Genomic DNA, 57,671 nt, shown 5'->3' with positions numbered 1-57,671 from the left:
TGGACGAAGCCTCGATGATCGACCTGGAAATGATGGCCAACCTGCTCGATGCGTTGCCGCCCCATGCCCGTCTGGTGCTGCTCGGTGACAAGGATCAACTGGCGTCGGTCGAGGCCGGTGCCGTACTGGGCGATCTGTGTCGAGATGCCGAAGCCGGTTGGTACAGCCCGCAGACCCGCCAGTGGCTGGAGGCGGTCAGCGGTGAACGCCTCGATGCCAGCGGTTTGCGCGAAGACACCCACGGAGTGCATCCACTGGCCCAGCAAGTTGTGATGCTGCGCCACTCACGGCGCTTCGGCGAGGGTAGCGGCATTGGTCAGTTGGCTCGTTGGGTCAACCAACAGCATCCCGAGGACGCGCGCAAGTTATTGGCCGCTGCAAGTCATGACGACGTATTTTCCCTGCCCCTCAAGGGTGAGCAGGACCGGGCGCTGGAGCGCTTGCTGCTCGAAGGCCATGGCGGGGGGCCGCAAGGTTATCGGCATTACCTGAGTCTTTTGCGCAGTCAGCGACCGCCGCTCGACCGCCCGCTCGACGATCCATGCTGGGCTGATTGGGCTCGCGTGGTGCTACAAGCCTTCGACGCTTTCCAGCTGTTGTGTGCCGTACGCAAAGGGCCTTGGGGCGTGGAAGGTTTGAATCAGCGCGTGACCGACGCACTGCTCAAGGCACGGCTGATCGACAGCGATCATCAGTGGTACGAAGGTCGGCCCGTGCTGATGACCCGCAACGACTATGGCCTGGGTTTGATGAACGGTGACATTGGCATTGCCCTCAAGCTGCCGGAGCGTGAAGGCCCGGAGGCCGGGCGGCACGTGCTGCGTGTGGCCTTCCCGCGTAATGATGGGCAGGGCGGTGTGCGCTTTGTCCTGCCAAGCCGACTCAACGATGTCGACACGGTGTATGCCATGACCGTGCACAAATCCCAAGGCTCGGAATTTGCCCATACGGCGTTGATTCTGCCGGATGCTTTGAATCCTGTGCTTACCAAGGAACTGATCTATACCGGGATAACCCGGGCCAAAGACTGGTTCACCCTGATTGAGCCTCGAGCCGGCGTATTCGAAGAGGCCGTGAGGCGCAAGGTCAAGCGCTTGAGCGGGTTAATGCTGGAGCTGGAAGAGGGTACCTGGCCGAGCCATTGAGGGGCGGTGGCAGACGCCGGAATCTGTCCGATGTGCCGTGGCGCGTCGCCTCGCTGGTGTTTCGGTGCTGTGCTATCGTTGCGGCATCATTTTGTTGCGATCGTAGAGAATTCCTGCATGAAGTTGGCTGTCTGGGCGACAGAGCGCGTCGTTGGCTGCAAACAAGTGCTGCTTGCCGGCCTCCTCTGTTTGTTGACGGGCGTTGCCTGTGCTGAGTCGGAAACTATCGTGAGCAAAGCCGACCAACGTGCCAGGTCGGTCACTCAGGTGGTACTCGGGATCCTCAGTTATGCCCGATGGCCTGTTGAGCCCCAACAACTGCGTCTGTGCGTGGTCGGTCCCACTGAATACACCGACGACCTGGTCAAAGGCACCACACAAGCCACGGGTCGACCGGTTACTGTACGACGGTTGCTGGCCGATAATCCGGTCATCGCCAGTGAATGCGATGCGGTGTACATCGGCAAGCTGACCGGCGATGAACGCAGTCGGCTATTCGCCTCGTTGACGGGACGCCCGGTGGTGAGCATCAGCGAAGGCGGCGATCAATGCACTGTCGGCAGTCTGTTCTGTCTGCGGGTCGGTGATGAGCAGGTGTCCTTCGAGGTCAACCTCGACTCGGTCGCCCGCAGCGGTGTGCGTATTCATCCCAGTGTGCTGCAACTGTCGCGCCGCAAGCCGGCGGCGCCATGAGTCTATTCAAACCTCGCATACGTCCGACCCTGGGGTCGGTTATCGGTCGTGGACATTTGATCGTCGCCCTGGTGGGTGTGGCCATGGCCAGTGTTTCACTGACCCTGCTGGGTGTTCTGGCTTTGCGGGTCTATGCCGATCACAACCTGCATCTGATTGCCCGTTCGATCAACTACACCGTGGAAGCCGCGGTGGTGTTCAACGACAAGGCCGCCGCCACCGAAGCGCTGGCATTGATCGCGTCCACTGAAGAAGTGGCTGATGCACAAGTGATGGACGAGCAAGGCGAGTTGCTCGCACGTTGGCAACGACCGGAAACGGGGTGGCTCTCCGATCTTGAAATGCAGATCGCCCGAACGATTCTGGAAAAACCCATCAGCATGCCGATCACTCATCAAGGTCGGGAAATCGGCAGCATCTTGCTCATCGGTCACGGCGGCAGCCTGATGCGCTTTTTGCTCAGCGGTCTGGTCGGAATCGTCTTGTGTACCGCTGTCAGTGCCTGGGTAGCGCTTTATCTGGCGCGTCGGCAATTGCGAGGGATCACCGGCCCGTTGCGCAGCCTGGCTGCCGTGGCTCACGCCGCCCGTAGCGAACGGGCCTTCGACCGGCGCGTACCGCCCGCCGACATTGCCGAACTCGACAACCTGGGCAACGACTTCAATGCTTTGCTCGACGAGCTCGAGTCTTGGCAGACCCATCTGCAAAGCGAAAACGAAACCCTGGCCCACCAGGCCAGCCATGACAGTCTTACCGGGTTGCCGAATCGGGCGTTTTTCGAAGGCCGCCTGATGCGCGCCTTGCGCAATGCAGGCAAGCTGGATGAGGGAGTGGCCGTACTGTTTCTCGACAGCGACCGGTTCAAGGAGATCAATGACAACTTTGGTCACGCTGCCGGTGATGCGGTGCTGATCGCCGTGGCGACCCGGGTTCGTGCGCAGTTGCGTGAAGAGGATCTGGTTGCGCGTCTGGGCGGCGATGAGTTTGCCGTGCTGTTGACGCCGCTGCATAAGATAGAAGATGCCGAACGGATTGCTGACAAAATCATTGCCAGTATGGACGCGCCAATCCCGTTGCCGGGCGGTACCCAGGTGTTGACTTCACTCAGCATCGGCATCGCCATGTACCCGGATCATGGGCTTACGCCCGGTGCGCTGCTCGATGCTGCCGACGCCGCGATGTATCAGGCCAAACGCCTTTCCCGAGGCGCTCACCACACGGCAGGGTCGGAGCACTCTGTCGTCCATCTTCAAACCAGGAGCTAATTTTTGTGTTCACATTCACTCAGCGTTCTCTGCGATTTTTTACGATTAGCTTATTCATGACCTTGCTGGCATTGACCGGTTGCCAGACGACACCGCAGAAAGGACTGACCCCGGCGCAGATCACTGTGCTCAAGCAACAAGGTTTCGAGATGACGGATGAGGGCTGGGCCTTCGGCCTGTCCGGCAAAGTGCTGTTCGGTAGCGATGTCGAACACCTCAACCCCGCCAGTACCCAGATCGTCGAACGCATTGGCAAGGCGTTGTTGGGCGTGGGAATCGAGCGTGTGAGGATTGACGGCCATACCGATGCCTCGGGCGAGGAATCCTATAACGAACAACTTTCCCTGCGTCGCGCGAAAAGCGTTGAAGCGGTATTGGCCGCTGTCGGCATAAAAGAACAAAACATCCAGCTACGCGGCCTGGGCAGCAGCAAGCCCGTCGCCTCCAACGCCACCGCGGCCGGGCGCACCGAGAACCGCCGGGTGTCGATCGTGGTGAGTGCCGATTAATCGGCGAACACCATCTCCCGACTTTCCCCCATCAACAGCGCCTGATTCTGCTCGGTGACGGTACGGATGTAATCCCACAACAAGGTAATCCGCTTGAGCTTGCGCAGGTCCTCCCGGCAGTACATCCAGAACTGCCGGGTGATGGTGATCTCTTGCGGTAACACCGGCAGCAATCGCGGATCCTGAGCCGCCAAAAAGCACGGCAGAATCGCCAGTGACCGTCCTTGCTGCGCCGCCACGAACTGCGCGATCACACTGGTGCTGCGCAGATTGGCACTGGCACCGGGCAGCACATTTGCCAGGTACAGCAGCTCCGAGCTGAACGCCAGGTCGTCCACATAACTGATGAATTGATGCTTGCCCAAGTCTGCCGGGCGGCGGATCGGTGGGTGCTTGTCCAGATAATCCTGGGTCGCGTACAGCTGCAATCGATAGTCACAGAGTTTGCAGCAGACATAAGGGCCGTGTTCCGGCCGCTCCAGCGCAATGACGATGTCTGCCTCGCGCTTGGACAGGCTGATGAAGTGCGGCAGCGGCAGGATGTCCACCGAGATGGCCGGGTAGGCGTCGACGAAATGGCTCAGCTGCGGGGTGATGAAAAAGCTGCCGAACCCTTCGGTACAGCCCATGCGCACATGCCCGGACAACGCGACGCCTGAGCCCGAGACCTGCTCGCAAGCCATATGCAGAGTGCTTTCGATCGACTCGGCGTAACCCAGCAGACGCTGGCCTTCAGCAGTCAGGACGAAGCCGCTGGTGCGGGACTTCTCGAACAACAGCGTACCTAACGAGGTCTCCAGCGAACTGATGCGTCGCGACACGGTGGTGTAGTCCACCGCCAGGCGCTTGGCTGCGGTGCTGGCCTTGCGAGTACGGGCAACTTCAAGGAAAAACTTGAGGTCATCCCAGTTCAACGAGCCTAAAGACGTGATGTTTTTTTGCATGATGGACCGGCTTTTATGTGCGTTCTTATTAGAAGTTTGCACATCTATACTCCAAAAACAGTCCGACAACCAAATCGCGACACACGCCTCATCTCAAGGCGACTTTCTCGCCTTGGCTCCCAAGATAGCTCTCTAAATAAGAACAACGTCCCGGAGACCCGACATGAACGCATCGCTAGAAACCACCGTACAAAAGGTCAAGTTATTGATCGATGGCGAGTGGGTCGAATCCCAGACCACCGAATGGCACGACATCGTCAATCCGGCGACCCAGCAAGTGCTGGCCAAAGTCCCCTTCGCGACCGCTGCTGAAGTCGATGCAGCCATCAGCGCCGCCCATCGCGCCTTTCAGACCTGGAAGCTGACGCCAATCGGCGCGCGGATGCGCATCATGCTCAAGCTTCAAGCGCTGATTCGCGAGCACTCCAAGCGTATTGCCGTGGTGCTCAGCAATGAGCAGGGCAAAACCATCGCCGACGCTGAAGGCGATATCTTCCGTGGCCTGGAAGTGGTCGAGCACGCTTGCTCCATCGGCAGCCTGCAAATGGGCGAGTTCGCCGAGAACGTCGCAGGCGGTGTCGATACCTATACCCTGCGTCAGCCGATCGGCGTCTGCGCCGGCATTACCCCTTTCAACTTTCCGGCGATGATTCCGCTGTGGATGTTCCCGATGGCCATCGCCTGCGGCAACACCTTCGTGCTCAAGCCTTCCGAGCAGGATCCGATGTCGACCATGCTGTTGGTGGAACTGGCGATTGAAGCTGGCATTCCGCCAGGTGTGCTCAACGTCGTTCATGGTGGCAAGGATGTGGTCGATGCGCTTTGCACCCACAAGGACATCAAGGCTGTTTCGTTCGTCGGTTCGACCGCAGTCGGCACGCATGTCTACGATCTGGCCGGCAAACACGGCAAGCGCGTGCAATCGATGATGGGGGCCAAGAACCACGCCGTTGTGCTGCCCGATGCCAACCGCGAGCAAGCGCTCAATGCACTGGTCGGCGCCGGTTTCGGTGCGGCCGGGCAACGCTGCATGGCCACCTCGGTGGTGGTGCTGGTGGGCGCGGCCAAACAATGGCTGCCGGATCTCAAGGCGCTGGCGCAGAAACTCAAGGTCAATGCCGGCAGCGAGCCAGGCACTGATGTGGGTCCGGTGATTTCCAAGCGGGCCAAGGCACGGATTCTCGAGCTGATCGAAAGCGGGATCAAGGAAGGCGCCAAGCTGGAGCTGGACGGTCGCGACATCACTGTTCCGGGCTACGAGCAGGGCAACTTTGTCGGCCCGACCCTGTTCTCTGGCGTAACCCCTGAGATGCAGATCTACACCCAGGAAATTTTTGGCCCGGTGCTGGTAGTGCTGGAAGTCGACACCCTTGATGAGGCCATCGCCCTGGTCAACGCCAACCCGTTCGGCAACGGCACGGGTCTGTTCACCCAGAGCGGTGCGGCGGCGCGTAAATTCCAGTCGGAAATCGACGTTGGCCAGGTCGGCATCAACATCCCGATCCCGGTGCCGGTACCGTTCTTCAGCTTTACCGGTTCCCGTGGTTCGAAGCTCGGCGACCTCGGTCCGTATGGCAAGCAAGTGGTGCAGTTCTACACTCAAACCAAGACCGTCACTGCACGTTGGTTCGATGACGACAGCATCAACCACGGTGTGAACACCACCATCCACTTGCGCTAAGGAGCCGGACATGAAAATCGCTTTTATCGGTCTCGGCAACATGGGCGCGCCGATGGCGCGCAACCTGATCAAGGCCGGCCATTCGCTGAACCTGTTTGACCTCAATCAAACCGTGCTGGCCGAACTGGCTCAACTCGGCGGCACCATCAGCACTTCACCGAAGGAAGCGTCGAAAGACGCGCAACTGGTGATCACCATGTTGCCGGCGGCGGCCCATGTGCGCAGTGTCTGGCTGGGTGAAGACGGTGTGCTGGCGGGAATCGCCAAAGGCGTGCCAGCGGTGGATTGCAGCACCATCGATCCGCAGACGGCGCGAGATGTTGCCGCGGCGGCCGCAAAGCAGGACGTGGCCATGGCCGATGCCCCGGTTTCCGGTGGCACTGGCGGTGCAGCGGCCGGGACGCTGACCTTCATGGTCGGCGCCACGCCTGAACTGTTCGCCACTCTGCAACCGGTGCTGGCGCAGATGGGCCGCAACATCGTCCACTGCGGCGAAGTCGGCACCGGGCAAATCGCCAAGATCTGCAACAACCTGCTGCTGGGGATTTCCATGGTTGGTGTCAGCGAAGCCATGGCGCTGGGCAGCGCCCTGGGTATCGACACAACCGTGCTGGCGGGCGTCATCAACAGTTCAACCGGGCGTTGCTGGAGTTCGGAGATGTACAACCCGTGGCCGGGCATCGTCGAAACGGCGCCGGCCTCGCGCGGTTATACAGGCGGTTTCGGTGCTGAACTGATGCTCAAGGATCTGGGGCTGGCCACTGAGGCGGCACGTCAGGCGCACCAACCGGTCGTGCTCGGCGCGGTGGCCCAGCAGTTGTATCAGGCGATGAGCCTGCGTGGGGAAGGGGGCAAGGACTTCTCGGCGATCATCAACAGCTATCGCAAACCCCAATAAGGGATTGTGGTGAGGGAGCAAGCTCCCTTGTCACAGAGTTCATGCATGCCTTTTTACCGAGAGACCACGTCGGGTGGTCTCTCGGTTTTTTGTATCAGGCAAACACGAAATATTTACGCACGGTTTCAACCACTTCCCACGTGCCTTTCATCCCCGGTTCGATGACGAAGATGTCACCGGCGCGCAGGTGGATCGGCGCCATGCCTTCCGGGGTGATGATGCAGTAGCCTTCCTGGAAGTGGCAGTATTCCCACTTCACGTATTCCACATACCATTTGCCCGGCGTGCAGATCCAGGTGCCCATGATCTTGCTGCCATCTTCGCTGGTGTACGCGTTGAGGTTGACGGTGTGCGGATCGCCTTCGAGCTTTTCCCATTTGCAGGCGTCGAGTACGGGCAACGGGTGAGTGTCGCGAAGAACGGTAATCGGTGCGGTCATGTGGACTCCGGGCCTTGGAATATAGAAAGTGGTACTGAAGAACTGAAGTCGCACCCTATAGCGCCCATGCTCCGCTCAGTTGTCTGTATTCGACATCGAGCTGTCCAGAAACGCGCAAACGCTCAAAGATTTTCCGGCGGGCAAAAACCTGCCCCTCAGGGCAGAGTCAAGGCGCTCAGCAAGGCCTGGGCATAACGGGGCAGTACGGTGAAGTCCCGGGCGCACAGCAACAGTTTGCGGCGAGCCCACGGCTCTTCCAGTGCAACGCTTTTGAACGGCGTTTCAGCCGGCCAGCGTTCGACCGCCGCCAAGGGCACGATCGCCAGCCCCGCTCCCCGGGCGACCATGCGCATCACGCCCTCGAAACCATCGGCGCGGATGCGGACCTGCATCCGCAAGCCGCTGTGCAGGGCCTGTTCTTCCAGGTAAATGGCCAAGGCGCTGTTGGCGTTCAGACCGACGTAATCGTGGTGCAAAGTGGCGCTGAAATTTAGCGGTCCGGTGTCGGCCAAGGGGTGATCACGCGGCAGGATCAGCACCAGCGGATCGTCGCGGAAATAGCGGGTTTGCAGGCCGTCGGTATCCACGGCGTCGGACACGATCCCCAGGTCTGCTGCGCCCTGGCGCAAGGCGTGGGTGATGCGTGTGCTGGGCAGCTCCTGCAGGTCGATGTCGAGGTTCGGATGGTCGCGCAGAAAGTCCGCCAGCAATTCCGGCAGGTACTCGGTGATCGCAGTGGTATTGCACAGCAACCGCACCTGGCCTTTGACGCCTTTGGCGTATTCGACCAGGTCCTGCTGCATGCGCTCGGCCTGTTGCAACAGGACTCGGGCGTGCTGCGCCAGGGCCTTGCCGGCCGGAGTGGGGCTGACACCGCGGCGACCTCGCTCCAGAAATTCGATGCCCAGTGAAGCTTCCATCGCGCGGATTCGTGCACTCGCCGCCGCCAGCGACAAATGACTGCGGGCGGCACTGGCGGTGATGTTGCCGGTGTCGAGGATATTCAGGTAGAGGCGCAGGTCGGTGAGGTCGAAGTGCATACAGTGTCCCGGATCATTTGCCTCTTGTAGAGCAAGAGGCAGCCTCAGTATATGGCAGATTTTCAAGGCACCGTTCAGGGCCCACGATAGCCCCATGAATACACTTGCCGCGTTCTATCAACATCTGGGCTTGGCCCTGTCCTTATTGATTGTCGCCACCTTCCTGCTGGCCGGGATGATCAAAGGTGTGATCGGCCTTGGTCTGCCGACCATTGCCATGGGCCTGCTCGGCCTGGCTATGGCGCCGTCGCAGGCTGCGGCGCTGTTGATCATTCCCGCGACGCTGACCAACGTCTGGCAACTGGCATTCGGCGGTCATTTGCGCGGGTTGCTCAACCGGTTATGGCCGATGCTGCTGGCGATTTTCATCGGCACTGGCGCTGGCACAGTGTGGATCGGCATGGCCGGTGGACATTGGGTGGTACGGGGGCTGGGGGCGGCGCTGTTGATCTACGCCTTGAGCGGGTTGTTCCTGCCGACCTTGCGCGTCGGCGGTCGCACCGAGCGTTGGCTCGGTCCGCTCTGCGGTGTGCTGACGGGCGTCATCACCTCGGCCACCGGTGTCTTCGTGATTCCGGCGGTGCCTTATCTGCAAGCGCTGGGCTTGAACAAGGATGAACTGGTGCAGGCGCTGGGCCTGTCGTTCACTGTCTCGACTCTCGCGTTGGCCGCCGGCCTGTTATGGCGCGGTGCCCTCGGCGGTGGCGAGTTGAGCGCGTCGCTGCTGGCGCTGATCCCGGCGGTGCTCGGCATGTTGCTGGGGCAATGGCTGCGCCAGCGGATCAGCGCCGTGTTGTTCAAGCGCGTGTTCTTCATCGGCCTCGGCGTGCTCGGCGGCCACTTGCTGATCAGCGGCTAGCGGACGATGTGCTGAGCATCTCAATCGGGCGGATATCGAAATCCTGCTCCAGATACTCCATGCGCATGTCGAGGAACTGCTTCATATGGGGCAGGTTCGAGTGCACGTCCAGATGGGCCTGGGATTGCCAGATCTCGTAGAAGATAAACAGCGTCGGGTCCTCTTTGTCTCGCAGCATGTGGTACTCGATGCAACCGGGTTCGGCGCGACTCGGTTCGACATAGGCACGGAAGAACGCTTCGAAGGCCTCGGCTTTATCCGGGCGGGTCTTGGCGTGCAGGATGAAGCCTTGCAGTTCGCTCATCAGAATCTCCTAAACAGTCAGAATCGGCGCAAGTTTATGGCAACAATCGCTTGTGGATTCGTGCGTATAGGTCAAATGAATTTTGCGGATGGAGCGCTTATTCCGCGCGAGGCTGATCGTTAGGCTGCCGCCATCGATTCCAACCTTGCGAGATTTCTCATGAAAAAAGTCCTGTTGCTCAATGGCGGCAAAAAATTTGCCCACTCCGATGGTCGCTACAACACGACGCTGCACGAAGCAGCGTTGAGCGTGCTGGATCGCGGTGGTGTGGATGTGAAAACCACGTTCATCGACGAGGGCTACGACGTCGCCGAGGAAGTCGCCAAATTCCTCTGGGCCGATGTGATCATTTATCAGATGCCCGGCTGGTGGATGGGTGCGCCCTGGACGGTCAAGAAGTACGTCGATGAAGTTTTCACTGCAGGCCACGGCAGCCTCTACGCCAGCGACGGTCGCACACGCTCCGACGCGTCGCAGAAGTACGGCAGCGGCGGCTTGTTGCACGGTAAAAAGTACATGCTGTCGGTGACCTGGAACGCCCCGCAGCAAGCCTTCGACGACTCGACCGACTTCTTCGAAGCCAAGGGCGTGGACGCGGTGTATCTGCCGTTCCACAAGGCCAATACCTTCCTCGGCATGACCGGTCTGCCGACCTTTTTGTGCGTCGATGTGATGAAGCGCCCGAATATCGAAGCGGATGTGGCGCGTTATGAGCAGCACTTGACCGAGGTGTTTGGCCTTAAGGCATGACGCTCGGCTACTATCGATATCTGAAGCAGCGCAGGACTATCGATAAGGGACACACGTGAAAGCCAGATCCGATGAGTTGCAGATTTTCGTCTGCGTGATTGAGTGCGGGTCGATTTCGGCTGCGGCTGAGCAAGTCGGGCAAACGCCGTCGGCGGTCAGCCGCACGCTGTCGCGGCTGGAGGCCAAGCTCGATACCACGTTGATCAATCGCACCACGCGGCGCATGGACCTGACCGAAGAGGGCAAATATTTCTTCGAGCACGCCAAGCTGATTCTCGATCAGATGGACGAGCTCGAAGAGCGCCTGTCCTCACGCCAGCAAACCCCGTCCGGGCGACTGCGGATCAACGCCGCGTCGCCGTTCATGCTGCACGCCATCGTGCCGTACATCGATGAGTTCCGCCGTCTCTACCCGGACATCCAGCTCGAACTCAACAGCAACGACTTGATCATCGACCTGCTCGAACAAAGCACCGACATCGCCATCCGCATCGGCACGCTGGCCGACTCGACCCTGCACGCCCGCTCCCTGGGTTGCAGCCCGCTGCACATCGTCGCAAGCACAGCGTACCTGGAACAACACGGCGTACCGAGCGCTGTCGAGGATTTGAGCGAGCACACGCTGCTGGGTTTTACCCATAACGAAGGTCTCAACCAATGGCCACTGCGCTATGTCCACGGTGATCGCTGGCCGATTCAGGCGTCGATCAGCGCGTCGAGTGGCGAGACGATCAGGCACCTGGCGCTGGCCGGCCAAGGCATTGCCTGCCTGTCGCACTTCATGACCATCGACGACATCCGCGCCGGTCGCTTGCAGGTGCTGCTGGCGGAGTTCAACAGCGGATATCGCCAACCCATCAACGCGGTGTACTACCGCAACTCGCAATTGGCCCTACGGATCCAGTGCTTTCTGGACTTCATCCAGGGCAAATTGGCAGCTTATGCGATTGCCGATTTCAGGGGCTGATTCGCAGGCCGCGTGATCGTTCATTGCGGGCAGGCCACCCATTCACTGGCCCGCCCGCTGTCAATTCCGTAACATCCGCGTCCCTCTTTTCCCGCCTGTATTTTTAGGTAAGCCATGAAACCCAAACGTCTGCGCGCCGATGTCCTGGCCGGACTCACCACCTCTTTCGCCCTGCTCCCCGAATGTATCGCTTTCGCGCTGGTGGCCCACCTCAATCCATTGATGGGGCTTTACGGCGCTTTCATCATCTGCACCCTGACTGCGCTCTTCGGCGGACGGCCGGGGATGGTGTCTGGTGCCGCCGGCTCGATGGCGGTGGTGATCGTTGCGCTGGTGGTGCAGCACGGTGTTCAGTACTTGCTGGCGACGGTGCTGCTGGGCGGACTGATCATGTTGGCGTTTGGTCTGTTGAGGCTGGGCAAGCTGGTGCGCATGGTGCCGCACCCGGTGATGCTCGGCTTCGTCAACGGTCTGGCGATTGTCATTGCGCTGGCCCAGTTGGAGCACTTCAAGAGCGGTGAGGCCTGGTTGAGTGGGGCGCCGCTGTACATGATGATCGGGCTGGTGGCGCTGACGATGGCCATCGTTTACCTGATGCCGCGCCTGACGCGGGCCGTGCCGCCGGCGCTGGTGGCGATTCTGGGCGTTGGGCTGGCGGTTTACCTGCTCGGCCTGCCGACCCGTACCCTGGGCGACATGGCGCGCATTGCCGGTGGCTTGCCGGGTTTTGCGCTGCCAGACATCCCCTGGAGCCTGGAGACCCTGCGTATCATCGTCCCTTACGCGATATTGATGGCGGTGGTCGGCTTGCTGGAAACCCTGCTGACCCTGAACCTCACCGACGAGATCACCGAGAGCCGTGGCTATCCGGATCGCGAGTGCGTGGCCTTGGGCGCTGCCAACATGGTTTCTGGTGTGTTCGGCGGCATGGGTGGCTGCGCGATGATCGGGCAAACCGTGATCAACCTCAGTTCCGGCGGTCGCGGTCGGCTGTCCGGTGCGGTGGCCGGGGGGATGATCCTGCTGTTTGTGCTGTTTCTTTCGCCGCTGATCGAGCGCATTCCGCTGGCCGCATTGGTCGGGGTGATGTTCGTGGTGTCGCAGCAGACGTTCGCCTGGGCTTCGCTGCGGGTGCTGAACAAGGTGCCGCTGAACGATGTCTTGGTGATCATCGCGGTCACGGTGATTACCGTGTTCACCGATCTGGCCATCGCCGTGTTGTGCGGGATCATCATTGCGGCGCTCAACTTTGCCTGGCAACACGCTCGCGAGCTGTATGCCGACAGTCACGTTGAAGCCGACGGCAGCAAGCTCTACCTCCTGCACGGCACGTTGTTCTTTGCCTCGACGACGCCTTTTCTCAACCAGTTCGATCCCGCCAATGATCCATCCGTGGTCACCGTCGACTGTCGCCACCTGAGCTTCGTTGATTACTCGGCCATCGCCGCGCTGAAGACATTGCGCGAGCGCTACACCAAGGCTGGCAAGCAGCTACGCGTACTGCACCTGTCCGAGCGCTGCAAGAAACTGCTCAAGCGCGCCAGCGAACATCACGACTGAAATCGATGAGTGATGATCGTTCCCACGCTCTGCGTGGGAACGATCCGTGTCCGCGATGAAAATTCCGCTATCCGATTTTCATAACCCGCGATTTCCCATACCTCTGCACGACATCCCTTACCCCTCAACGAAAATTACTTTCACTTCGTTTGAAAGTAATCCGTCGAAATGATTTATGAGTTTCACAACCCATTCGACGTGACCCTTTCGAGGAGTACCGCATGACGCTTTCCTTCGGCTATTGGCTGTTGGTTTACGCCGCCATCGCCATCATTGCGCTGATCGTTCTGATCGCCCGTTACCGAATCAATCCCTTCATTGTGATCACCCTGGTGTCTATCGGCCTGGCGCTGTTGGCGGGGATGCCGCCGTCGGGTGTGGTGGGGGCGTATGAGGCCGGGGTTGGCAAGACGCTGGGGCACATTGCGCTGGTGGTGGCGCTGGGCACGATGCTCGGCAAGATGATGGCCGAGTCCGGCGGTGCGGAGCAGGTGGCGCGCACCTTGATCGACCGTTTCGGCGAGAAAAATGCCCACTGGGCGATGGTGTGTATCGCCTTTCTTGTAGGGTTGCCGCTGTTCTTCGAGGTCGGTTTTGTCTTGCTGGTGCCCATCGCATTCACCGTGGCGCGGCGGGTGGGCGTGTCGATTCTGATGGTCGGTTTGCCGATGGTTGCGGGGCTTTCGGTGGTCCACGCGTTGGTACCGCCACACCCGGCGGCGATGCTGGCGGTGCAGGTCTATCAGGCGTCGGTGGGGCAGACCTTGCTCTATGCGATTTTGATCGGTATTCCGACCGCGATTATCGCCGGTCCCCTGTACGCCAAATTCATCGTGCCGCGCATTCAACTGCCGGCCGATAACCCCCTGGAACGCCAGTTCCTGGAGCGTGAGCCGCGCGATAGCCTGCCGGGCTTTGGTGTCACCATGGCCACCATTCTGCTGCCGGTGGTGCTGATGTTGATCGGCGGCTGGGCCAACCTGATCTCCACGCCGGGTAGCGGTTTCAATCAGTTCCTGCTGTTCATCGGCAACTCGGTGATCGCCTTGCTGCTGGCGACCTTGCTGAGTTTCTGGACCCTCGGCCTGGCCCAGGGTTTCAATCGCGAGTCGATCCTCAAGTTCACCAATGAATGCCTGGCGCCGACCGCCAGCATCACCTTGCTGGTCGGTGCTGGTGGTGGTTTGAACCGGATTCTGGTGGACGCTGGCGTCACTAATCAGATCGTCAGCCTGGCCGATGAATTCCAGTTGTCGCCGCTGTTGATGGGGTGGCTGTTCGCCGCGTTGATGCGCATCGCCACTGGTTCTGCCACCGTGGCCATGACCACCGCGTCAGGGATTGTCGCGCCGGTGGCCATTGGTCTGGGGTATCCCCACCCGGAGCTGTTGGTGCTGGCGACGGGGGCGGGGTCGGTTATCTTTTCCCACGTCAACGACGGCGGCTTCTGGTTGATCAAGGAATACTTCAACATGACCGTCACCCAGACCTTCAAGACCTGGACAGTGCTCGAGACGCTGATCTCGCTGGTCGCCTTCGGCCTGACCGTTGGCCTTTCTCACCTGCTTTAGTCGGAGCCATCCGCCATGGACATCCTCTATCAGATCCGCGCCCGTCAGGAATCCTTCAGCGCCGGTGAAGGACGCATCGCCCGGCTGATGCTCGACGACGTAGGATTTGCCGCCTCCGCCAGCCTCGATGAGCTGGCGCAGCGAGCGGAAGTCAGCACTGCCACGCTGTCGCGATTCGCCCGCACAGTCGGTTGCCGCGACCTGCGGGATTTGCGCCTGCAACTGGCCCAGGCCAGCGGCGTCGGCAGCCGCTTTCTCGACCCGGCGGGCACGCCCGAACAGTCGGCGTTCTACGGGCAGATTGTCGGCGATATCGAGTCGACCTTGCGCCAGCACCTGGCGGCGTTCGATGAGTCGCGCTTCGCCGATGCGGTGAAACTGCTGGGCAAGGCACGGATGATTCACGCCTTCGGCATGGGCGGCTGCTCGACCCTGTGCAGCGATGAACTGCAAGTGCGGCTGGTGCGCCTCGGCTACCCGATTGCGGTGTGTCACGACCCGGTGATGATGCGCGTCACCGCCGCCAGCCTTGGCGCCGAACACGCGGTCATCGCCTGCTCGCTGACCGGCATCACGCCCGAACTGCTCGAAGCGGTGGAGCTGGCGCGCAGCTACGGCGCACGAATTCTCGCCATCACCCGCGCCGACTCGCCGCTGGCGCAATTGGCCGATGTGCTGTTACCGCTGCAAAGCGCCGAGACTTCCTTTATCTACAAACCCACGGCGGCGCGCTACGGCATGTTGTTGGCCATCGATGTGCTCGCCACCGAGCTGGCGTTGGCCAGTCCTGAAGACAATCAAGAACGTCTGCGGCGGATCAAACTGGCCCTGGACGACTACCGCGGCGGCGACGATCACTTGCCGCTGGGAGACTGACATGACGTACGACACGCTGATCCGCAATGCGCTGATTATCGATGGCAGCAACACCCCCGGTTACCCCGCTGACGTGGCGATTCTGAATGGCCGCATCGAGCGAATCGGCGACTTGCACGACGCTCGCGCCATCGAAGAAATCGAGGCCGCTGGCCGAGTGTTGGCGCCGGGTTTCATCGATGTGCATACCCACGACGATACGGTGGTGATTCGCCAGCCACAGATGCTGCCCAAACTCAGCCAGGGCGTGACCACGGTGATTGTCGGCAATTGCGGGATCAGCGCGTCGCCGGTGAGTTTGCGCGGTGATCCGCCGGACCCGATGAACCTGCTCGGCACCGCCGCGGCGTTTGTGTATCCGCGCTTCAGCGACTATCGCGCCGCCGTCGAAGCGGCCAATACCACGCTGAACGTAGCTGCGCTGGTGGGGCACACCGCGTTGCGCAGCAATCACCTGGATGATCTGTATCGCACCGCGACCGACGCTGAAATCAGCGCGATGCGCGAGCAACTGCGCGACAGCCTTGAGGCCGGTGCCTTGGGTTTATCCACAGGCCTGGCTTATGCCAGCGCCTTCTCGGCATCCACTGATGAGGTGATGCAGTTGACCGAAGAGTTGACGGCATTCGGCGCGGTCTACACCACCCATTTACGCAGTGAGTTCGAACCGGTGCTGGAGGCCATGGACGAGGCGTTCCGCATCGGACGCCACGCACAGTCGCCGGTGATCATTTCCCACCTCAAATGTGCCGGAGCCGGTAACTGGGGCCGTAGTCCGCAATTGCTGGCGTCCCTCGAACACGCCGCGAAAACCCACCCGGTGGCGTGCGATTGTTATCCCTACGCGGCGAGTTCTTCGACGCTGGACCTCAAGCAAGTCACCGACGCCCATCGCATCACCATCACCTGGTCCACGCCGCACCCGGAAATGGGGGGGCGGGATCTGATGGACATTGCTGCCGAGTGGGGCACTGCGCTGCTCGAAGCAGCCCGCCGACTGCAGCCGGCGGGGGCGGTGTATTACGGCATGGACGAGGCCGATGTACGAAGCATCCTCGCGCATCCGCTGTCGATGATCGGCTCCGACGGTTTGCCGGAAGACCCGTTTCCGCATCCACGCTTGTGGGGCGCCTTCCCACGAGTGCTCGGACATTTCAGTCGCGACGTCGGCCTGTTTCCGCTGCACACCGCCGTGCACAAGATGACCGGGTTGTCGGCGGCACGCTTTGGCTTGAAGGAACGTGGCGAGATTCGTGAAGGATATTGGGCGGATCTGGTGTTGTTCGATCCGGCGACGATTCGCGATGTGGCCGACTTCAACGATCCGCAACGGGCGGCGCAAGGGATTGATGGCGTATGGATCAATGGTGCCTTGAGTTATCGCGACGGGCAGGCGAACGGCAGAAGGGAAGGGCGATTTCTGGCGCGAGAGGGGGATTTGCGTAAAGGGTTTCATTGATCGCGCCTTCGTAGAAGCTGCCGAAGGTTCGGGCCGCGTTCGGACGATCTTTTGATCCAGGTCTCATGGTGGCACATTGCAGTTAAAGAAAGCCGTCGCCAAGCCGAAGCGCTGACATCCAGCCCAGCTACACTGGGCTCATTCAGTCAGGGAGTTACCCCATGAGTTTCGGCAAAACCACCCCGATCCTGCGGATTTTCGATGAAACCAAGGCTTTGGAGTTCTACGTCGAGTTTCTGGGGTTCAAGATTGATTGGCAGCACCGCTTCGAGGCGAACCTCCCGCTGTACCTGCAAATCTCCCGTGGCGAGTGCGTGCTGCACCTCTCCGAACACCATGGCGACGCGACACCGGGCTCGGCCCTGCGCATCGAGACCGATGAGCTGGAGGCGTTCCAGCAGCAATTGCTGGCCAAGGAATATAAGTTTGCGCACCCACAAATCCAGGCGATGCCGTGGGGCAGTCAGGACATGACCGTGGCCGATCCGTTTGGCAATCGGTTGGTGTTTACCAATGCGATTAGTGTCTAAGCGTTAGATAGCATTCGCGGGCAAGCCTCGCTCCACAGATTGGTCTAAAAAACTGGACCGCTACAGGCTTGCCCGCGAAGGCGATTGATCATTCACCACAAAGTGAATATCAAACCCGGAAGTGACTCACCATCATCTGTAACTGATTGCCCAACCGCGCCAGTTCAACACTGGACGCAGCGGTTTCGTCGCTGGCGGTGGCGGTCTGTTCGGACACGTCGCGTACGTTGATGATGCTGCGGCTGATCTCTTCGGCCACGGCGCTTTGTTGCTCGGCGGCGGCAGCGATCTGCTGGTTCATTGACTGAATGTTGGACACCGTGCGGGTGATGTTTTCCAGTGATACGCCGGCCTTGCGAGTCAGCGCCACGCTGCTGTCGGTCAGGGTACGGCTGTTGTTCATCACCGCCGCCACTTGTTGAGTGCCGTTCTGCAAGCCGGCCACCAGGCCTTCGATTTCTTCGGTGGATTTCTGTGTGCGCTGGGCCAGGCCACGGACTTCGTCAGCCACCACCGCAAAACCACGACCAGCCTCACCGGCACGGGCCGCTTCGATGGCGGCGTTGAGGGCCAGCAGGTTGGTCTGTTCGGCCACGGCTTTGATCACATCCATGACGCTGCCGATTTTGTCGCTTTCCTGCTGCAGTACGCTCATCGCTTCAGTGGAGCGCACCACTTCGCTGGCCAGCCGCTCGATCTGGGCGATGGCTTCGTTGACCACTTTGTCACCTTCGCGAGCTTCACCGTCAGCGGCGGCTGCGGCTTGGGAAGCTTCTTCGGCGTTGCGCGCGACTTCCTGCACGGTGGCCGTCATTTCGTGCATGGCGGTGGCGACCTGATCGGTTTCCACTTTTTGGCTGTTCACACCGGCGCTGGTCTGCTCGGTCACGGCCGACAGTTCTTCGGCGGCGCTGGCGATCTGAGTGACGCCGTCACGGATGCCACTGATCAAGTCCCGCAGGGTCACGCCCATGCGCGCAATGCCTTGCTGCAACACGCCGAGCTCGTCGCGGCGGGTGACTTTGATGTCTTGAGACAAGTCACCACCGGCGATGCGTTCGACCACTTTAAGGGTATCGCGCAACGGACCGGTGATCTGACGGGTGATGACCACGGCGGCGATGATGCCCACCAGCAACGCCAGCAAGGTGCTGATCAATTGCAGTGTGCGGGCCTGGGCGCTTTCGGCATCACGGCGGTCGAGCTGGAATTGATACAGCTTATCGCTCAGGGTCACGATGGCGGCGCCTTGATCGGTCATTTCCTTACGCGCCTGCACCGCATCGGTGTTGGCGGCTTTATAGGCTTGCAAGGCACTGCGGTAGTTGCTCAGGGCGGCTTCCAACTGACGCAGCGCGTCTTGTTGGGTTTCGGCGAAATGTGTGTTCAGTGATTTCAGGCTGGCGATGGCCGCATCCAGTTGGGAAACGGCTTTCTGCTCGGTCTCGGCATTGGTGTTGGCGGTGTAGCCGCGCACTTCATAGCGGGCAAGAATGAACGCTTCCTTGGCGGCGGTGATGGCCAGGAACTGTTCGAAGCGCTGATCGCTCAAGGGCATTTGCTGCACACGGATATTGATCGCATCGATCAGCTTGCTAGCGGTTTCGGCGTTGGCTGCCATGGCTTCGCGGGCGCTGTTGCCGGTGCGGTAGGCGCTGCGCATTTTGTTCAGCGACGTCTGATAAGCGGCGATGGTCGCGGCCTGCTCTTTGAGCATTTTGACGTTTTCAGGGTTTTTGAAGCTGCCCAGCAGAGCGGTTTGCTGAGCAACAAAACTGTCCAGGGTGGTTTGCACATTCTGTGCGGCGGTTTCGTCGCCGTTGGTCAGCATGTATTGCAGGCGAACCACGCGCAGCTTGGTCAGGCCGGCATTGAGCTGAGTGATGTCGCTCATCCAGTTGCTGCGGTCAATCAACCCGCCCAGGCTGGTCCAGCCGGTCAGGGCGAGGATGCAGGTCAGTGCCAGGACCAGGCCGAATCCCAGGCCCAGTTTCAGGTTCACGCTGATGTTGCCGAACCAGCTATTCATCAAATTCCTCCAGGAACGTTGCGCTTTTGATCGTCGGTTGGCTGGAAGATTTTTGTTTTTGGGAGCCAGCAAGGTGTGTAGCAGGTATGTATCGGCCGCAATCCCGGGAGCTGAAAGGATTTTGTCGGATGGATTCTGTAACAAGATTTTTACGCAGGTCTTAAGCTTTTTTTCACATGGGTTTCACCAGCAGCCGACGCAAGACTCTCTACTCTGGTGGCTTTGTATGATTGTGATGCATGCCGGCGAGGCGGCTAAACGTGGAATTGAGACTGAGTCTGTTCGGGATAAAACGCTCGATCGATCTGAGCCGTTTGGCCCGTTATCGAAACACCGCGGTCATCGTGGCCTCGCTGCTGCTGGTGATCCCGCTGACCGTGTGGCTGTTGCGGCCTGCGGCTGTGCCCGATCTGGCCCATGGCAATGTGGCGGGTGCCCGTGCGCTGGCTGCGGGTTGGGCCAAGGGCGACATGATCGTGCTGGTGCGTCACGTTGAGCGTTGCGATCACTCCACCGCCGCCTGTCTGATTGGCAATGATGGCATTACGGATCGCTCGCGTAGCGTGGCGGTGGGGGTCGGTGCACAGTTTGAACATCTGGGCCTGAACAAGGCCGATATCTACAACAGTCCGATCATCCGTGCGGTACAGACCTCCAGTTATATGTTCAACAAGGTCGGCGTCGGCGAAGACTGGTTGATCAACTGCAGAGGCAGCATGTTGCGCGATGCCCTGGCGCACAAAGTAGCCGGGCGCAACCTGATTCTGGTGACTCACAGCGAGTGCATGGATCAACTGGAAAAAGATCTCAAGCTGCCGACTGTTACTCTAGGCTATGGTGCTTCTCTGTTTATCTCCGCTGAAAAACCTCAGGAACCTCGCATGCTTGGTTCCATCGAAGCCTCTGACTGGCACTCGGTAACCACCGAGTGAGCTTCTTCTTCATCCCTCTGGATCTGGACGTACGATGCTGACTTCTTCCCGTTACCGCTTTTACTGGGTGAACTTTGGTATTCCGCTGGCCTGCGCGGTCGCGGTGTTCCTGATGTTTGACATGACCAAAATCGACATCGCTTTCAGCGATCTTTTTTATGACCCGGCAACCCGGCTGTTTCCGTTGGACCATGTCCGTCTCTTCGAGAAAATCACCCATAAATGGGCGCGAATCATCCCGAACTGGACCGGTGAGGTCGCGATCATCGGCGCCTTGCTGTCGTTTCTCTGGCCGCGATTGAAGGCTGAGAAACATTCGAAGATCATCGCCTTCCTGGAAAAAATCAAAGTCGCGCCCGTGCTTCGGTTCGCCAGTAAACACCGCCGGGACTTCCTGTATGTGGTGTTCGCGTTTTCCATCAGCACCGGTGTTATCCACTACCTCAAGAGCCACACCAGTGTGTATTGCCCGGTTGAAACCACTCAGTACGCCGGGAAAATCGAGCACAAGGAGTGGTACCAGAATTTTGACCTGCTGAAAGAAGCCGGTGACGGTCGCTGCTGGCCGGGTGGGCATGCGTCGGGTGGCTTCACCATGCTCGCGCTGTACTTCGTGGCTCGCCGCTACCGCTGGCGGCACGCCAAAGCGGTGATGTACGGCTCGCTGCTGCTCGGTTTCGTCTATGGCACGACACGAGTCCTGCAAGGCTGGCACTACATGTCCCACACCTTCTGGTCCGGGATCTTCGTGTGGCTGACGTGTTTGCTGACGGCATTGGCGTTCTATGGGCGGGCGCGGCTGGAACTGCCGTTGCTGCAGAAGGCTGCGGTACCCGTCGCCGAGCCGTTTACAGGGTCACAAAGTAGTAAGCCTGACGCCCCACCTTCATTGTCTTGATCACCTTTAAGGGCGCGGCGGGTTCATTTACACCAGACATGAGTGCCACATTAGCCGGTGAGGCACTCAAAAAGTCATGCAATTGCGCCTCGGTATCCAGGCCTTTGAGTACGCGCCGGGTGTAGAACACACTGGCGCCGCCCACCCGCTCGTTGGCCTGAAACAACGCGACCTGCTGCCCGCTGTCCTGAAATGCCTGAATCTGTTCAGTCAGCGGCAGGAAGGACAGTGTGCGATCAGCGTGAGGCAATGCCCATTGAGCCGCAGCGACGTAGCTGCCGATCACCAAGGCTAGTACACCAACACCTACACCACGACGATGCCGGACAATCAGCCCCGGCAAGGTCGACGCACCGGTGTAGGCTTGAAGTCGCTCGAACAGCACGCTCGCATATTCTGCGGCAATCACCGCCGCTGCCGGCGTCATGGACATCATGTATACCGTGCGTTTGCTCGACGCCAGGGTCAGCATGACGAACTGCGCCAGCAGCCACACCGTGAAAAACAACAGGTAACGATTGGCCATCAGGCTTTTGCGAAAGTGCCACAGCCCCAGGTACACCAGAATGTTCCAGGGCGCGAAGGCCTCCGGCAGCTTGGCCAGATAGTAGTAGAACGGCTCGTAATGGCCGGCCTCGACGAAGGAGCCGCTGAAGCGCCCGACGCTATTGGTCAGCAACACTTCCCCCACGGCATGCACACCATCGCGCTGATACAGCACCGCGAGCCAGATCATCAGCGGCACCAATCCCAACAGTGTCAACAGGCCGGGGCGCAGCCAGTCCGAGGGCTTCAGGCGCTTGTCCATCAAGGTTTCGGCCAGCAGATACGCGAAGATCACCACCCCCGGCATCGCCAGCCCCAGCACGCCTTTGCTCAAGGTCGCGATAGCGATTCCTGAAGCAAACAGCAGGGCATTGCCGACGGTCGAGTGCCGTTGACCATGAAAAAACGCCAGCAGCGCCATACTCACGCCGAAGGCCAGTAATGCGTCTTCACCGACGCTGCGCGTATTACTCCAATAACTGGCCATGGTCGCCAGCAAAATCCCCGCCGTCCAGGCAACAACCTTGGGCCGGTTGAATCGCCGCAGCATCGTGTACAACAGCATCACACTGAACAGCCCGGCAAACGCGGACGTCAGTCGCACCGCCCACGGCGTACCACCGAATGCGCGAATCGCCCCGGCGTCGAGCCACAAGCTCAAGGGCGGTTTTTCAAGAAATGGCTCGCCGAACAAATGCGGGGTCACCCAGTCGTTATCCAGGTGCATCTCCATGGCAATTCCGGCGACCCGGGCCTCCGTGGAACCTTGTAATTGGTGATTGCTTAGCGCGAAGAAAAACAGCAGGACGGCGAGCAGAAACAGTGAAGAGACGGGGCGTGACATGAGTTTCTGGCTAACCGAGCAGGGGACCGGGAACCCCAAGCATACGAGTTGAATGCTTAACGAAACATGAACGGCCAGCGAGAGGTGACGGGTGACGTTGGGGCAGCACTAACGGGGGCGATCTGAGTAGCAGCGTCCTTCCAGGCGCTGTTATTGTCTGACGTCGTGGAGTTTGTCGTTAAGGATGATGCAATGGAGCTTGCGCTGACAGTTGGCACTCACACATTGAGATTGAGCGCCCTCGACCCCGAATGGTGTAAAGCGTTGCAGCATGCGCTGAACGCCAGTTTTACAGTCCACTCCAAATTTCTGCCCTGGGCCAAACCCTACACCACCGAGGACGAGGCTCGATCGTTCCTCGCGCGGGCAGTCGATGAATTCAAAAGCGAAACCGGTGAGCGGCGGCTGTTTATCGTCGACGATACCGCGCACGCGATCATCGGTTGCATTGGCTTGAAGCCCCGGCGCCGTAACCGGTATGTGCTCGGCTACTGGGTCAATACCGAGTATTCGGGCAAAGGCTATATGCGCACGGCGCTTGAAGCGTTGATCAAAAGCATGCCCGGATTCACGTTTTACCTGACCATTGCCTCGGCCAATGTGGCGAGCCAGCGGCTGGCCGAAGCGGCCGGGTTTGGCTTGATCAGACGGTGTTATCAGAGGCCTTGTTTGCAGCCGCATGAGGCGCAGGATACGTATTTGTATCGGTTGAAATGATGGTGGGAGCAGTCGCTGGAACCGACCGCTAACCAGATCGCAGGCAAAAAAAAGCCCGCGGGAGGGCGGGCAAACCGTAGTTTCTTGAATGAGCGAGGGGAATGTACAGGTTGGAGGGAGGCGGTGGGGTGAAGAAAAATTCATGTGGATGGATGGCTTCAGTCGCTCGTAGCTTCACCAAAGGTATGAATGAAAAGAAGCCCTGTCACGGTTCGGGGTTTATATTTTTATTTGATCAAATTTTCCGTGCGCCGGACATTTCCACGGTACGCGGAACGCAGCGCCACCTCCATTCAGATGTGCCTGACTCATGATCGACGGCCACCATCGCACCAGGTTATGCGCTTTGTTCCAATAAGACTCGTTTCCCCAATGCTTGGCCAAACAGAAGACCGGCAGTCCGCACTCGCGGAACGCTCTCTTTTCAATATCACCTTTTGTGAATTTGTCTTGAGAGATGACAGCCCATCCACCTTCTTCTCTCAGCACTGATATCCATGCCACATCAGCGGTGCTTTGCGGAAATTTATCCCTTAAAGACAGTACCGAATGGCCCTCAGCTTTAGTCAGTTCGTTCAAGGCTCGGGCCAACGCAGGGGGAAGATTGTTATCCAATAGGAACTTCAAGCCGCATTCCTTTGCTCAAAACTGACCGCTGCCTCAACTGCAGCAATAGGTATTTCATAGAGGCGGGCTACACGTTTGACGTCTCTGCCTTCAGCTCTGTAGGCGCTAAAAATGGCTGCTGTGTCAATTCCCGTACCTGACAGGACAGGTTTTCCAAAGTTTCGAGAGGGGTCGAGAACGATGGCTTTGCTGCGTTTGACCGGATACCAGCGCTGCGCTGAGCCTGATCCTGTGTAGTCGATACCTTCATAGAGCGAAGGTTTGATGACTTGTTCGAATGCATACTGTCGCTTGATCAAGTCCAGAAGTGCCTCATCCCCTGTTTCACCCATCACTGTGGCGAAGATGCTTCGTCCGTCGGTTTGAAAGCGTTTGCAGGTGAATGGGTACGCTTGGTTAAACAACTCTTTTGCTTGCTGCGAGGCACTACGGATGGCTTGCAGGCTTACGCCGTGTTGGCGAAAAGCATGAACGAAACGAATTTCCAGTAAGTCATGAAAACCTAGAACGCACTCGTTCACATCAGACAGCTCTGAGTCCCAAAGCCCCGGATGCTGAACACCGTGGGCGGTGTATCCGAATAACCAGCGGCGTATATCGGTAGCTGAAATCCCGGTGTAAAGCGAAGCTTCTGCTGGGGTGTACAAGCCAATGCCGACAAGGCGGCTAGGTAGCTTAATGTTTTGCATGTTGGCCTCCTTGTCAGCAGGTGATCCGATGGATGGATTCTGGTCGTAAGGGTGAACTCAAGCAACTGGTCGGGGACGAACCGCTGTTTTGTTTGGGCAGAGTAGGTTTGAAGCGTGAGCTACACAATCAGCTCGGAGTCGTCACGGCTTGCAGGAAATTTCTGAAAACCCTGTCCTGTAAGTCGCTTGGGCGAAAACGTGGCTACTCTGTCGTCTATTGAGTCGACAGTAAGTTGCAGATTATGAAACCTAGTGTTGAGTCGTCTGACACTGCATTGTCTCGTATAAGTAACATTCAGCTTCAATTGTCACGCATACAGAACATCTCTACCCATTCAAAGCCCAAAAAGGCACCTGCGATATTCTCGTCAGGTGCCTTTTTGTGTTGGGGGAGCGGTAAAGACTCCATTCGATCAACGAGCGCGATCACTCAGTGAAGAACGGGAGGCTCTCCCGCGGCCACCGACGCGTTCGGATCAAGGTTATCCTTCGCTCGGTTGACCAAAAGCTCAGTCAGCATCGTCAACTGCTGAAGCGCCAGTGCCACATTGCGCTGTGGGCCTTCGAGTCGGTCGGCAAAGTCCAGCGTCATGACGTTGAGGGACGCCAGGGTTTCGCTGGCGTGAGCGAGCAGGGTGGGCATGTCGACGTCGGGGCGGACGCTGAAGATGTTCCTGTTCAGGTTGCGCCGGCGGGCACTGACGGAGCGTTCGGTGGTTTTGGGCTGTTGGGTCGGGTCGAGGGTTTCAGGTTGTGAAGTGGCCGGATTTTTCAGTGGGATTCGGGTGATCTTTTTCATAAGGGCGTTCCATTGGTTTAGGGATCCTTACGTAATTTCGGCTTGTTAAAACCATCCGCAGGGTCGCAGCGAAGGGTGAAGACTATCTTTCAGAAATGTTGTTCACCAGTTCATGGCAGTCGCTACGGGTTGCAGGAAAATTCCCAGGATGACGTGGTTCTAATCTGTCAGAGAAATCCTTTTCCACTACTGTTGGCCCTGAGTAACTGCCGTACCGTCTCAGTCGCTCAGTGTTGGTGCCTGTGATGGATATCGGGAAAGTGCGGATGACTGTGTTTAATGGGAGCGTGGTCGTGTAAATGGCTATGAGGTTCAGTGCCGTCCCACTCAAAGGCATGTTCATGTTGATGGTGCTCGTCATGAATATGCGGATGGTCATGTGTTTGCGGATCGTGTTGGTGCTCGTGAGAGTGGCTTTCGGTCAGGTGTATCCAGACGCCAATTCCCATCAGGCCGGCAGCCACCCAAAACACCCACGTCACCGCTTCGCCTAACAACAGGATCGAAATAGCGGCCCCCAGGAACGGTGCAGTAGAGAAGTACGCACCTGTGCGCGCGGTGCCAAGCCCCCGCAAAGCCAAAACGAATAGCACCAGGCTAACGCCGTAGCCCAAAAAGCCTACCAGTAGCGTCGGCCCCAATAGAGACCATTCAGGGAGATGCATGCCAAGAGCAATCCCCAAAGCGCAGTTGACGACCCCGGCGACCAATCCTTTGATGCCTGCGATGAACAATGCATCCGATGCGGAAACCTTCCGGGTAAGGTTGTTATCGATGGCCCAACAAAAACAGGCAACCACCACGGCGACCGGGCCAACCCAGCCATGGATCCCTGCGGAAGTTTGAGGCCAACCCAAGAGCACGCCACCGGCAACGATTGCGATCATTCCAGCGACGATCCGCCGGTCGGCGTTCTCCTTGAACACCATCCAGGCAAGCAGGGCGGTCAACACCGCCTCAAGGTTTAGCAACAGCGAAGCAGTGGTAGCTGATGTGAGGGTAAGGCCAAACATTAAAGACACCGGCCCCAGCACGCCGCCGAACGCGATAGCGCCAATGAGCCATGGCCATTCTGAAATGGTTAAACCGACAGGCAGCCAGCCGCGATCGCGGATCAGCCGGGTAACCGTGAGACCCAAGCCACTTCCCAGGTAAAGCAAACCGGCGAGCAAGACGGGTGAAACGTTCAGCCCCAGGACCTTGGCAAGCGGTGTACTGGCACCAAACAGCGCTGCAGCACCCAAGGCATATATAACGCTTTTGTTCATCATCTGTTCCGTAGCAAAAGGCATTGTTGAGAGACACGATACTCGTCATGCATCGATAGCGCATTGAATCGAATCCACAAAAAAGGCACCTGCGATAGGCTCGTCAGGTGCCTTTTTGCGTTGGGGGGCAACGATGCCCTATGCCGGATGCGTTAAGACGCTGAAACCTGCCGCTGCAACCGCCGCCCCACCACATCCAGCAAATCGCAACCATCGCGCAACGAAGTCACCAACACCCGCGCCAGCTCACTGTGAACGCCTTCGTTCACAGCGAAACTCTCCAGCAATTGAGTCGCCGTGCGGATGCGGTAAGCCGCCGTTTCATGCAGCACATCCAGCGGCGCTTCAGTGTCGATCAGCAGCGACGCGATAGTGCAGTCGATGCCGGTGATCGACATGTATCGATCCATGACAAAACCTCCATTCGATCAACGATCGCGATTGCTCAGTGGCAGACGGGCTCGACCGCCGGCATGGGCGAATCAAGGTTATCCAGCGCTCGATTGATCAACATCTCGGCCAGCACGGCCAGTTGCTGCATCGCCAATGCCACATTGTGATGCGAGCCTTCGAGATGGTCAGCCAGATCGGTGGTCAGTTCATGGAAGCCGCTACGGGTTGCGGGAAATTTCCTAGGACGGTGAGTACGAATCTGTCAGGCAAAGAACTTCTCTCTATTACTTGCCCGTCAACTCACAACAATAATCTTCGAAACCAGCTCCGCGCTGTTCTTGGCCTGTAGCTTTCTCATTAGGCGTGCGCGATGGACTTCCACGGTTCTGTGGGAAATCGCCAGTTTTTTTGCCACTTCCTTGCAGGTCAGTCCATTGACGATGTGCATCGAGATTTCTCGTTCGCGGGGCGTGAGGTTTACCGTCGCGTAGTGCGGTCGGTCCATGCGTTCGAAGTGCCAGACCATCAGTTTGAACGGATCGTCCAGAGTCAGGGTATAGCCGTGGGACCTGGCCCAGAACACCTCGCCGTTTTTATGTTGCATGAAGCGTTCATCGGAGTAGGAGCCGCTCTGGCTGTTGAGCAACCAGTTCTGGCTGCGGTTGCCAATGGCCTTGTAGTCCGCCTGGGAGGGGTAGATCAGCAGGGTCAGATGACCCAGAAGCTCCTCGCGAGCGTAACCGAACAGCTCCAGAAATGCCTCGTTGCAGTCGAGCATCACGCGGTTGCCGGTGATGAGCTGCGGGGCGGGTGACACCTGGAACGCCAGACGTTCAAGGTCTTTGAGTTGCTTTGCGAAGACGGTCATTGGGCATCCTGCCTTGACTAACAATCCCTTACTAACGATACCGTGGGTCAGTGCGGTTACTTATGCGAGTACGTAGTTGTACGAACTAGCGAGTGATCCGGGCGGTAGGTCATTGTATTGAATACCTGATCCAAGCACAGAAGAAAATCACCATGCCCCATTCCGTTTCCATCGTCGCTGCCGCTCACTCCCGTTTTGGTCGTCTGGACGGTTCTACGCTGGAAGACCTTATCGTGCAGGTTACCCGCGAAGCCCTGGCGGATGCCGCCATCGACGCCTCAGAAATTGACGCCCTGTTCCTCGGGCATTTCAATTCGGGGATGGTTGCGGATGGTTTTCCCGCTTCATTGATGCTGCAAGCCGACGAAGGCTTGCGCTTCAAGCCTGCCACCCGCTGTGAAAACGCCTGCGCCTCGGGCTCGGCGGCGATTCACGCGGGGATCAACGCGATTCTCTCAGGCTCTGCTGAGCTGGTGTTGATCGTGGGCGCCGAGAAGATGACTTCCAACTCTACAGCCGAGGTCACCAAGGCCCTGGCCGGTGCCGGTTATCAGAACGACGCCCAAGAGGCCGGGCTCAGTTTTCCGCAGTTGTTCGGCCTGGCTGCGCAACAGTACCGTGACCGCTACCAGTGCCCGATGGCATCAATGGCCGCCATCGCCACCAAAAACCACTCCAACGCCATGGCCAATCCCTTGGCGCAGATGCACCGGGTCATGGATTTCGAACATTGCAACAATGTGTCCAAAACCAATCCGTATGTGGCGCAGGCGCTGCGTCTGACCGACTGTTCGCTGATCAGCGATGGGGCTGCCGCCATTGTGCTTGCCTCGTCCAGGCGAGCCAGCCAGTTTCGCCGTGAGGTGCTGATTCGCTCGGTGGCTCAAGTCAACGATTTCCTGCCGATTGCCCAGCGTGACATCATCGCGTTTGAAGGTCCTCGGCGTGCGATCCATTCGGCTTTGCGCGGGGCTAATGTCACCTTGGGCGATCTGAGTTTTGCCGAGGTCCATGACTGTTTCACCATTGCCGAACTGCTGATCTACGAAGCCATGGGTCTGGCCCCCAAAGGCGAGGGGCACCGAGCTCTGGATGACGGTACTGTGCGGGCGGGCGGGCGTTTGCCGGTGAACCTGTCTGGCGGGCTCAAGGCCAAGGGGCATCCAGTAGGCGCCACGGGGGTATCGATGCACGCTATGGCCTTTTGGCAGTTGACGGGCGAGCCTGTCGGCCTGGCCGTGCCGAACCCCGAGTTCGGTCTGTTGTTCAATATGGGTGGCATGGCGGTCGCCAATTATGCCTCGGTGCTTCAGGCTCACAGGGCTTGAGCATGAACATTGCCAACTGGCTGAACGACGCCGGCCGACGCTGGCCAGAACGTCCTGCGTTATTTGAGGGGCAGCGGCAAGTCGCCGACTACGCCACGTTTGCCGCTCATGTCCGTAGTCGTGCCGCGCAGCTCATAGGCGAGCACGGCATTGCGCCCGGCGACCGTGTGGCACTGTTCATGAAGAACAGTTGCGAATACCTCGAATTACTCTATTGCATCTGGTGGATTGGCGCGGTCGCGGTGCCGATCAACTGCAAGCTGCACCCTGTTGAAGCTGGCTGGATCGCCAACGATGCGCAAGCCCGTCTGATCTTCACCGAGGGCGGTAAGGTGTTCCCGCCCGAGATGTTGCCGCAGGGCTGTCGTGAACTGAATGAAGCGGACAGTGTGGTGTGTGCTTCGTTCGATGCGACGACGTTGGAAGATCCTTGCTCTCGTGATGCCGATGACCTTGCCTGGCTGTTCTACACCTCCGGCACCACCGGGCGATCCAAGGGGGTGATGCTATCCCACGGCAACCTGACGGCCATGTCGCTGTGTTATCCGCTCGACGTTGATCCGGTCAGTCCGGATGATGCAGTGGTGTACGCGGCCCCGATGTCCCATGGCGCCGGCCTCTACAACTTTATCCATGTGCGTTGCGGGGCTCGCCATGTTGTCCCCGAATCCCGTGGTTTCAAGGCCGACGAGCTGTTCGAGCTGGCGAGCGGGCTGGGCGATCTCATGTTGTTCGCCGCGCCAACCATGGTCAAGCGCATGGTTGAACAGGCTCGGCGCCAAGGCTACGGCGGCGACGGGATCAAAACCATTGTCTACGGCGGCGCGCCGATGTACCTGAAGGATCTGCAAGAAGCGGTCGAGACCTTTGGCGCGCGGCTGGTGCAGATCTATGGTCAGGGGGAGAGCCCGATGACGATCAGCGCGTTGTCGCGTGAGTTGATCGCGGATCGAAACCGTCCCGACTGGGCGTCTCTGGCAGCTTCCGTGGGGCGGGCACATTCGTGTATGGAGATCAGGATTCTGAACCCTGAGCACCGGCCGTTGCCTCCCGGCCAGTCAGGGGAAATCGCCGTGCGTGGTCCCACCGTCATGCAAGGCTACTGGCGCAACGACGCGGCGACTCGCCAGACCTTGGTGGATGGCTGGCTGTTAACCGGCGACATTGGCTTTCTTGATCACGCGGGTTATCTGACGCTCACCGATCGCTCCAAGGATGTGATCATTTCCGGCGGCTGCAATGTGTACCCTCGGGAAGTAGAAGAAGTGTTGTCGCAGCACCCGGAAGTATTTGAAGTCTGTGTGGTTGGCGAGCCAGATGTGCAGTGGGGGGAAATGGTGGTAGCGTTCGTCGTTCCCCGTACAGCAGGATCGCTCGATGAATCTTTGCTCAACGCATGGTTCGTCGAACGCATGGCGTCATTCAAAAAACCGAAGAAGTACGTATTTTGCACGGAGCTGCCCAAGAACAGTTACGGCAAGATTCTCAAGACCGAGCTGCGCCTCTGGTTGAAGGAGGTCGCGAACGGCACTGCAGTTCCCTGAGTTGTGTTTCCCATGGATAAAATCAGACAGGAGTCCCTCACGTGGGCATTCAACAGAAAAACCCGGCCCGGCAACGGCGTCGGGCGTTTATCGGTGCAACGTCCGGCCACCTGATCGAGTGGTACGACTACGGCGTCTATGGTTTTCTCGCCGTCTATATCGGCAAGGCGTTCTTCGTCTCTGATGACCCGACTACCAGCCTGCTCGCCAGTTTTGCGGCTTTTGCCTTGAGCTTTTTCATCCGGCCTCTGGGAGGGCTGTTCTTCGGTCCGCTGGCGGACAAGATCGGTCGGCGCAAAACCCTGATCACCGTACTGGTGATGATGGCCGGTTCGACCTTCTTGCTGGGGTTGCTGCCGACCTATGCCTCGATAGGGATTGCAGCGCCGATCATTCTGGTGTTGATCCGCTGTGTACAGGGCTTCTCGGCCGGCGGCGAGATCGGCACCATCACCAGCTTCATCTCCGAGTACGCCGGGCCTGGGCGACGCGGCTTCGCCACATGCTGGTTGATGGTAACGGCGGTGCTCGGACTGTTACTGGGCGGTGCCGTGGCCAACGGCATGACCTGGGTCATGGGCGCTGACCTGATGCAAGCCTGGGGTTGGCGCATTCCGTTTTTGATTGCGGCGCCTCTGGGCCTGATCTCGATGTACATTCGCCTGAAGCTTGAAGACAGTCCCGAGTTCCTGGCATTGCAGCGCGCGGGGGAAACCTCCAAGGCGCCTCTGCGAGAAGTCTGGCAGTGGAAACGGGCGATTGCCCTGGTGTTCTTCATCATTACTCTGCACAGCTCGATCTTCTATCTGGTGCTGACCTTTGTCTCGACCTACATGTCGAGCATTCTCAAGTTCGACAGCGGCACGACCTTGCTCTACGTCTTCGTTGCCAGCTTATCGGCCGCAGTCGTCATGCCATTTGGCGGTGCGTTCACGGATAGAAACGGGCGTAAGCCGTTTCTGTTGGTGGTCGGCACCCTGGCCACCCTGGCGATGTACTGGCTCTTCAAATCGGCCCCCACGGCGACGCCTGCTTCGTTTATCTACCCGTTGATGTCGGTGGCCATCCTGTTCGGCCTGTATGCCTCGTCGACTTATGCATTAATGAGCGAGTTGTTGCCCACCCGAATCCGCTCCACCGGTATCGCGGTGGCGTACAACATTCCGGTGGCGGTATTCGGTGGTAGCGCACCGTTGATTTCTACCTGGCTGATCAAGGTGACCGGAGACATTACGTCGCCCTGGTACTTTTACATAGGCACGGGGGTGGTGTCGTTGATTGCGCTGGTGCTGTTACGCAAGGAGGATTTTGTCGCCTGTGCAAGTCCCGTCGAGGTGCCGGGCGTTGGGCGAGCTGATATGGCGTTGGCCCCCGCGCCTTGAGCATGCACGCGATAGACAAAACCCCAGATGCAACAAGGCCCGCGCAAGACGGGCTTTGTTAATGCTTGAGGATAGGCTCGCACAAGAGGGGCGAACCAGATTTCATTGATGGATTTCAGGCACAAAAAAAGACGTCCGTGGACGTCTTTTTTCGTTGAAGTGGTGGGCCGGGGTAATCTGAATTGATCGCGTATCTATTTGAATTTTATAGAAAATAATCGGTTAATTTTATTCCTGGAATACCTATTGGAATACCACTTCATCAAGTGGTGCTTTGAAATAGCCACCGATGAATGACACGACCGTATTGAAATGTTGGTCCGTGCATTGGCTAAAGCGAATCAAAAATTCTGAAGCGTGTTCAACTTGCAGAAGGGAGAGGGGAATCCGGCGAGGGCACGGAAGTCGCCCCTCTGTGAGCGGATCTAGAGCGCAACCGATAAACCTGGCGGTTTCCTCAGATCAGGGATCCATTGATCGCGTCCAGCTTTACGATGGTCAAGGCTCAGGCTAAGGTACTGGCATAAGGACATGATATTCCAACATTTGTCCACGGAAGGTTTCTGATCAGCCGTAGTGAAACTACCGCGCTTCCATTCCGAATTTGTTGTGCCCTGAAAAACGCGTGCCGTGCAAGGTGCTGTTATCGATCGCCAGCGGGATTAGCGATTGACGCATCAATGTGGGTATTGCAGGCGTTCTGAACATCAAAAAATTGCTTAATTGAAGGCGGAAAGTATGGATTTTTCGACGCTGTTGCATCTTTGGGGTGCAGCAAGCTCCGAGCAGCTGATCGCACCAAAAATGGTAGTTGGCTTCGTTTTCATTTTATGCGCTTGGTACTTTTTCCGTTATTTTTGTCGATCCTTCAAACTTAGCAGTCAGCTGAAAAGTCTGACTAAACGCGTGCAGGGTGTGAAAGCGCTCGCCCCGTCTCAACGGCGCTCTGAGTTGGAGCGACTTTTCAATGGAAGCAAGCTGGAGCACTCCTGGCACGAGTACGCTGAAACACTGCACGACCAGTTTGAGTTCCAGGAAGGTGAGCAGGTCCTTGTCCGGTCCCGCGCCACCGCTGGAGCGGCGCATTTTTTCTCACCACAAAGCGTGGTTGATACACCGCTGGGAACCGAATTTTATAAACACCTGCCTGGAATTTTGACGGGTATCGGTATTGTCGGAACCTTCTTTGGCTTGATGCTTGGCCTTCAGCATTTTGATCCGAGTACTCCGGAACAGGTAAATGCCAGCGTCGATAAGCTGCTCAAGGACGTGTTGTTTGCGTTCATCGGCTCCTTTATTTCAATCATGGCTTCTATCGTCGTCACGATTACTGAGAAGTGGCGTCTAGGGCAATGCTACAGGCTCCTTGAAACGTTCAACGAAACCATCGACGGGCTTTTTGACAGCGGTGTCGGTGAGGAATATCTGGCGGAGCTTGTGCGCTCGAGTGCTGAAAGCTCGGTGCAAACCCGTCAGCTCAAGGACAGCCTGGTAACCGATCTGCGGGAAATGCTGCAGAACCTCGTTGATACCCAAGTTCGGGAAAGCCTCAAATTAGCGGAAACCTTGTCAACCACTTACCGAGACTCCGGGCAGTTGTTGGCCGATCAGGTGAGCGGTGCCATTGAGAACAGTCTCAAATCCCCGCTTGAAGCTATCGCGGGTGCGGTTCAGGCCGCCAGTGGCGAGCAGTCGGGGCAAGTACAGAACCTTCTTCAGGATGTAGTAGTTGCCTTCATGAACAAGCTGGAAGGTACGTTTGGCCAACAGTTCAACGGTCTACACGAGCTGATGGGGCAATCCGTTGCCGCCATGCAGTCGATGCAGCAAGGCTTTTCCACGCTGATCCAGGATATGCGTTCGGCTAGCGAGTCCTCGACCCAAAACAGCTCGACCATGATCGCCCAGTTACTCTCCGATATGCAGGCCGGGCAGAACGTCATGCAAGCGGGGATGAACGAGATGCTCGCCAATCTCCAGGCTTCGGTTGCCCGTATCGGCAACGAAGGAGAGGGGGCTGGCGCTCGAATGGCCGAGCAATTGGAGAAGTTGTTTGCTCAAAGCGAGGCTCGCCAACAGGCAATGGCTGAGAATCTCCAGGCTTTTGTTGAATCGATCAAACAGAACATCGGCCAGGGTCAACAGGAAACCATGGCGAAAATTGCGGGTTCCGTTGAGGTGCTGGGTGAGCAGCTTTCGGCAGTCTTCAAGCAACTGGAGCATGGCCAGCAGCAGATGGATCAAACCACCCGCGCTGCACAGGCTGACCTGCATCAAGGCACCCGCGACCTAGTGGGCGGACTTGACGAGCAGGTCAAGGCGTTGCTGCAAACAGTGTCTGAGCAACAGAAGTCTGCCCAGGACACCGTCAAGGCATTGAGTGCCCAGACAGAGCAGCATTTGCAGAGCATGCAGCTAGGCGCAGACAAGATGCGGGCTGCGGCTGAGCGATTCGAAACCGCCGGACAAAGCGTTGCACGAGCCAGTGAGTCGACTGCGGGTCTGATGGGAACAGTTCAGGGCGTAGGTACTGAGCTTGCACAGGCATCACGTGAGTTGAACACCGTGGTCGCGGACTACCGAAACAATCGTGAAGCGCTGGCGAAAACGCTCGCGGTCATCGAAGGGGTTGTCGCAAGCGCACAAGGGGAGGCCAGTGGTCGCAGCCAGTATCTTCAGGACCTTAAGATTCAAAGCGAGCGGATGCAGGCGCTTAACCGTGAAGTGTACGAGTACCTGGAAAACATCAGTGGTGTGTTGGGTAGCGGCTTCAAAGAGTTCGGTGATGGCATGGACCGGGTCTTGAGACAAACCCTGGGTAGCCTGGACGCCGAGCTCGATAAAGCAGTCAAGAGCCTCGCAGGCGGTGTAGAAGGGGTCAAGGAAAGTCTCGAAGACTTCGGCGACATCATGGAAAGAATCAGGCAGTAACGGAGGCTAGTCGATGTTTGGTAAGCAAATGCCTTCGGCTGCCCGTTCAAAGGACGAGGGAGAAAAGCCTTTCTGGATTTCCTTCGCTGATTTGATGACCGCCATGATGATTCTGTTTCTCGTGGTCATGGTGGCGGCCTTGAGTTCTGTGACACAGCGTATTAACCAGGCGGAGCAGGGGGAGAAGCAGCGCAACAAGGACATCAGTCAGATCTGCGAGCACTTGAGTCTTAAGGCGAAGACTGCCAGTAAGACCATCTTGGTGGATTGCAAAGACAACCGGATTAGCTTTGGCGACGCTGGCCGCTTTGGGCATAACCAGTACGCGCTGAGCAACGATGGTCAGTCGGCACTTCAAGAGGTTGTGCCGATGATTCTGGAGGCGGCCAACAGTGAAGTAGGTCGTAAATGGTTCAAACAGGTGGTGATCGAGGGATCGACAGACACCGACGGTTCCTATCTTTATAACCTGCACCTTTCATTGCAGCGTTCAGAGTGGGTGATGTGCAGCCTGCTCGATAGTCGCAGCCTGCTCCAGGTCGGATTGTCGCCGGAGCACCAACAGCAAATCAGATCGATGTTTCTGGCAGGCGGTGTTTCGTTCAACAATGCCAAGGACACCAAGGAAGAAAGCCGCCGAGTGGAGTTGCGCATGCAGTTCTTTGGCTTGAAGGAAAAGGAAGAAAACCTCAAGCCAGAGGTGCCGGTGTTCAATAACACTGATATGGAAAAGTGTCAGTTGGCGATGAACCGATGACCAGCCCAATCGCGAGGCTTTCCGCCGCTATTAACCTGAGTCTTTCCACGCATCGAACGGGGCCGGCACCTGAACCGTTGGCGCGATTCCCCCGTCTGGGTGCTGCGGGAGTTGATCTTTATGAACGATTCGAGCGCGCTGAAAAGGCCTTGCCGCCACCTCAGGAAAAGCGCCGTGCTGCGATAAGCAAATTTCGCAATGTACTCCCACTCAACGCCTCAGAGTGGCGCTTGGTTTTCGCCGGCCTCTCGGACAAGAGCGAGCGAGTCGGGCCGATACTGGACGATGACCAGCTTTATGCCCTAGTGCACAAAGAAATCCATCACCGTATCGAAAAACGAAAGCTGAGCCGTCGGGATTGGTTGGCGCTGTGCTTTAGCTACTTTGGGTACGAGGCCGCCACGCCTGACAAGAATGCCAATTGGTGCCTGTTGCGCGAAGACGTTCAACTTGGCTTCGAATGCGTCAAAGGCCAGCAAAAGCGCGAAAAAGAATGGGTGCAAATCGTCCAGCAGCATCAGGAGCTTTTTTCCGAGCAGGCAGGTGCCAGGCTGGGTGACCAGATGTTCAAGGGTGAGATCAGCGACCTTTCGGCATTGCAGACGATTGCGCAGATCCCTGACAGCAGTTGGCTGTGGCGAAGGATCTTTAACGTACTCATATCCCGCATCTTCATGTTGGACGACGCCGAGTTCTCCCAGCGATTAGCTGACCTTGTCGATATCGGCCGGCAGCATCCGCGCTACATGAACGACATTCTGAGTGCATGCCTGTCGCGTTATCACGTGGCTGCTTATCGAGAAAAACCGTCGTCGTTGCTCAAACAGGTTGCGCTCGACAATTGGGGCAGTCCTCAGATCCGCTCCAGGCAAAATAGCTGGTTGCAGTACGTTGAAAAAGACGTCTGTGCGATGGTTGTCGCGTGGTTCGCGAAGGAAGATCTGGAGCACTTCTTCAACTTGCTCAAAGGAGAAGCTGAGGTCGATCAATCACGTCTACATTATTGGCTGCGTTTTGCTAACCAGATGAGCTACACCCGAATCGTCATGGGTTCGGATGCCTGGCATGACAGTGGGCGGGATTTCGTCCATTTTCGTGAGAAGAACAAAGGGCGCCTTAGCCGACTGGTAGGCGGTCCTGGTCATAACAACGCAGTCATCATGCAGATCGGGAACTATTTTTTCGTGGAGTTCTCCGGAACCGGTAATGCTTGCTACGTGTATCAAGCTGACCAGTCGCCTTTCAATCCAGATAAGTCAGTACTTGAGTTGGCTAGCGAACTGAAACAGCCTCACCGCGCGCTGAATCGAATGCGGCACTCACCTGCACCTAGCCGCCCAAATCGCATAGAGGGCTGGCTCAGCAAATTCGATGATGCCCTGGAGAAATTGGGTATTCGTGTGCAGAGTCAGGTCGGAGCGCCAGGTTCAGCCAAGCCATTGGCTTTCGAAGACCAAGTCCGTGACGCACTGAAGTCGGTCAAACATAAAGTCTATGACCAGCGCGCACGAGGCGGTGCGTATCAGGTCCAGCTTGATGACAATGATCAGGCCGCCGTTGCAGCGCTCCAACGCCTGGGCTTCAAGCCCGTCAATCACCAGCCACTCCGGTTCTGGAGACAGTAATGCTCAAGCGTTTCCTCAAAGGCATTGGCCTGCAGCCGAATTCGGCGGTAGAAAATACTGAGCCTGTTTTTTCCATTGAGGAGCAGGGCATTTGTTATCCCCTGAGCTTGGCGGAGAATACGGAGTCCTGGCCGCTGGCAAGCTATCTGGATCAGTTGGAAGAAGAAGAGTTCGTCTCCCAACTCAGCGATCGCTGGCTGCTGACATGGGATGAGCTCTATCGGCTTCTTGATGAACCAGAGCACTTAACAAGTCTGCCGCTATTGGGGTTGCCGCCACAGACAGGCCTCATCCCTCAATTGAGTAGCCAAGGCAGTCTTGCCTCTGACGACTTCAAGGTCGCTGTCAGTGGATGGCGCGACCCGCAGTCCAATGCAAATGTGCAGGTGCAGCGTACAGGTGCCATCGTCCAGCGCCACGGAATAATGGAAATTCTGCCCGAGTCGTCGTGGAAACTGACCGGTGCGGTACGGCAACTTTATTTGGCTCAGCAAAATGAGCCGGGTGAAGTAACTAACCAGATTGGCTGGGCTAGCATCAGGAAGTTGGCGCGCAAGGCTGGTGCCGGCATGGATGGCTTCTTGGATAAGACCGTCGTTATCAAACCTGAAAGCTTGCGACTCAACCCGCGAAAATCGACAGTAGGCAATATACCGGTTATCGAACTGGAACCCACCTTTGAAGGCCAGCCGGCAAACTGGCTTGAAAGTTTCGACGGCGCTAATCAGGTTCAGGATCGATATCGGGTGACTGGTGATGATGGATCGCTGACACACGTGCTGATTGATCCCGAAGTCAAATCTGTATTGGACTACGTACGCTCGTTGCCCGGGCGTCGGGTCGCTGGGGACGATGCTCTTTCTTTCGTCCGCAATCCTTACAGTGCACTCGGCGAAAGTGCCGCGCAAGTGTTGGATGCCGAGACTTATGAAGACGACCTGGCCGAGGCTGGGATTTTCTTTCATCGCTTTCATCTGGAGCCCAAACTGGATGAAGCGGGACAGCGCATCGAGCAGGTAAATCTGACGCTCGAACCGATCTCGCCAACGCCGCAAGCGCCCATCGAAGTTGAATTCAAAGCGGTCTATGAGCTCGCGCCGTTCGTACATGAACTGCAACTGAAGTTGGCCGCTGGAATGCCAGCTGGTTTCTGGCAGGGCTATGAGCTGGAACTCAGCGATTTTGATTTGCGCCAGCTGGCGGGAATCAGCGACCTGCTTAAGCGTTGGCAAAACGAAGCGGCCGGTATTGAGTTCGACTCAGTCCTGGACCTGTCTCTTTACGGCGACCGTGTGACTGGCATCGGGGAAGCGGAAAAAATTACTTCGCCTTTCCTCGTCAAAGAGGCGACCGAGAACTGGTTGCCGAAGGATGTGGCGGCGTTGGGTATTGACGCAGAAATCCTCGGGCGCTGGGATCCATCCGACCGCGCTCAATTTGAAGCGTTTGAGCAGCGATTGGACGAAGCTCGTGCTGCCGGTGATGAAACGGTCTGTTTGCCAGAGTCAGAAACACCGCTCTCGATTGCCGCCGCCGAGCAACTGTTTGCTGCCTGGTCCAAGAAGATCGCCCCTGTCGAGACCAGCCTTGTCCTGCCACAGGAAAAGGTTGGCCGCGCCGTATTGCAAATCGGCCACAACATCGACGAGCCGACCTACGTTCAGATTCGTCAGGCAGCCTTACGCGCCGCTTTGGACGCAACGCCAGAGTTGCCTGGCTTGCTCAAGCCTGAAGTCGTCTTGCGTGAGCACCAGCTTCAAGGCGTCGCGTGGTTGCAGCACTTGTTCCGTTTGTCCCCCTCGGACGTGTCAGGCTGCTTGCTCGCTGATGATATGGGGCTGGGGAAAACGATCCAGTTGCTCACCTTCCTGGTCTGGTACCTGGAACAATATCCAGAGGACAAGCCGACACTGATCGTCGCCCCGGTTTCGTTGCTTGATAACTGGGAGCGTGAGCTTCACCGGTTCTTCTTCGCTGACGCACTGCCAGTGCTGAAGCTGTATGGCTCAGCCTTGAGTGCAGTGAAGTTCAAGAAAGAAGAAATCCCTGCGGACTTGAAAGCCAAAGGCATCAAGAACTTGCTGCGCCCGGGTTGGATGGGCGGCGCCCGAATCGTCCTGACGACTTACGAGACACTTCGCGATCAGGAGTTTTCCCTGGCGCGCCAGCAGTGGTCGATCGTCGTGTGCGATGAAGCGCAGAAACTGAAGAACCCTGCTGCATTGGTGACTCAGGCGATCAAAGCCATTCCTGCAAGATTTCGAGTGGCGTGTACCGGTACGCCCGTCGAGAACACCCTGATCGATCTCTGGTGTCTGTTCGACTTCATTCAGCCAGGTTTTCTGGGGGGATTGAATCAGTTCGGCCGCGAATATCAGCGCCCAATCGAAGCCGCGTTGGAGCGTGACACGGTTGCACTGGAGCGCCTGCGTGGGCTTATCGATCCCCAGACTTTGCGCCGAACCAAGCAAGACATTGCCAAGGACCTGCCGGCCAAAATCGAAGACACGGCATGCCGTTCACTTGGCATGCATGCCTTGCAGCGCAATCTGTACCTGTCCGAAATAGCTGCGTACAGCCAGAAACAGCAGATCGAAGAACAGCTCGATCAAAAGACCTCTGGCATGCTCGGGTTGTTGCACAAGCTCAAGCTCATTTGTGCCCATCCGTATAGCGTTCATCCTGATACGCGACTGCGCGACAGCTCGCCGAAGCTGCAGTGGTTGATGCAGACGCTTGAGTCGATCAAAAAAGCCGGGAACGGCGACAAGGTCATCGTCTTCACTGAGTTGCGGGATATCCAGCGGGAGTTGCAGCACTCGATCCAGGAGCATTTCGGGTTTTGGGCGACCGTGATCAATGGCGATACCAGTACCAGCAGTCAGAGCGCCAATAGCCGGCAGAAGCTGATCGACCAATTCCAGGAGCAGCCTGGTTTCGCAGTCATCATTCTGTCGACCATCGCCGTCGGGTTTGGGGTGAACGTGCAAGCGGCCAACCACGTCATTCACTTCACTCGTTGCTGGAACCCGGCCAAAGAAGATCAAGCGACAGATCGGGCCTATCGGATTGGGCAGGAGAAGGATGTGTATGTGTACTACCCAACGGTTCGAGATGCCGCGATGCCGACGTTTGAGGCGACGCTGGATGAGCTGCTGAGTAAGCGACGGGCGTTGGCGCGGGACATGTTGAGCGGGGCTTCGGATATTCAGGTTTCGGATTTTGAGGCGTTGCTGAAAGCACGCTGAGCCCGCCTGCGGAAAACCAGTGTTGGGCGATATGTCAACTATGGGTACAGGTAAGTCCATCCTCAGCTTTGCAAATGATCAAAAACCAGCGAAGTGGCGCTTGCCTGGCGGCATAGTGCCGTCGGTATGTGAGCGGATTGCTTACCTGTGCACACGTCCAGTATTGGCGCCGAAAGCTCAGCGGCTTACTGTTCGCGGCATCCAAGTCTGCCGCCCACTTTCTGCGACTTTCCGGATGATTGACTTGTGTTAGTGGATGAAGATTAGAAATAAGGGCGAAATGCTGGCCCGACGAAACTGAAGCAGATAAGGTTCACCAATTAACCGCAGGTAAAACTCCGCTTCGCTACAAATATCTGTCGACCCCCGTCTAATGCTGGCGCCATGGCCATTTTCCTGAGCGCGTAACAGGGGGCGCCTGCGCACTAACTCTTTACTCCAGTCAGGATTGCCAATGACTATCAAGAAATCCGATCTTTACTCCTCCCTCTGGGCCTCGTGCGACGAGCTGCGCGGTGGGATGGATGCCAGCCAGTACAAGGACTACGTCCTGTTCATGCTGTTCATCAAGTACATCTCCGATAAGTACGGCAACTCGGATGACTTCGCACCACCGGTCAACATCCCGGCGGGAGCCAGCTTTAAAGACATGATCGCCCTCAAGGGCAAGGCCAATATCGGCGACAAGATCAACACACAGATCATCCAGCCGTTGATCGATGCAAACACCCGGCTTGCGCGCAGTGACTTCCCCGACTTCAACGACCCAAACAAGCTGGGCGAAGGCGATGCGATGGTGCAGCGCCTTACCAACCTGGTTGCCATCTTCGAAAAGCCCGAGTTGGATTTCTCAAAAAATCGCGCCGAGAACGATGACATTCTCGGCGACGCCTACGAATATCTGATGCGTCATTTCGCCAGCGAAAGCGGCAAGAGCAAGGGGCAGTTCTACACCCCATCGGAAGTCAGTCGCGTTATTGCCCAAGTCATCGGTATCAGCCCGGCCAATGCCGTGGCCAAGACGAGTGTCTATGACCCGACTTGCGGCTCAGGTTCGCTGTTGCTGAAAGTGGCGGACCAGGCGGGTACGCACATCACCCTGGAAGGGCAGGAGATGGACGTGACCACCGCCGGTCTCGCTCGCATGAATATGATCCTGCACGACTTCCCGACCGCCAACATTCTGCAGGGCAACACTCTGTCCGCGCCGAAGTTCAAGGATGGAGAACAGCTGCGTACCTATGACTACGTAGTGGCCAATCCGCCGTTCTCGGTCAAGAGCTGGAGCGTCGGACTGACGCCAGCCAATGACCCCTATCAGCGCTTTGCCTGGGGTGAGCCGCCGGCCAAGCAGGGCGACTATGCCTTTTTGCTGCATATCATCCGTTCGCTGAAAAGTAACGGCAAAGGTGCCTGCATTCTGCCCCACGGCGTGTTGTTTCGCGGCAATGCCGAGGCAGTGATCCGTGAGCAACTGGTGCGCTCTGGTTACCTCAAAGCCATTATCGGCCTGCCGGCTAACCTGTTTTTCGGCACAGGCATTCCCGCTTGCATCCTGGTGCTGGACAAGGAAAACGCCAGTGCGCGCAAGGGCATTTTCATGATCGATGCCGCCAAGGGCTTTATCAAGGACGGCCCGAAGAATCGCTTGCGCGATCAAGATGTTCACAAGATCGTCGATACCTTTATCCGGCTGGATGAGAGCGACCCGCGCTATGCACGCATGGTGACCTTCGACGAAATCAGCGACCCGAAGAACGACTTCAACCTGAACCTGCCGCGCTACATCGACAGTACCGAGCCTGAGGACATTCAGGATATAGACGGGCATTTGCGCGGTGGCATTCCCGAGCGTGATATCGATGCCTTTGACAGCTACTGGCAGGTGATGCCGGCCCTGCGTGCTGCGTTGTTCAAGCCTGCCAGCCATCCCGGTTACTTTGAGCTGGTCAGCCGCGAGGTGAAACCGGTCATTTTCGGCCACCCGCAGTTTACGGCCTTCAAGGCTGGCGTCGATAAGCTGTTCAACCAATGGTTGGCGGATAGCACCCCTCAGTTGAAAAGCTTTGCAGCCAACAGCCACCCCAAGGAGCTGATTGCCACACTGTCCGAAGACCTGCTCAGTTCCTTCGCCAAAGCGCCTTTGCTCGATCATTACGACATTTATCAGCACCTGATGGACTACTGGGCCGAGACCATGCAGGACGACTGCTACCTGATCAGCGCCGACGGCTGGAAAGCCTCTGCTAAAGCACGTGAAATCCTCAAGGTAAAGGATAAAAACAACAAGCTGGGCTGGGCCGAAAAACATGATTACTGCCAAGGCAAGCGCCGTTTTAAGTCCGACCTGATTCCGGCCGAGATTCTGATTGCCCGCTATTTCATGGCCGAGCGTAGCGCCATTGAAGACCTTGAAGTCCAACTGGCCAGCGTTGAGCAAAATATGAGCGAAATGCTCGAAGAACACAGTGGTGAGGATGGCTCGCTTAGTGAGGTGATCGAGGGCGAGGGTGAGAAGCAGAAGGTCACCGCCAAAGCGATTCGGGCACGTCAACGCGAGATTGGTAAAGATCCGGATTATGAGGATGAACTCAAGGTATTGGCCGAATACGACGCTTTGATTGGTCAGCAAAGTGACCTTAAAGACGCAATCAAAAAGGCTGAGGAAGGGCTCGACAACAAAATCCACGCTAAATATCCGCAGCTTACGGACGACGAGATCAAAGCTTTGGTGGTGGACGATAAATGGCTGGCAACCCTGGCTTTTGCCGTACAGGGCGAGTTGGATCGTGTCTCACAGACCCTGACCGGGCGTATTCGTGAGCTAAGTGAGCGTTATGCCTCCCCACTGCCTCAGCTTACCGACGAAGTCGCCACCCTTGCCAGTCGCGTGGAAGAGCACCTGAAAAAGATGGGGGCGGTATGGTAGTTAAGCCGGGTTACAAGCAGACCGAGCTCGGGGTTATTCCAGTGGAATGGGGTGTTAGGTCTATTGGGCAAATGTTTCGGCTAGTTAACGGCTGTGCGTTCAAACCCGCAGATTGGAAGCAAAATGGCACGCCGATCATCCGTATCCAGAATTTGAATGACCCATCGGCATCGTTCAATTATTCCCTTGCCCCAGTTGCCGAAAGGAACCGAATTGAGGCTGGTGACCTGCTTTTTGCTTGGTCAGGGACAATAGGTACATCGTTCGGTGCTCGTGTATGGGCTGGTCCGTCAGGTGTTTTGAATCAACACATATTTAAAGTTCACATGGACCAGAAACAAATTACGTTGCCCTTCTCACTGCTTGTATTTGCTAGGGTCGAAGACGACATCGCCAAGCAGGCCCACGGATTCAAGGCTTCATTCGTCCACGTCAAGAAGTCCGACTTGGTGAAGGTAAGCATTCCGCTGCCACCCATCCCGGAGCAACATGCCATTGCGACGGCATTAAGTGATGTGGATGCACTGTTGGGTGCGCTGGAGCGGCTTATTGTCAAGAAACGCGATCTCAAACAGGCCGCCATGCAACAACTCCTTACCGGCCAAACCCGTCTTCCCGGCTTCCAAGGTGAGTGGGAGGTGGAGCGGTTAGGGGATGTTTCAGAAATGGGAAGCGGTGGAACTCCCACATCTTCTATTGCTGCCTATTACGACGGGGATATTCCGTGGGTTTCGATTTCCGACATGACCCAGGGCGGGAAAGTCATCACCGCCACCGATCGTAATCTCAGTCGTACAGGTTTCGCGAGCTGCGCAGCGCAAATGTACCCAGCTGGGACGGTGTTGTATGCGATGTATGCCTCGCTCGGCGAATGCAGCATCGCAGGGATTCCGCTTTGTTCAAGTCAGGCGATTCTAGGCATTCGTCCTGGCAATGGCTTGAACAATCAGTTTCTTTATTACTACCTCATGTCGCTGAAGCCTATCGTCAAGTCCTTGGGGCAGCAGGGCACACAAGCGAATCTAAATAAGGGAATGGTTCAAGATTTTCGAATTTCCCTTCCAGCGCTCCACGAGCAAACCGCCATCGCTGCCACTCTGTCCGATATGGACGTTGAACTGGCCGCGCTGGAGCAGCGCCTGGCCAAAACCCGGGCCCTTAAGCAAGGCATGATGCAAGAACTGCTAACCGGAAAAACCCGACTGCTATGACCATCCTGAGCATGGAAGCGATTCAAACGCAGCAGGCTACTGAACTATCCAGCAAGATCATTAGCGTTTACGAACTGCTCATGGATTCTGCGCTGGATATTCCCCAGTACCAGCGCCCCTACAGGTGGACCGGCAAGAACATCAATCAACTGTTCTCCGATATCGCCATCCATAAGGACAAGTCGGCTTACCGCTTGGGCACCATCGTGTTTCACCACGAAGGTGAGACCAGGAACATCGTCGATGGCCAGCAGCGGACCATTAGCCTGCTGCTGGCGGTCCGTGCGTTGATCCAGCGGAACAAGGAAAAAAAGCTCGAACGCAAAGACTTGCGCGAACGCTTGCTCAAGCTTGAGCAAGCGATGGTGAACCCCAGCTTTACCAGCGAGATCTCGCAGAAGAATATCCACAGCAATTACCTTGAGGTGGCCCGCATCGTTTCCCGTGCGGACTTCACCGAGGCGCATATCGACTTCTTCCTGAATAAGTGCCAGGTCGTGGCGGTGGCCTTGAACGATGTGTCGGAAGCCTTCCAGTTCTTCGACTCGCAGAATGCGCGGGGCCGGGACCTGGAGCCCCATGATCTGCTCAAGGCTTACCATCTTCGTGAGTTCAGCCCGCGTGACGAGCAGTTGAAGGCGGCCACGGTAGCGCGTTGGGAAAACAGTGATACCGACGAGTTGGCCACACTGTTCTCGCAGTACCTGTACCGCATCCGCAATTGGTCGAAAGGGGTTTCGGCGCGTTACTTCAGCAAGGATGACAGTGACTTATTCAAGGGCGTAAACATCGACACGGTGACCAGCTACCCCTATGTGGAGCAGCTGCGTATCGCCCACCATTTTGTCGATAACTACAACGGGCAGTACGAGCGCAAGATCGACTCGCGCGGGCTTGGTTTTCCCTTCCACCTGGATCAGATCATCATCAATGGCCGGCGCTTCTTTGAGCTGATCAGCCACTATCAGGGCAAAGTGGCGCGGATCAGCGCCGAGTCCTGGAACGGGCATGAACTGGTGGGTGCTGAAGGGCTCGATGGCTATGCGAAAACCATCATGAATACCCTCAATAGCTACCCGGCAAGAACCCGCACCGGGGATTGTTACGTGCGGGCGATGTTCGATTGTCTGTTGATTTATTACATCGACAAGTTCGGTCACGCGGATATCTCCCGCGCCATCGAGAAGATTTTCATCTGGGCCTACAGCCTGCGCCTGAAGATGCAGGTAGTTCAGCTGGCCAGCATGGATAACCACGTGCTGGAGAACAATCTGTTCCGGTTGATCAAGGACGCCACACGTCCTGCTGACTTTATTAACTGCACCCTGCCGGTATTGAGTGGCCAGAAGTCAACCAGAACCGTTGAGATCGAAGCTCTGTTCAAGGCGATGAAATATTATGAGTAGCGAAATCAGTCAGCTCTCTATCAAGGCGTTGCTCAGTGGTCGGGATGAGTACGTCATCCCGATGTATCAGCGCAATTACGCCTGGGAGGAGGGCGAAATCACGCAGCTGATTCAGGACGTGATCGACTACCTGCCGAAGAAGGGCGAAAGCGCGCGTAATTATTACATTGGCACCTTGGTGGTGTATGAGCGCCCGGATAGCAAAACACCGGTGTTTGAAACCATTGACGGCCAACAGCGCCTGACGACCCTCTCACTACTGACTTCGTACTTGAAAAACACCCGGTTGGTCGATCTTGCCTGGTACTCGAACCTGAGTATCCACTTCGATAGCCGTGAGCATTCGCGCGCCACCTTTTCGGCCATCTTCGAGGGGAAATTCAACGACGACCCTGCCGAGGTGCTGGCGGAGAAGCAGATCAATACTGGCATTCTCAATGGCTACCGCCTCATCCAGAAACTTTTGCCGCAAAAGCTGAAAGAGAACAGCGTTTCGCTTCAGCAGTTCTACGACTACCTGTTCCGCTATGTGCAAATCATGCGGGTGAAAGTACCGGCGGATACGGACCTGAACCATTACTTCGAAATCATGAATAACCGCGGTGAGCAGCTGGAAAAGTACGAGGTGCTCAAGGCGCGGATGATGAAGGAGTTGCAGGGCTGCGAGCAGAGCCAGAACTGCCTGCATGCCGTTTGGGAAGCCTGCGCGAACATGGAGCGCTATGTGCAAATGGGCTTCACGCCTGGCCAACGTGGCAGCATTTTTGGTGACAAGGACTGGGGACAGTTTGAGCTTGCTGACTTTGATGCGCTGCGGGCTGCGCTGCACAGTTCGCAAGAGGTAGCCGCCAAGCAGGAAACCCGCTTAACGCTTGATCAGATCATTGCCAAGGCACCGGTTGCTGCGAAGCAGGATGAGTCAAGTGAGGACGCGCCAGAGCGTTTCAACACGGTTATCAACTTCCCGAACTTCCTGTTGCATGTACTGCGTATCGATACGAAAGCTGATATCCCATTGGATGACAAACGTCTGCTCGATACCTTTGAAGCTCATGTGCTCAAGCAGCCAGATCCTGTAGCCGCGGTGAAGCGATTTACCTTTAGCCTGCTGCGCTGCAAGTATCTGTTTGACCAGTATGTGATCAAGCGCGAGTTCATCAAGGGCGCTGATGGCTGGAGCCTCAAACGCTTCAAATGGAATGACGGCGGAGAACGTAGCCGGGCGGGTCGCGGGAGTTATGTGAATACCTTCGGCGAGGAGGATGGCAACGAAGACATCAATCGCCGCATCCTGATGCTGCTGTCTGCGTTTCATGTTTCCACACCAACGCTGGTTTACAAGCACTGGCTGAATGCGGCGCTGTTTCACCTGTTTTATGTTGAACAGATTGAGGCTCAGGCTTATCTGCAGCACATGGAGTCGGTAGCAAAGACGTTCGTCTTTGACCGCTTTCTGGCCCAAGGGGCCGGCCTTGAATACTTTGCGATGATTTATACCAACCGGGGCGCCTGTCAGACGCGCCGGGAAAGCATTGCGGCGGAGACGATCGAGTCCCGGCTGACGTTCGGCAACATCGAAAACAACCTGGTGTTCAACTTTCTGGACTACATGCTTTGGCTTGAACACAGGGCAAAGGAGTCGGTTAAATCCTACGAATTCACCTTCCGTAGTTCGGTTGAACATTACTACCCGCAGCATCCGCTAGACGGACAAGTTCAGCTGGATGCTGACACGCTTAACTCGTTCGGCAATCTGTGCCTGATCAGCCACAGCAAGAACTCTCGCTTGAGCAATTTCATGCCTTCGGCCAAGAAAGAGTTTTATAAAAACAACACCATCGATAGCGTTAAACAGTATCTGATGATGGAAATAGAATCTTGGGATGCCGACGCCATACGCGCCCATTCCGAACAAATGAATAACGTGTTGCTTAACAGTCTCGTCAGCAAACACGAATCCGAGTAAACCCTGCAGGATGCACCTGATGATTCAACAACCTCGCTCCGAACGTCGCACCCAGAATCGTATTGTGGCCTTGTTTACGGACACGTCGCGGCCTGATTGTCTTGGCTACAACTACCTGGGTGAGTGGAGCAAGCGTGGGCAAAATCGCAACATTGAAGTCGAGCTGCTGCAGGCAAACCTGAAGCAGCGGGGCTACTCCGATGCGCAAATATCAGCAGCGTTGCACAAGCTGATGACTGCGGCTGATTCCACGGGCATCACCCTGTATCAAGCGAATTTGCGTACCTACCAGCTGCTGCGTTACGGCGTGCAGGTACAGGTAGCCGTTGGGCAGGCCCACGAAACGGTGCATCTGGTTGATTGGGAGCACCCTGAACGCAATGACTTCTCCATTGCCGAAGAAGTGACCTTGCGCGGTAGCTTTGAGCGCCGCCCTGATTTGGTGATTTATCTGAACGGTATCGCCATCGGCGTGATCGAGCTCAAGCGCAGTTCGGTTGAGGTGGCCGATGGTATTAACCAGCTGATCACCAACCAGGAGGAAATCTTCAACAAGGGCTTCTTCAGTACAGTGCAGTTGGTCTTAGCTGGCAGTGACTCTCAGGGCTTGCGCTACGGCACCGCGACTACCCGCGCCGAGTTTTTTGTCGAGTGGAAGGCGTCTTCCCTGAACGCTGTGCCTGAAGAGCTCAATACCCTCCAGGAGATGCCTGCTCGCTACCAAGTGCTGCCGGGTGCAGAAGTGCCACTGTCTGGTTACTTGCTGGACGACCCACTGGCGCAGATGTGCGAGAAGTCTCGTTTACTCGATCTGATTCGCAACTTCATCATCTTCGATGCAGGCATCAAGAAGGTGCCGCGCCCTCATCAATACGCTGCAGTGAAGGCCGCACAGGAGCGGGTTCGGCGTAAAGAGGGCGGGGTTATCTGGCATACCCAGGGCAGTGGCAAGAGCATTCTGATGGTGCTGATCGCCAAGTGGTTGCTGGAGCATGATCCTGAGGCGCGCATTCTGGTCATCACGGATCGCGATGAGCTGGACAAGCAAATATCCGGGGTGATGCGTAATGCCGGGGTAATCGGCAACGACTCGCCCTCGCCACGCATTACCTCTCGCGCCGATCTTGTGCAGAAACTCTCGGCCGCCGCACCACGCCTGCTATGTGCCTTGCTACACAAGTTCGAGCCTGATTTGAGCGTACCGGCACCGCCCATGCATGGGCGTTTCTATGTCTTCGTGGATGAATGTCACCGTACCCAAGGCGGTGACATGAACAAGCAAATGAAGCAGTGGCTTGCCAATGCGCTGTTTATTGGCTTTACCGGTACGCCGTTGCTGCGTAAGGACAAGCAGACTACGCGCGACGTGTTCGGCACTTACATCCATACCTACAAATTCCACGAAGCGGTGGCGGATAAGGTCGTGTTGGACCTTAAGTATGAAGCGCGCGACGTACCGCAGCATTTGACTTCGCGGGACGGAATCGATGCATGGTTTGAACGAGCAACCAAAGCTCTGAACAATTACCAGAAATCGATCCTGCGCAAACGATGGGCCACCATGGAGTCGCTCATGAGTGCTGGTGAGCGTAAGCAGCGCATCGTCGCTAGTATCATTGAGGATTTTGGCTTAAAGCCGCGTCTGAACAATGACCGAGGGACGGCCATTCTGGTGGCCGCCAGCATCTACGATGCCTGTCACTACTTCCGGTTGTTTAAGAACACCTATTTCGGCACGTATTGCGGCATCGTCACGTCCTATGAGCCGAATCACAACGCAATTTCCCGCGAGCCGGCGCAAAGCGATGAGCGTTACAAGTTCGATACTTACACGCAGTACGTGTTGAAGCCGGGCCAGACCACCACCGCTTATGAAGAAGAGATCAAGCTTCGCTTCATTGAGGAACCGGCCAACCTGAAGCTACTCATCGTGGTCAGCAAGCTGCTGACTGGCTTCGATGCACCTAGTTGCTCCTATATCTATCTGGATAACGAGCTGCGGGACCATAACCTGTTCCAGGCAATTTGCCGCACCAACCGGCTCGACGGTGATGACAAGGACTTTGGCTATATCGTCGACTTCAAAGAGCTGTTCGGCGACGTGCAAGACGCCATTTCGGTGTACACCTCTGACGAGCTGGATGTTGACGCAGGCAGCGGGGGCAATAACAACGTTGAGCTGAAGAACTGGCTAGTCGAGGGGAAGAAGCAACTGGACGCTGCCCGCGAGGCATTGAGTTACTTGTGCGACCCCGTGGCACCACCGCGCGAGATTGAGCAGTTTATCCATTACTTCTGTGGTGCTGCCGCTAACGCCCATGGGCTGGATGAGACCGAAGCACTGCGGGTGTCCTTCTACAAAGCGGTGGCTTCATTTGTGCGGGCGTTTGCCGACTTGGCACAGAACCTCACTGAAGCCGGTTACTCGGCTACTGAAGCCGGCAGGCTTCAGACAGAAGTGCAGTTCTACGCTGACGTTCGTGAGGCGATAAAGAAACATTCCGGCGAAGAGCTGGATATCAAACCATTCGAAGCGGACATGCGGCATCTGCTCAATACCTATATTCAGGCAGACCCTGCCGACCCGATGAGCACGGTCGATAATTTCTCGCTGGTCGAGCTGATCGTTCAGACTGGCGTTCACGATGCCATCGCCAAAAAGCTCAACGCCAAAGGCAAACTTTCCAAGGGTGCGATTGCCGAAGGTATTATCAACAACGTACGTAAGACCATCATTCGAGAGCAACTGACAGACCCGAAGTTCTACGAGGGTATGTCGCGGTTGCTTGAGGATCTGATCAAACAAAGTCGTGATGATGCAGCCGCTTACGAGCAGTTTTTGCGTAAGGCCGAGGCGCTGGTCAGACAGTTGGGGCAGAAAGGACCCGGTAACTCTCCGGCTGCACTTAACGGCCACCGGGAAGCTACAGTGCTTTTTAATAACCTGGACAGCATTGCAACAACCACCTTCCAGTGCCCGAAAGATGAAGGGGCAAAGGTGAAACTGGCTTTGGATATTGACCTGGCCATGCGCGGATCAGCCCCTTCATCCTGGCGAGGAGATCCTGCGCGGGAAGCGCAGGTTCTTAATGCGCTGTTCCCGCTGATGGGGCGTGACCGTGTAGCGACTTCGGCAGTATTCGAGATCATCAAGAACCAACAAGGATATTGATGAACGAGATTATTGAACTGGGTGACATTTCAATTTCGGTGACCAGGAAAGACATCAAGAATGTCCACCTGAGTGTGCACCCGCCAGAGGGGCGGGTAACGTTAGTCGCCCCAACAAGCACGCGGCTTGAAGTCGCTCGGGCTTATGCTATTTCAAGGTTGGGTTGGATTCGCGAGCAACAGAGCAAACTGGAAGCGCAGGCGCGTGAGGCGCCGCGTCAGTTTGTGGAAAGAGAAAGCCACTATGTCTGGGGGCGACGCTACCTGATGGTGGTTAACCACCTGGACGCCAAGCCATCGGTGGTACTCGACCACAAACGCATCACCTTAACTGTTCGCCCCGGCAGCGATGCGCAAAAGCGCGCCGAAGTGATGCACGAATGGCAGAAGCGGCAACTGCATGCCGTGGTGCCGGTGTTGATCAATAAGTGGGAGCGCAAGCTGAAGGTGAAGGTGGCTGGTTATTACCTGCAGCGGATGAAAACCAAATGGGGCAGCTGTAACCATCAAGTAGGGAACATTCGACTGAACACCGAGTTGGTGAAGAAGCCGAAAGACCTACTTGAGTACGTGATCGTTCACGAGATGGTTCACCTGCTTGAACCCACCCACAATGAGCGCTTTATCTCCATCCTCGGGGAGCATTTTCCAACCTGGCGCGAGGCCCGCGCCGAGTTGAATGAGTTGCCGCTGGCTGCTGAGGTTTGGAAAGAGTGAGGCTGCTCAAGCCATCACAGAACCAGTTATCTGTGGACGTCAAACACCGGGGCCATTGGTGATGGTGTCGGTAGCAACCGACGCTGAGTAATAGCGCTTAATGCAAAAAAAGTGGCTGGGATGGGGATGACTGCCCTGGCATTAGCCAAGGGCAGTCTATCGGACGGTGTGAGCCTTAGAGTTACAGGTAACCTCGTTCAGCCAGCGACACGCAGCCTTCATGACCTACAACCACATGATCCAATATTTGGGTACTAACCAAGTTCAGCGCGTTCTTGAGGGTTGTGGTTAGCGTGCGATTGGCTTGGCTTGGCTGGGTTCTGGGTCACCGGAAGGATGGTTGTGGACCAAAATCACGGCTGCTGCATTGTGCTCTAGGACTATCTTGACCACTTCCCTTGGATACACGTTGGCACCATCCAGCGTGCCTCGGAACAGCTCCCTGAAGCCAATAACCCGGTGTTTGGTATCGAGCAGCAGTAATGCAAAGATTTCGTGCTCGTGGTACCGCAGCAGTGTCTGAAGGTGGCTGAAGACCTGCTTCGGCTCAGTCAGGGCCCGACCCTTAGCCAGGTGACTCATCGCCAGTTGTTGTGCCATCTGCAGGATGTCAGCTTCGGTGACAGGGGAGTCCATGACATAGGTACCGGTCGTTTCACCGGCTATTAGCTTGTGATATTTCATGCGGATATTCCTGTACGAGTGCGTGAGAACGAAGGGGGGGGAGTAAAGACTTAAGGGTTGATGCTGAAGCTGTAACCGCATTCCAGGCACTGATAGTTATCCAGCACCCGGTCATCAATCTGTTCACCCACCGTGGCCCCCGCGATCCCGCCGGCAGCACCACCAAACAGCGCTCCAAGTATGGCGCCAGCGATACTGCCCACAGCGATCCCAACAGGCCCACCGACTATGCCGAGTACTGCACCGGCTTCCGATCCCGACAGGGCTCCGGTGGCTCCGCTGACTGCACCGCCTGCAGCGCCAATTAAACCACCTGTTTGCTTACCGATATTTTTCGTTACGACACGTCCAGAGTTGCAGCTAGGGCAAGGGGTATACATACGTAAATCCTCTCAAGTGATGAGCGTACTGAGCCAAAGAAGCAGGCACGCCAAAATCCCTCCCGCAGTTGATGCGGTGGGCGTTCACAGAGGTGATATAGGTTTGAATTTTTTTTGAATGAGATTTTGACCAATTCGGACAGTTATTTGCCCCAAAAAAAGTCATCTAGGAGTTGATGATCTACTAGATACTTGGGATTTTTAAGCCGTCTCATTTGGCATCACTTGCCGTTGGTGACATTGGGTAGCGGCCGCGGACTGTCAACAAACAGCACAGATTTTTACGTCCTTTAATTTCTTTCTAACTGTCGTCTCAGCAGAAACGGTTGGGTATGTGCGTGAGAAGTTGACCTGTGCAAACACCCAGCATTTGCTCTCCTCCTTGGGCAACCTATGCTCGGCTCCTGTGGATGGTTGTGCTGACCTTCTTCGGGCTGGTGGCGTGTGACCATATCGTTTTAAAGTGATGGCCTTTTGCTGCTCTGTACCACAGAGCTGCGTATTCAGATCTGAGGGTGGCGTATGCAGGATGCGGACTCGTTGAAGCCCGGCTTCATGATTATTCACGGCAATCGCTTGGACGATTTGCGTGAGCTAGCGGTGAGCTGGATGCAGCGCTACCCGTTGGCCCCGCTGGAAAACGAAGTCGTGCTGGTGCACAGCAACGGCATTGCTCAATGGTTGAAGCTGGCGCTGGCTGAAGATCCTGATAACGGTGGCTGTGGTATCGCAGCAGCGTTGGATGTGCAACTTCCTGCGCGTTTCCTTTGGCAGACCTACAGGTCTGTATTGGGGGCTGAGACGACACCAGAGTCCTCCCCGCTGGACAAGGCGGCACTGAGTTGGCGACTCATGCGCTTGCTGCCTCAATTACTAAGTAAAACCAATTTCAGCAGTTTGCGGCGATTCCTTCAGGAGGATGACGACCAGCGCAAACTCTACCAACTTTCCGAGCGGCTGGCGGACCTGTTTGATCAGTATCAGGTCTATCGCGCCGACTGGCTGGAGGACTGGGCGGCCGGGCGTGATCAGCTAAAGCACATCAAAGGCGGTGTGAAACCGCTGGATCCCGATAGCCTGTGGCAAGCGGAGCTGTGGCGGGAAGTATTGGCGGATGTTGGCGAGGGCGCTCTTGAGCAGAGCCGCGCCGGTGTTCACAAGCGCTTTGTCGCACACCTGCGTGAAGCAGGGCAGGCCCCTGCAGGGTTGCCTCGGCGTGTGGTGGTGTTCGGTATTTCGTCTATGCCGGCACAGGTTCTGGAAGCCCTGGCGATACTCTCGCGCTACAGCCAGGTGTTGCTGTGTGTGCACAACCCTTGTCGTCATCACTGGGGCGATATCGTCGCTGACAAAGACTTGTTGGGCCATGCCTATCGCCGTCAGCCAAACAGAAGTGCCTCTATGGCGACGAGCCAACATGGCCAGCCTTTGCTCGCCGCGTGGGGTAAGCAAGGTCGCGACTACATCAATTTGCTCGACCACTATGACGAGCCAGCGAGTTATCGACACCTTTTCGAGGGCCTGAACGGCGGGCGTATCGATCTGTTCAATGACGAGCCACCTTCCAGCTTGCTGGGCCAATTGCAAAGCGACATCCTTGAATTGCGTCCTTTGGCTGAAACCCGTGAAGTATGGGGTTCTGTCGATGTTTCACAGGATCGCTCGGTACGCTTTCATGTGGTCCACAGTGCGCAGCGCGAAGTGGAAGTGCTGCACGATCAGTTGCTCGCCCGCTTCAGTGCCAATCCCCAGCTAAGCCCGCGGGATGTGATTGTGATGGTTCCGGACATTAATGCGTATGCGCCGCATATCGAGGCCGTGTTCGGCCAGGTCCCACGTCATGACCCTCGTTATCTGCCCTTTACCTTGGCCGACCAGGGACAGCGTGGGCGCCAGCCATTGCTGATCGCCCTCGAACACTTGCTCAAACTGCCCCATAGCCGCTTCGCCGTCAGCGATATTCTCGACCTGCTGGATGTGCCGGCGCTGCGGGCGCGCTTCGGCATCAAGGAAGCGGATGTGCCGATCCTGCAGCGCTGGATCGATGGTGCCGGTGTGCGCTGGGGACTCGATGCGCAGCAGCGCGAAAGCCTGGACATGCCTGCGGGCCTGGAGCAAAACACTTGGCGCTTTGGTATGCGCCGCATGCTGTTGGGCTACGCGGCCGGCCAAGGGCCTGAACTGAATGGAATCGAGCCCTATGACGAGGTTTCCGGCCTGGAAGCCGCACTGGCGGGGCCTCTGTTGACCTTGCTCGATCACCTGGAAATTGCCCGGGAGGACCTGCAGCAGCCGGCCACGCCGGTACTCTGGGTCGAGCGCCTGCAATCGCTGTTGAAGGTGTTCTTCCGCCCGGTGGGGGATGCCGAAGAGTTGCTGGTCAACCAATTGCTCAAGCTGCTCGATGACTGGCTGCGCACTTGCGAGTCCGCGCAGTTCGCCGAGCCCTTGCCGTTGTGCGTGATGCATGAAACCTGGCTTTCCTGCATAGAGGAGGGCGGCTTGTCGCAGCGATTTCTCGCCGGTGCAGTGAACTTCTGCACGCTGATGCCTATGCGTGCGATCCCGTTTAAAGTGGTGTGCCTGCTGGGCATGAACGATGGTGACTACCCGCGTCAACAGTCTCCTGTCGACTTTGACCTGATGCGCAACGATTACCGCCCCGGTGACCGCTCCCGCCGTGAAGATGACCGCTACCTGTTGCTGGAGGCGCTGTTGTCGGCCCGAGAGCAGCTTTACGTCAGCTGGGTTGGCCGCAACATCCGCGACAATAGTGAGCGCGTACCCTCGGTGCTGATCGGTCAGCTGCGTGATCACCTGGCCAGTGGCTGGCGATCGGCGCCGCCTGGGTCGCTGCTGCATGCCTTGACCCAGGAACATCCGCTACAGCCTTTCAGCGCGGCCTACTTTGCCGACCAGCCCGGGCCTGATGGACTGTTTACCTATTCCCATGAGTGGCGTGAGGTGCATGAGTCGCGGGCGGAGGAACTCTCGGTCGACGTATTGCCAAAGCTCGCGCAAGACACGCCATTGACCCTGCGCCAACTGGCTGGGTTTGTACGCGACCCCGTGGGGGCATTCTTCCAGCAGCGGCTCAAGGTCAATTTTGACAATGACGAATTGACCAGCCGTGACGACGAAACCTTTCAGCTCGACGGCCTTGAGAACTGGCAACACCAGGACCGACTCAGCCAGGCGCTCAAGCGTTGGGTAGAAGAGGACTACCGACCTGAGAACGCTGTGGCCGAGCTTGATCTGCATGTGCAGCGTTTACAGCGTGAAGGCAAGTTGCCGCTGGGCGGCTTCGGCACGTTGAGCGCATCGGCATTGGCCGAGCCACTGCCGGACATGCTGGAGCGTTATCACGCGCAGTTGCAGGCGTGGCCGGAAATCGAGGAGGGCCAGACCGCAGCAACGATCGCGGCGCACGGACCGACCCCTGGATTGAGTGACTGGCTGGGTGGCATTCGCCGCAATGCCCAAGGTGAGCGAGCCTACTTGCAGCTGGACAGCAAGAAGCTATGCAACGACGACAGTTGGCGCTGGCACAACCTGGTTCGTCCCTGGGTGCGCCATCTGGCGTTGCAACTGAGTGAACCGGGCTGCACCACGATTCTGGTCAGCTTGAACGGGGACGTAGTATTCCGGCCAATGCCGGCGCAACAAGCTCAGGAACAGTTGCAGTCGCTGCTCGACGCTTGGGTGGCGGGCATGCGTGAGCCGCTGCCGGTCGCCTGCAAAAGCGCATTCGCCTGGCTCGAAGAAGTGGGGGAAGGCGGGGAAGACAACGACGCGACTTCCGAGAAAGCCCGCGAGACGTTCGAGGGGGGCTACATGCGCACTGGAGAGGCGGACAGCTCTTTCGCCTTGCGCCGTGCATACGCGGACTTCGACCAACTGTGTGCCTCCGGTCATTTCGCCTCATGGGCCACGCGCCTGTATGGCGGGCTGTTCAAACATCTTTCTTCGAGCCGCGCAGGGAGCGACCAATGAAACCGCTAAATCTCAACCCCATCGACTTTCCCTTGCATGGCAGCCGATTGATCGAGGCGAGTGCCGGTACCGGCAAAACCTTTACCATCGCCTTGTTGTACGTGCGCCTTGTGCTTGGTCATGGAGGTGAAGCCGCCTTCAAGGACCTGCTGACACCACCGCAGATTCTGGTCGTAACCTTCACTGATGCCGCGACCCAGGAACTACGCGACCGTATTCGTGCGCGTTTGACCGAAGCGGCGCAGTGTTTTCTGAAGTCTGATCGTGAACACGACAAGCTGCTGCAGCAACTGCGTGCC

The 57,671-nt window shown here is 57.2% G+C and carries 45 protein-coding genes and 2 pseudogenes (2 of these 47 running past the window's edge); 32 read left to right on the top strand and 15 right to left on the bottom strand.

The features are described from left to right. The 4 genes from recD to JUI81_RS25405 form a co-directional block, all read left to right on the top strand. Positions 1-1,145: the 3' portion of an exodeoxyribonuclease V subunit alpha gene (gene recD, locus JUI81_RS25420; RefSeq protein WP_204125292.1), read on the top strand. Its footprint begins 964 nt before the window's first position; the window shows 1,145 of its 2,109 coding nt (coding positions 965-2,109); its start codon lies off the left edge, out of view; the stop codon is at positions 1,143-1,145. Positions 1,146-1,262: 117 nt separating this feature from the next. Then, positions 1,263-1,838, top strand: coding sequence for a YfiR family protein (locus JUI81_RS25415; RefSeq protein ID WP_028939939.1), 576 nt, complete (start codon positions 1,263-1,265; stop codon positions 1,836-1,838). Continuing rightward, positions 1,835-3,103, top strand: coding sequence for a diguanylate cyclase domain-containing protein (locus JUI81_RS25410; protein WP_204125291.1), 1,269 nt, complete (start codon positions 1,835-1,837; stop codon positions 3,101-3,103). The genes JUI81_RS25415 and JUI81_RS25410 overlap by 4 nt, the downstream gene beginning before the upstream one ends. A 56-nt stretch (positions 3,104-3,159) precedes the next feature. Next, entirely contained in the window at positions 3,160-3,612 is a 453-nt protein-coding gene (locus JUI81_RS25405; RefSeq protein ID WP_019582618.1) for an OmpA family protein, read from the top strand. On the opposite strand, the gene JUI81_RS25400 is transcribed toward JUI81_RS25405, so the two are convergent. Beyond that, entirely contained in the window at positions 3,609-4,556 is a 948-nt protein-coding gene (locus JUI81_RS25400; protein WP_204125290.1) for a LysR family transcriptional regulator, read from the bottom strand. The genes JUI81_RS25405 and JUI81_RS25400 overlap by 4 nt on opposite strands. Positions 4,557-4,719: 163 nt before the next feature. Between JUI81_RS25400 and JUI81_RS25395 the strand changes: the two genes are divergently transcribed. Beyond that, on the top strand, positions 4,720-6,237 hold the full coding sequence (locus JUI81_RS25395; RefSeq protein ID WP_019582620.1) for a CoA-acylating methylmalonate-semialdehyde dehydrogenase: 1,518 nt from the start codon (positions 4,720-4,722) through the stop codon (positions 6,235-6,237). 10 nt (positions 6,238-6,247) lie between these two features. Then, on the top strand, positions 6,248-7,135 hold the full coding sequence (gene mmsB / locus JUI81_RS25390; protein ID WP_019582621.1) for a 3-hydroxyisobutyrate dehydrogenase: 888 nt from the start codon (positions 6,248-6,250) through the stop codon (positions 7,133-7,135). Between the two features lie 94 nt (positions 7,136-7,229). Here mmsB and JUI81_RS25385 read toward each other — a convergent pair whose 3' ends face one another. After that, entirely contained in the window at positions 7,230-7,574 is a 345-nt protein-coding gene (locus JUI81_RS25385) for a cupin domain-containing protein (RefSeq protein ID WP_007900627.1), read from the bottom strand. A 155-nt stretch (positions 7,575-7,729) separates the two neighbouring features. Further along, positions 7,730-8,614, bottom strand: coding sequence for a LysR substrate-binding domain-containing protein (locus JUI81_RS25380; RefSeq protein WP_204125289.1), 885 nt, complete (start codon positions 8,612-8,614; stop codon positions 7,730-7,732). Between the two features lie 94 nt (positions 8,615-8,708). Here JUI81_RS25380 and JUI81_RS25375 point away from each other — a divergent pair, with 94 nt between their 5' ends. Then, positions 8,709-9,473, top strand: a complete 765-nt coding sequence (locus JUI81_RS25375) for a sulfite exporter TauE/SafE family protein (protein WP_018929422.1) — start codon at positions 8,709-8,711, stop codon at positions 9,471-9,473. On the opposite strand, the gene JUI81_RS25370 is transcribed toward JUI81_RS25375, so the two are convergent. Next, a complete protein-coding gene (locus JUI81_RS25370) occupies positions 9,463-9,777 on the bottom strand; it encodes a putative quinol monooxygenase (protein WP_204125288.1) in 315 nt (104 codons plus the stop codon). The two genes, JUI81_RS25375 and JUI81_RS25370, sit on opposite strands and share 11 nt — an antisense overlap. 159 nt (positions 9,778-9,936) lie before the next feature. Between JUI81_RS25370 and JUI81_RS25365 the strand changes: the two genes are divergently transcribed. The 7 genes from JUI81_RS25365 to JUI81_RS25335 all read left to right on the top strand — a co-directional run bounded on the left by JUI81_RS25365 (position 9,937) and on the right by JUI81_RS25335 (position 17,490). Next, a complete protein-coding gene (locus JUI81_RS25365; RefSeq protein WP_018929424.1) occupies positions 9,937-10,527 on the top strand; it encodes an NAD(P)H-dependent oxidoreductase in 591 nt (196 codons plus the stop codon). Between the two features lie 55 nt (positions 10,528-10,582). Further along, positions 10,583-11,494: a LysR family transcriptional regulator gene (locus JUI81_RS25360; protein WP_018929425.1), complete on the top strand. Its 912-nt coding sequence runs from the start codon at positions 10,583-10,585 to the stop codon at positions 11,492-11,494. Between the two features lie 114 nt (positions 11,495-11,608). Next, complete coding sequence (locus tag JUI81_RS25355) at positions 11,609-13,054, top strand: SulP family inorganic anion transporter (RefSeq protein ID WP_204125287.1); 1,446 nt, start codon at positions 11,609-11,611, stop codon at positions 13,052-13,054. Between the two features lie 221 nt (positions 13,055-13,275). Further along, positions 13,276-14,625, top strand: coding sequence for a gluconate:H+ symporter (locus JUI81_RS25350; RefSeq protein ID WP_028939931.1), 1,350 nt, complete (start codon positions 13,276-13,278; stop codon positions 14,623-14,625). A gap of 15 nt (positions 14,626-14,640) precedes the next feature. Continuing rightward, positions 14,641-15,501: a MurR/RpiR family transcriptional regulator gene (locus tag JUI81_RS25345; RefSeq protein WP_019582627.1), complete on the top strand. Its 861-nt coding sequence runs from the start codon at positions 14,641-14,643 to the stop codon at positions 15,499-15,501. A gap of 1 nt (position 15,502) precedes the next feature. After that, positions 15,503-16,960, top strand: coding sequence for an amidohydrolase family protein (locus JUI81_RS25340; RefSeq protein ID WP_019582628.1), 1,458 nt, complete (start codon positions 15,503-15,505; stop codon positions 16,958-16,960). Positions 16,961-17,121: 161 nt separating this feature from the next. Then, a complete protein-coding gene (locus JUI81_RS25335) occupies positions 17,122-17,490 on the top strand; it encodes a glyoxalase superfamily protein (protein WP_018929431.1) in 369 nt (122 codons plus the stop codon). Positions 17,491-17,599: 109 nt separating this feature from the next. On the opposite strand, the gene JUI81_RS25330 is transcribed toward JUI81_RS25335, so the two are convergent. Next, positions 17,600-19,519, bottom strand: a complete 1,920-nt coding sequence (locus JUI81_RS25330) for a methyl-accepting chemotaxis protein (protein WP_028939929.1) — start codon at positions 19,517-19,519, stop codon at positions 17,600-17,602. Positions 19,520-19,779: 260 nt separating this feature from the next. Between JUI81_RS25330 and JUI81_RS25325 the strand changes: the two genes are divergently transcribed. Beyond that, positions 19,780-20,451 carry a phosphoglycerate kinase gene (locus tag JUI81_RS25325; RefSeq protein WP_026331955.1) on the top strand — a complete coding sequence of 224 codons (672 nt, stop codon included), beginning with the start codon at positions 19,780-19,782 and terminating at the stop codon, positions 20,449-20,451. Between the two features lie 34 nt (positions 20,452-20,485). After that, entirely contained in the window at positions 20,486-21,349 is an 864-nt protein-coding gene (locus JUI81_RS25320) for a phosphatase PAP2 family protein (RefSeq protein WP_019582631.1), read from the top strand. On the opposite strand, the gene JUI81_RS25315 is transcribed toward JUI81_RS25320, so the two are convergent. Continuing rightward, on the bottom strand, positions 21,300-22,739 hold the full coding sequence (locus tag JUI81_RS25315) for a glycosyltransferase family 39 protein (RefSeq protein ID WP_204125286.1): 1,440 nt from the start codon (positions 22,737-22,739) through the stop codon (positions 21,300-21,302). The two genes, JUI81_RS25320 and JUI81_RS25315, sit on opposite strands and share 50 nt — an antisense overlap. 192 nt (positions 22,740-22,931) lie before the next feature. Between JUI81_RS25315 and JUI81_RS25310 the strand changes: the two genes are divergently transcribed. Then, on the top strand, positions 22,932-23,456 hold the full coding sequence (locus JUI81_RS25310) for a GNAT family N-acetyltransferase (RefSeq protein WP_204125285.1): 525 nt from the start codon (positions 22,932-22,934) through the stop codon (positions 23,454-23,456). A gap of 219 nt (positions 23,457-23,675) precedes the next feature. On the opposite strand, the gene JUI81_RS25305 is transcribed toward JUI81_RS25310, so the two are convergent. The 7 genes and pseudogenes from JUI81_RS25305 to JUI81_RS25280 form a co-directional block, all read right to left on the bottom strand. Continuing rightward, positions 23,676-24,083, bottom strand: a complete 408-nt coding sequence (locus tag JUI81_RS25305; RefSeq protein WP_018929437.1) for a hypothetical protein — start codon at positions 24,081-24,083, stop codon at positions 23,676-23,678. Then, the gene (locus JUI81_RS25300) at positions 24,080-24,772 is read right to left on the bottom strand and encodes a DUF433 domain-containing protein (protein WP_018929438.1); all 693 of its coding nucleotides are present in this window, start codon (positions 24,770-24,772) and stop codon (positions 24,080-24,082) included. The genes JUI81_RS25305 and JUI81_RS25300 overlap by 4 nt, the downstream gene beginning before the upstream one ends. Positions 24,773-25,202: 430 nt before the next feature. Further along, positions 25,203-25,571 carry a DUF6124 family protein gene (locus JUI81_RS25295; RefSeq protein WP_018929439.1) on the bottom strand — a complete coding sequence of 123 codons (369 nt, stop codon included), beginning with the start codon at positions 25,569-25,571 and terminating at the stop codon, positions 25,203-25,205. Between the two features lie 227 nt (positions 25,572-25,798). Then, positions 25,799-26,839, bottom strand: a complete 1,041-nt coding sequence (locus tag JUI81_RS25290; RefSeq protein ID WP_275406303.1) for a DMT family transporter — start codon at positions 26,837-26,839, stop codon at positions 25,799-25,801. Between the two features lie 152 nt (positions 26,840-26,991). Further along, positions 26,992-27,249 carry a hypothetical protein gene (locus JUI81_RS25285; RefSeq protein WP_204125284.1) on the bottom strand — a complete coding sequence of 86 codons (258 nt, stop codon included), beginning with the start codon at positions 27,247-27,249 and terminating at the stop codon, positions 26,992-26,994. Positions 27,250-27,284: 35 nt separating this feature from the next. Further along, positions 27,285-27,437 (bottom strand): annotated as a pseudogene (locus tag JUI81_RS31890) (DUF6124 family protein); the annotation flags it as partial. 90 nt (positions 27,438-27,527) lie between these two features. Then, complete coding sequence (locus tag JUI81_RS25280; RefSeq protein ID WP_019582637.1) at positions 27,528-28,100, bottom strand: LuxR C-terminal-related transcriptional regulator; 573 nt, start codon at positions 28,098-28,100, stop codon at positions 27,528-27,530. A 152-nt stretch (positions 28,101-28,252) separates the two neighbouring features. Here JUI81_RS25280 and JUI81_RS25275 point away from each other — a divergent pair, with 152 nt between their 5' ends. The 13 genes from JUI81_RS25275 to JUI81_RS25215 all read left to right on the top strand — a co-directional run bounded on the left by JUI81_RS25275 (position 28,253) and on the right by JUI81_RS25215 (position 52,315). After that, positions 28,253-29,428: an acetyl-CoA acetyltransferase gene (locus JUI81_RS25275; protein ID WP_028939923.1), complete on the top strand. Its 1,176-nt coding sequence runs from the start codon at positions 28,253-28,255 to the stop codon at positions 29,426-29,428. Between the two features lie 2 nt (positions 29,429-29,430). Then, positions 29,431-30,972, top strand: coding sequence for a class I adenylate-forming enzyme family protein (locus JUI81_RS25270; protein ID WP_019582639.1), 1,542 nt, complete (start codon positions 29,431-29,433; stop codon positions 30,970-30,972). A 41-nt stretch (positions 30,973-31,013) separates the two neighbouring features. Beyond that, on the top strand, positions 31,014-32,354 hold the full coding sequence (locus tag JUI81_RS25265; RefSeq protein ID WP_028939921.1) for an MFS transporter: 1,341 nt from the start codon (positions 31,014-31,016) through the stop codon (positions 32,352-32,354). A 738-nt stretch (positions 32,355-33,092) separates the two neighbouring features. Then, entirely contained in the window at positions 33,093-35,285 is a 2,193-nt protein-coding gene (zorA1, locus tag JUI81_RS25260; RefSeq protein ID WP_204125283.1) for a type I Zorya anti-phage system protein ZorA1, read from the top strand. A gap of 13 nt (positions 35,286-35,298) precedes the next feature. After that, the gene (zorB1, locus tag JUI81_RS25255) at positions 35,299-36,042 is read left to right on the top strand and encodes a type I Zorya anti-phage system protein ZorB1 (RefSeq protein WP_204125282.1); all 744 of its coding nucleotides are present in this window, start codon (positions 35,299-35,301) and stop codon (positions 36,040-36,042) included. Further along, positions 36,039-37,667: a type I Zorya anti-phage system protein ZorC gene (zorC, locus tag JUI81_RS25250; protein WP_204125281.1), complete on the top strand. Its 1,629-nt coding sequence runs from the start codon at positions 36,039-36,041 to the stop codon at positions 37,665-37,667. The genes zorB1 and zorC overlap by 4 nt, the downstream gene beginning before the upstream one ends. Beyond that, a complete protein-coding gene (gene zorD / locus JUI81_RS25245; RefSeq protein ID WP_204125280.1) occupies positions 37,667-40,915 on the top strand; it encodes a type I Zorya anti-phage system protein ZorD in 3,249 nt (1,082 codons plus the stop codon). The genes zorC and zorD overlap by 1 nt, the downstream gene beginning before the upstream one ends. Positions 40,916-41,369: 454 nt before the next feature. After that, the gene (locus tag JUI81_RS25240) at positions 41,370-43,844 is read left to right on the top strand and encodes a class I SAM-dependent DNA methyltransferase (RefSeq protein WP_204125279.1); all 2,475 of its coding nucleotides are present in this window, start codon (positions 41,370-41,372) and stop codon (positions 43,842-43,844) included. Then, positions 43,838-45,055: a restriction endonuclease subunit S gene (locus tag JUI81_RS25235; protein ID WP_204125278.1), complete on the top strand. Its 1,218-nt coding sequence runs from the start codon at positions 43,838-43,840 to the stop codon at positions 45,053-45,055. Before JUI81_RS25240 ends, JUI81_RS25235 begins: the two co-directional genes overlap by 7 nt. An 80-nt stretch (positions 45,056-45,135) precedes the next feature. After that, positions 45,136-46,461: a DUF262 domain-containing protein gene (locus tag JUI81_RS25230; protein WP_239077733.1), complete on the top strand. Its 1,326-nt coding sequence runs from the start codon at positions 45,136-45,138 to the stop codon at positions 46,459-46,461. Then, on the top strand, positions 46,454-48,427 hold the full coding sequence (locus JUI81_RS25225; protein ID WP_204125276.1) for a DUF262 domain-containing protein: 1,974 nt from the start codon (positions 46,454-46,456) through the stop codon (positions 48,425-48,427). The genes JUI81_RS25230 and JUI81_RS25225 overlap by 8 nt, the downstream gene beginning before the upstream one ends. A gap of 19 nt (positions 48,428-48,446) precedes the next feature. Next, positions 48,447-51,599, top strand: a complete 3,153-nt coding sequence (locus JUI81_RS25220) for a type I restriction endonuclease subunit R (RefSeq protein WP_204125275.1) — start codon at positions 48,447-48,449, stop codon at positions 51,597-51,599. Continuing rightward, on the top strand, positions 51,599-52,315 hold the full coding sequence (locus JUI81_RS25215; RefSeq protein ID WP_204125274.1) for a M48 family metallopeptidase: 717 nt from the start codon (positions 51,599-51,601) through the stop codon (positions 52,313-52,315). The genes JUI81_RS25220 and JUI81_RS25215 overlap by 1 nt, the downstream gene beginning before the upstream one ends. Before the next feature lie 181 nt (positions 52,316-52,496). Here JUI81_RS25215 and JUI81_RS25210 read toward each other — a convergent pair. Together JUI81_RS25210 and JUI81_RS25205 are read right to left on the bottom strand one after the other, a co-directional pair. Continuing rightward, positions 52,497-52,999, bottom strand: a pseudogene (locus tag JUI81_RS25210) (JAB domain-containing protein). A 50-nt stretch (positions 53,000-53,049) separates the two neighbouring features. Continuing rightward, positions 53,050-53,379 (bottom strand): hypothetical protein, encoded by a 330-nt coding sequence (locus JUI81_RS25205; protein ID WP_204125273.1) that lies wholly within the window; start codon positions 53,377-53,379, stop codon positions 53,050-53,052. Positions 53,380-53,901: 522 nt separating this feature from the next. On the opposite strand from JUI81_RS25205, the gene recC reads away from it, so the two are divergent. Then, on the top strand, positions 53,902-57,372 hold the full coding sequence (recC, locus tag JUI81_RS25200; RefSeq protein ID WP_204125272.1) for an exodeoxyribonuclease V subunit gamma: 3,471 nt from the start codon (positions 53,902-53,904) through the stop codon (positions 57,370-57,372). Continuing rightward, positions 57,369-57,671, top strand: the 5' end (the start) of a protein-coding gene (gene recB / locus JUI81_RS25195) for an exodeoxyribonuclease V subunit beta (protein ID WP_204125271.1). Its footprint extends 3,372 nt past the window's final position; 303 of the gene's 3,675 nt are visible here — the first part of the coding sequence; the start codon lies at positions 57,369-57,371; its stop codon lies off the right edge, out of view. The genes recC and recB overlap by 4 nt, the downstream gene beginning before the upstream one ends.

It is taken from the genome of Pseudomonas sp. 008 (genome assembly GCF_016861935.1).
GTDB lineage: Bacteria > Pseudomonadota > Gammaproteobacteria > Pseudomonadales > Pseudomonadaceae > Aquipseudomonas.
This window is presented reverse-complemented; position numbering and strand designations above follow the sequence as displayed.

Coding starts and splice junctions, on each gene's coding strand:
- JUI81_RS25335 (WP_018929431.1), top strand. CDS start 17,122: ATGAGTTTCGGCAAAACCACCCCGATCCTGCGGATTTTCGATGAAACC.
- zorA1 (WP_204125283.1), top strand. CDS start 33,093: ATGGATTTTTCGACGCTGTTGCATCTTTGGGGTGCAGCAAGCTCCGAG.
- zorD (WP_204125280.1), top strand. CDS start 37,667: ATGCTCAAGCGTTTCCTCAAAGGCATTGGCCTGCAGCCGAATTCGGCG.
- recC (WP_204125272.1), top strand. CDS start 53,902: ATGCAGGATGCGGACTCGTTGAAGCCCGGCTTCATGATTATTCACGGC.
- JUI81_RS25225 (WP_204125276.1), top strand. CDS start 46,454: ATGAGTAGCGAAATCAGTCAGCTCTCTATCAAGGCGTTGCTCAGTGGT.
- JUI81_RS25275 (WP_028939923.1), top strand. CDS start 28,253: ATGCCCCATTCCGTTTCCATCGTCGCTGCCGCTCACTCCCGTTTTGGT.
- JUI81_RS25355 (WP_204125287.1), top strand. CDS start 11,609: ATGAAACCCAAACGTCTGCGCGCCGATGTCCTGGCCGGACTCACCACC.
- JUI81_RS25405 (WP_019582618.1), top strand. CDS start 3,160: ATGACCTTGCTGGCATTGACCGGTTGCCAGACGACACCGCAGAAAGGA.
- JUI81_RS25240 (WP_204125279.1), top strand. CDS start 41,370: ATGACTATCAAGAAATCCGATCTTTACTCCTCCCTCTGGGCCTCGTGC.
- JUI81_RS25345 (WP_019582627.1), top strand. CDS start 14,641: ATGGACATCCTCTATCAGATCCGCGCCCGTCAGGAATCCTTCAGCGCC.
- JUI81_RS25370 (WP_204125288.1), bottom strand. CDS start 9,777: ATGAGCGAACTGCAAGGCTTCATCCTGCACGCCAAGACCCGCCCGGAT.
- JUI81_RS25375 (WP_018929422.1), top strand. CDS start 8,709: ATGAATACACTTGCCGCGTTCTATCAACATCTGGGCTTGGCCCTGTCC.
- JUI81_RS25270 (WP_019582639.1), top strand. CDS start 29,431: ATGAACATTGCCAACTGGCTGAACGACGCCGGCCGACGCTGGCCAGAA.
- mmsB (WP_019582621.1), top strand. CDS start 6,248: ATGAAAATCGCTTTTATCGGTCTCGGCAACATGGGCGCGCCGATGGCG.
- JUI81_RS25295 (WP_018929439.1), bottom strand. CDS start 25,571: ATGAAAAAGATCACCCGAATCCCACTGAAAAATCCGGCCACTTCACAA.
- JUI81_RS25285 (WP_204125284.1), bottom strand. CDS start 27,249: ATGGATCGATACATGTCGATCACCGGCATCGACTGCACTATCGCGTCG.
- JUI81_RS25330 (WP_028939929.1), bottom strand. CDS start 19,519: ATGAATAGCTGGTTCGGCAACATCAGCGTGAACCTGAAACTGGGCCTG.
- JUI81_RS25235 (WP_204125278.1), top strand. CDS start 43,838: ATGGTAGTTAAGCCGGGTTACAAGCAGACCGAGCTCGGGGTTATTCCA.
- JUI81_RS25310 (WP_204125285.1), top strand. CDS start 22,932: ATGGAGCTTGCGCTGACAGTTGGCACTCACACATTGAGATTGAGCGCC.
- JUI81_RS25365 (WP_018929424.1), top strand. CDS start 9,937: ATGAAAAAAGTCCTGTTGCTCAATGGCGGCAAAAAATTTGCCCACTCC.
- JUI81_RS25415 (WP_028939939.1), top strand. CDS start 1,263: ATGAAGTTGGCTGTCTGGGCGACAGAGCGCGTCGTTGGCTGCAAACAA.
- JUI81_RS25300 (WP_018929438.1), bottom strand. CDS start 24,772: ATGCAAAACATTAAGCTACCTAGCCGCCTTGTCGGCATTGGCTTGTAC.
- zorC (WP_204125281.1), top strand. CDS start 36,039: ATGACCAGCCCAATCGCGAGGCTTTCCGCCGCTATTAACCTGAGTCTT.
- JUI81_RS25410 (WP_204125291.1), top strand. CDS start 1,835: ATGAGTCTATTCAAACCTCGCATACGTCCGACCCTGGGGTCGGTTATC.
- zorB1 (WP_204125282.1), top strand. CDS start 35,299: ATGTTTGGTAAGCAAATGCCTTCGGCTGCCCGTTCAAAGGACGAGGGA.
- JUI81_RS25205 (WP_204125273.1), bottom strand. CDS start 53,379: ATGTATACCCCTTGCCCTAGCTGCAACTCTGGACGTGTCGTAACGAAA.
- JUI81_RS25280 (WP_019582637.1), bottom strand. CDS start 28,100: ATGACCGTCTTCGCAAAGCAACTCAAAGACCTTGAACGTCTGGCGTTC.
- JUI81_RS25395 (WP_019582620.1), top strand. CDS start 4,720: ATGAACGCATCGCTAGAAACCACCGTACAAAAGGTCAAGTTATTGATC.
- JUI81_RS25350 (WP_028939931.1), top strand. CDS start 13,276: ATGACGCTTTCCTTCGGCTATTGGCTGTTGGTTTACGCCGCCATCGCC.
- JUI81_RS25340 (WP_019582628.1), top strand. CDS start 15,503: ATGACGTACGACACGCTGATCCGCAATGCGCTGATTATCGATGGCAGC.
- JUI81_RS25380 (WP_204125289.1), bottom strand. CDS start 8,614: ATGCACTTCGACCTCACCGACCTGCGCCTCTACCTGAATATCCTCGAC.
- JUI81_RS25400 (WP_204125290.1), bottom strand. CDS start 4,556: ATGCAAAAAAACATCACGTCTTTAGGCTCGTTGAACTGGGATGACCTC.
- JUI81_RS25220 (WP_204125275.1), top strand. CDS start 48,447: ATGATTCAACAACCTCGCTCCGAACGTCGCACCCAGAATCGTATTGTG.
- JUI81_RS25315 (WP_204125286.1), bottom strand. CDS start 22,739: ATGTCACGCCCCGTCTCTTCACTGTTTCTGCTCGCCGTCCTGCTGTTT.
- JUI81_RS25230 (WP_239077733.1), top strand. CDS start 45,136: ATGGATTCTGCGCTGGATATTCCCCAGTACCAGCGCCCCTACAGGTGG.
- JUI81_RS25215 (WP_204125274.1), top strand. CDS start 51,599: ATGAACGAGATTATTGAACTGGGTGACATTTCAATTTCGGTGACCAGG.
- JUI81_RS25320 (WP_019582631.1), top strand. CDS start 20,486: ATGCTGACTTCTTCCCGTTACCGCTTTTACTGGGTGAACTTTGGTATT.
- JUI81_RS25290 (WP_275406303.1), bottom strand. CDS start 26,839: ATGAACAAAAGCGTTATATATGCCTTGGGTGCTGCAGCGCTGTTTGGT.
- JUI81_RS25385 (WP_007900627.1), bottom strand. CDS start 7,574: ATGACCGCACCGATTACCGTTCTTCGCGACACTCACCCGTTGCCCGTA.